This window comes from Sporofaciens sp. St.21A7, assembly GCF_059728535.1.
The window spans coordinates 1,037,101-1,091,690 of record NZ_BAAGFN010000001.1 but is presented as its reverse complement, the minus strand read 5'-3'; the positions used below and the strand labels follow the sequence as shown (position 1 = coordinate 1,091,690).

The 54,590-nt window shown below is 43.0% G+C and carries 68 protein-coding genes, 1 tRNA gene and 3 pseudogenes (2 of these 72 only partly in view); 20 read left to right on the top strand and 52 right to left on the bottom strand.

Going from position 1 to position 54,590, the window contains the following annotated elements; genetic code table 11:
• Positions 1-83, bottom strand: partial view of a hypothetical protein gene (locus AC6I3O_RS05440; RefSeq protein WP_004069576.1) — the 5' end (the start) only. The gene continues 94 nt to the left of window position 1, outside the view; only the first 83 of its 177 coding nucleotides appear in the window; it begins with the start codon at positions 81-83; its stop codon lies off the left edge, out of view.
• 91 nt (positions 84-174) lie between these two features.
• On the opposite strand from AC6I3O_RS05440, the gene AC6I3O_RS05435 reads away from it, so the two are divergent.
• Entirely contained in the window at positions 175-339 is a 165-nt protein-coding gene (locus AC6I3O_RS05435; RefSeq protein WP_497850023.1) for a hypothetical protein, read from the top strand.
• Between the two features lie 19 nt (positions 340-358).
• On the opposite strand, the gene AC6I3O_RS05430 is transcribed toward AC6I3O_RS05435, so the two are convergent.
• The 3 genes from AC6I3O_RS05430 to AC6I3O_RS05420 form a co-directional block, all read right to left on the bottom strand.
• The gene (locus AC6I3O_RS05430) at positions 359-559 is read right to left on the bottom strand and encodes a hypothetical protein (RefSeq protein WP_160227362.1); all 201 of its coding nucleotides are present in this window, start codon (positions 557-559) and stop codon (positions 359-361) included.
• Between the two features lie 154 nt (positions 560-713).
• A tRNA-OTHER gene (locus AC6I3O_RS05425) sits at positions 714-779 on the bottom strand.
• Position 780: 1 nt separating this feature from the next.
• A complete protein-coding gene (locus AC6I3O_RS05420; RefSeq protein WP_497850022.1) occupies positions 781-1,197 on the bottom strand; it encodes a hypothetical protein in 417 nt (138 codons plus the stop codon).
• A gap of 184 nt (positions 1,198-1,381) precedes the next feature.
• Here AC6I3O_RS05420 and AC6I3O_RS05415 point away from each other — a divergent pair, with 184 nt between their 5' ends.
• The 3 genes from AC6I3O_RS05415 to AC6I3O_RS05405 all read left to right on the top strand — a co-directional run bounded on the left by AC6I3O_RS05415 (position 1,382) and on the right by AC6I3O_RS05405 (position 4,174).
• Positions 1,382-1,909 (top strand): helix-turn-helix domain-containing protein, encoded by a 528-nt coding sequence (locus AC6I3O_RS05415; RefSeq protein WP_497850021.1) that lies wholly within the window; start codon positions 1,382-1,384, stop codon positions 1,907-1,909.
• Positions 1,910-1,982: 73 nt separating this feature from the next.
• The gene (locus AC6I3O_RS05410; protein ID WP_497850020.1) at positions 1,983-2,669 is read left to right on the top strand and encodes a hypothetical protein; all 687 of its coding nucleotides are present in this window, start codon (positions 1,983-1,985) and stop codon (positions 2,667-2,669) included.
• Between the two features lie 137 nt (positions 2,670-2,806).
• A complete protein-coding gene (locus AC6I3O_RS05405) occupies positions 2,807-4,174 on the top strand; it encodes a recombinase family protein (RefSeq protein WP_497850019.1) in 1,368 nt (455 codons plus the stop codon).
• Here the strand turns inward: AC6I3O_RS05405 and AC6I3O_RS05400 are convergent.
• Together AC6I3O_RS05400 and AC6I3O_RS05395 are read right to left on the bottom strand one after the other, a co-directional pair.
• Complete coding sequence (locus AC6I3O_RS05400) at positions 4,069-4,707, bottom strand: ABC transporter ATP-binding protein (RefSeq protein ID WP_497850018.1); 639 nt, start codon at positions 4,705-4,707, stop codon at positions 4,069-4,071. The two genes, AC6I3O_RS05405 and AC6I3O_RS05400, sit on opposite strands and share 106 nt — an antisense overlap.
• 29 nt (positions 4,708-4,736) lie before the next feature.
• On the bottom strand, positions 4,737-5,216 hold the full coding sequence (locus tag AC6I3O_RS05395; protein WP_497850017.1) for an FtsX-like permease family protein: 480 nt from the start codon (positions 5,214-5,216) through the stop codon (positions 4,737-4,739).
• Between the two features lie 257 nt (positions 5,217-5,473).
• On the opposite strand from AC6I3O_RS05395, the gene AC6I3O_RS05390 reads away from it, so the two are divergent.
• The 4 genes from AC6I3O_RS05390 to AC6I3O_RS05375 all read left to right on the top strand — a co-directional run bounded on the left by AC6I3O_RS05390 (position 5,474) and on the right by AC6I3O_RS05375 (position 8,568).
• Positions 5,474-6,067, top strand: a complete 594-nt coding sequence (locus AC6I3O_RS05390; protein WP_497850016.1) for a DUF6431 domain-containing protein — start codon at positions 5,474-5,476, stop codon at positions 6,065-6,067.
• 90 nt (positions 6,068-6,157) lie between these two features.
• A complete protein-coding gene (locus AC6I3O_RS05385; RefSeq protein ID WP_497850015.1) occupies positions 6,158-7,426 on the top strand; it encodes a DDE-type integrase/transposase/recombinase in 1,269 nt (422 codons plus the stop codon).
• Positions 7,426-8,232, top strand: a complete 807-nt coding sequence (locus tag AC6I3O_RS05380; RefSeq protein WP_016222687.1) for an ExeA family protein — start codon at positions 7,426-7,428, stop codon at positions 8,230-8,232. The genes AC6I3O_RS05385 and AC6I3O_RS05380 overlap by 1 nt, the downstream gene beginning before the upstream one ends.
• A 12-nt stretch (positions 8,233-8,244) precedes the next feature.
• Positions 8,245-8,568, top strand: a complete 324-nt coding sequence (locus AC6I3O_RS05375) for a DUF6618 family protein (protein WP_302134599.1) — start codon at positions 8,245-8,247, stop codon at positions 8,566-8,568.
• Between the two features lie 338 nt (positions 8,569-8,906).
• Here the strand turns inward: AC6I3O_RS05375 and AC6I3O_RS05370 are convergent, their stop codons facing one another.
• From AC6I3O_RS05370 to AC6I3O_RS05360, 3 genes are read right to left on the bottom strand one after another with little or no spacing between them, the layout of a single operon-like run.
• Positions 8,907-9,365, bottom strand: coding sequence for a DUF3879 family protein (locus AC6I3O_RS05370; protein WP_497850014.1), 459 nt, complete (start codon positions 9,363-9,365; stop codon positions 8,907-8,909).
• Between the two features lie 14 nt (positions 9,366-9,379).
• Positions 9,380-10,129 (bottom strand): DUF6033 family protein, encoded by a 750-nt coding sequence (locus AC6I3O_RS05365; protein ID WP_497850013.1) that lies wholly within the window; start codon positions 10,127-10,129, stop codon positions 9,380-9,382.
• A 55-nt stretch (positions 10,130-10,184) separates the two neighbouring features.
• Entirely contained in the window at positions 10,185-10,577 is a 393-nt protein-coding gene (locus AC6I3O_RS05360; protein ID WP_497850012.1) for a hypothetical protein, read from the bottom strand.
• An 89-nt stretch (positions 10,578-10,666) separates the two neighbouring features.
• Here AC6I3O_RS05360 and AC6I3O_RS05355 point away from each other — a divergent pair, with 89 nt between their 5' ends.
• Together AC6I3O_RS05355 and AC6I3O_RS05350 are read left to right on the top strand one after the other, a co-directional pair.
• A complete protein-coding gene (locus AC6I3O_RS05355) occupies positions 10,667-10,945 on the top strand; it encodes a transposase (RefSeq protein ID WP_304523298.1) in 279 nt (92 codons plus the stop codon).
• The gene (locus AC6I3O_RS05350) at positions 10,927-11,820 is read left to right on the top strand and encodes an IS3 family transposase (RefSeq protein WP_497853425.1); all 894 of its coding nucleotides are present in this window, start codon (positions 10,927-10,929) and stop codon (positions 11,818-11,820) included. Before AC6I3O_RS05355 ends, AC6I3O_RS05350 begins: the two co-directional genes overlap by 19 nt.
• On the opposite strand, the gene AC6I3O_RS05345 is transcribed toward AC6I3O_RS05350, so the two are convergent.
• The 6 genes from AC6I3O_RS05345 to AC6I3O_RS05320 all read right to left on the bottom strand — a co-directional run bounded on the left by AC6I3O_RS05345 (position 11,803) and on the right by AC6I3O_RS05320 (position 16,955).
• On the bottom strand, positions 11,803-12,705 hold the full coding sequence (locus tag AC6I3O_RS05345) for a M56 family metallopeptidase (RefSeq protein ID WP_497850011.1): 903 nt from the start codon (positions 12,703-12,705) through the stop codon (positions 11,803-11,805). The two genes, AC6I3O_RS05350 and AC6I3O_RS05345, sit on opposite strands and share 18 nt — an antisense overlap.
• On the bottom strand, positions 12,698-13,123 hold the full coding sequence (locus AC6I3O_RS05340; protein ID WP_300816292.1) for a BlaI/MecI/CopY family transcriptional regulator: 426 nt from the start codon (positions 13,121-13,123) through the stop codon (positions 12,698-12,700). Before AC6I3O_RS05340 ends, AC6I3O_RS05345 begins: the two co-directional genes overlap by 8 nt.
• A 228-nt stretch (positions 13,124-13,351) precedes the next feature.
• Positions 13,352-14,185: a radical SAM protein gene (locus AC6I3O_RS05335; RefSeq protein WP_497850010.1), complete on the bottom strand. Its 834-nt coding sequence runs from the start codon at positions 14,183-14,185 to the stop codon at positions 13,352-13,354.
• Positions 14,182-14,856, bottom strand: coding sequence for a DUF5680 domain-containing protein (locus AC6I3O_RS05330; protein ID WP_497850009.1), 675 nt, complete (start codon positions 14,854-14,856; stop codon positions 14,182-14,184). Before AC6I3O_RS05330 ends, AC6I3O_RS05335 begins: the two co-directional genes overlap by 4 nt.
• A 302-nt stretch (positions 14,857-15,158) precedes the next feature.
• Positions 15,159-16,040, bottom strand: a complete 882-nt coding sequence (locus AC6I3O_RS05325) for a radical SAM protein (protein ID WP_497850008.1) — start codon at positions 16,038-16,040, stop codon at positions 15,159-15,161.
• A 15-nt stretch (positions 16,041-16,055) separates the two neighbouring features.
• On the bottom strand, positions 16,056-16,955 hold the full coding sequence (locus AC6I3O_RS05320; RefSeq protein WP_497853424.1) for a radical SAM protein: 900 nt from the start codon (positions 16,953-16,955) through the stop codon (positions 16,056-16,058).
• 178 nt (positions 16,956-17,133) lie between these two features.
• On the opposite strand from AC6I3O_RS05320, the gene AC6I3O_RS05315 reads away from it, so the two are divergent.
• Both AC6I3O_RS05315 and AC6I3O_RS05310 read left to right on the top strand, forming a co-directional pair.
• Complete coding sequence (locus AC6I3O_RS05315; protein WP_497850007.1) at positions 17,134-17,499, top strand: winged helix-turn-helix transcriptional regulator; 366 nt, start codon at positions 17,134-17,136, stop codon at positions 17,497-17,499.
• Between the two features lie 89 nt (positions 17,500-17,588).
• Positions 17,589-18,212, top strand: a complete 624-nt coding sequence (locus AC6I3O_RS05310) for a hypothetical protein (protein WP_497850006.1) — start codon at positions 17,589-17,591, stop codon at positions 18,210-18,212.
• Positions 18,213-18,821: 609 nt separating this feature from the next.
• Here AC6I3O_RS05310 and AC6I3O_RS05305 read toward each other — a convergent pair.
• The 17 genes and pseudogenes from AC6I3O_RS05305 to AC6I3O_RS05225 form a co-directional block, all read right to left on the bottom strand.
• Positions 18,822-19,535 (bottom strand): hypothetical protein, encoded by a 714-nt coding sequence (locus AC6I3O_RS05305; protein ID WP_497850005.1) that lies wholly within the window; start codon positions 19,533-19,535, stop codon positions 18,822-18,824.
• Positions 19,536-19,727: 192 nt separating this feature from the next.
• Complete coding sequence (locus AC6I3O_RS05300; RefSeq protein WP_497850004.1) at positions 19,728-20,708, bottom strand: recombinase family protein; 981 nt, start codon at positions 20,706-20,708, stop codon at positions 19,728-19,730.
• A 66-nt stretch (positions 20,709-20,774) separates the two neighbouring features.
• Positions 20,775-21,632: an IS3 family transposase gene (locus AC6I3O_RS05295; protein WP_497853417.1), complete on the bottom strand. Its 858-nt coding sequence runs from the start codon at positions 21,630-21,632 to the stop codon at positions 20,775-20,777.
• A gap of 17 nt (positions 21,633-21,649) precedes the next feature.
• A complete protein-coding gene (locus tag AC6I3O_RS05290) occupies positions 21,650-21,928 on the bottom strand; it encodes a transposase (protein WP_304523298.1) in 279 nt (92 codons plus the stop codon).
• Positions 21,820-22,245 (bottom strand): recombinase family protein, encoded by a 426-nt coding sequence (locus AC6I3O_RS05285; RefSeq protein ID WP_497850003.1) that lies wholly within the window; start codon positions 22,243-22,245, stop codon positions 21,820-21,822. The genes AC6I3O_RS05290 and AC6I3O_RS05285 overlap by 109 nt, the downstream gene beginning before the upstream one ends.
• A 123-nt stretch (positions 22,246-22,368) precedes the next feature.
• Positions 22,369-22,803 carry an IS200/IS605 family transposase gene (gene tnpA / locus AC6I3O_RS05280; RefSeq protein WP_300512659.1) on the bottom strand — a complete coding sequence of 145 codons (435 nt, stop codon included), beginning with the start codon at positions 22,801-22,803 and terminating at the stop codon, positions 22,369-22,371.
• Between the two features lie 103 nt (positions 22,804-22,906).
• Complete coding sequence (locus AC6I3O_RS05275; RefSeq protein WP_497850002.1) at positions 22,907-23,314, bottom strand: recombinase family protein; 408 nt, start codon at positions 23,312-23,314, stop codon at positions 22,907-22,909.
• A 104-nt stretch (positions 23,315-23,418) separates the two neighbouring features.
• On the bottom strand, positions 23,419-23,682 hold the full coding sequence (locus AC6I3O_RS05270) for a transposon-encoded TnpW family protein (protein WP_497850001.1): 264 nt from the start codon (positions 23,680-23,682) through the stop codon (positions 23,419-23,421).
• Positions 23,679-25,043, bottom strand: a complete 1,365-nt coding sequence (locus tag AC6I3O_RS05265; RefSeq protein WP_497850000.1) for a relaxase/mobilization nuclease domain-containing protein — start codon at positions 25,041-25,043, stop codon at positions 23,679-23,681. Before AC6I3O_RS05265 ends, AC6I3O_RS05270 begins: the two co-directional genes overlap by 4 nt.
• Position 25,044: 1 nt before the next feature.
• Positions 25,045-25,401: a plasmid mobilization protein gene (locus AC6I3O_RS05260; RefSeq protein ID WP_497849999.1), complete on the bottom strand. Its 357-nt coding sequence runs from the start codon at positions 25,399-25,401 to the stop codon at positions 25,045-25,047.
• 451 nt (positions 25,402-25,852) lie between these two features.
• On the bottom strand, positions 25,853-26,302 hold the full coding sequence (locus AC6I3O_RS05255) for a DUF6194 family protein (RefSeq protein WP_497849998.1): 450 nt from the start codon (positions 26,300-26,302) through the stop codon (positions 25,853-25,855).
• Between the two features lie 203 nt (positions 26,303-26,505).
• The gene (locus AC6I3O_RS05250; protein ID WP_497849997.1) at positions 26,506-26,931 is read right to left on the bottom strand and encodes an RNA polymerase sigma factor; all 426 of its coding nucleotides are present in this window, start codon (positions 26,929-26,931) and stop codon (positions 26,506-26,508) included.
• Between the two features lie 602 nt (positions 26,932-27,533).
• A complete protein-coding gene (locus AC6I3O_RS05245; protein WP_497849996.1) occupies positions 27,534-28,016 on the bottom strand; it encodes a helix-turn-helix domain-containing protein in 483 nt (160 codons plus the stop codon).
• A gap of 237 nt (positions 28,017-28,253) precedes the next feature.
• Entirely contained in the window at positions 28,254-28,442 is a 189-nt protein-coding gene (locus AC6I3O_RS05240; protein WP_016216370.1) for a cysteine-rich KTR domain-containing protein, read from the bottom strand.
• Complete coding sequence (locus AC6I3O_RS05235) at positions 28,439-29,692, bottom strand: MFS transporter (protein ID WP_497849995.1); 1,254 nt, start codon at positions 29,690-29,692, stop codon at positions 28,439-28,441. The genes AC6I3O_RS05240 and AC6I3O_RS05235 overlap by 4 nt, the downstream gene beginning before the upstream one ends.
• Complete coding sequence (locus tag AC6I3O_RS05230; protein WP_172538870.1) at positions 29,689-30,399, bottom strand: TetR/AcrR family transcriptional regulator; 711 nt, start codon at positions 30,397-30,399, stop codon at positions 29,689-29,691. The genes AC6I3O_RS05235 and AC6I3O_RS05230 overlap by 4 nt, the downstream gene beginning before the upstream one ends.
• A 182-nt stretch (positions 30,400-30,581) precedes the next feature.
• Positions 30,582-30,803 (bottom strand): annotated as a pseudogene (locus AC6I3O_RS05225) (TnpV protein); the annotation flags it as partial.
• Positions 30,804-30,845: 42 nt separating this feature from the next.
• Here AC6I3O_RS05225 and AC6I3O_RS05220 point away from each other — a divergent pair.
• Positions 30,846-31,082, top strand: a pseudogene (locus AC6I3O_RS05220) (sigma factor-like helix-turn-helix DNA-binding protein); the annotation flags it as partial.
• 163 nt (positions 31,083-31,245) lie between these two features.
• Here AC6I3O_RS05220 and purF read toward each other — a convergent pair.
• The 13 genes from purF to AC6I3O_RS05155 form a co-directional block, all read right to left on the bottom strand.
• Entirely contained in the window at positions 31,246-32,658 is a 1,413-nt protein-coding gene (purF, locus tag AC6I3O_RS05215) for an amidophosphoribosyltransferase (RefSeq protein WP_497849994.1), read from the bottom strand.
• A gap of 61 nt (positions 32,659-32,719) precedes the next feature.
• Complete coding sequence (locus AC6I3O_RS05210; protein ID WP_497849993.1) at positions 32,720-34,477, bottom strand: ammonium transporter; 1,758 nt, start codon at positions 34,475-34,477, stop codon at positions 32,720-32,722.
• Positions 34,478-34,505: 28 nt separating this feature from the next.
• The gene (locus AC6I3O_RS05205; RefSeq protein ID WP_244324790.1) at positions 34,506-34,811 is read right to left on the bottom strand and encodes a hypothetical protein; all 306 of its coding nucleotides are present in this window, start codon (positions 34,809-34,811) and stop codon (positions 34,506-34,508) included.
• A gap of 373 nt (positions 34,812-35,184) precedes the next feature.
• Positions 35,185-35,673 (bottom strand): ABC transporter ATP-binding protein, encoded by a 489-nt coding sequence (locus tag AC6I3O_RS05200; protein ID WP_497849992.1) that lies wholly within the window; start codon positions 35,671-35,673, stop codon positions 35,185-35,187.
• A gap of 469 nt (positions 35,674-36,142) precedes the next feature.
• Complete coding sequence (locus AC6I3O_RS05195) at positions 36,143-36,913, bottom strand: SDR family NAD(P)-dependent oxidoreductase (protein ID WP_497849991.1); 771 nt, start codon at positions 36,911-36,913, stop codon at positions 36,143-36,145.
• 48 nt (positions 36,914-36,961) lie between these two features.
• On the bottom strand, positions 36,962-37,171 hold the full coding sequence (dmpI, locus tag AC6I3O_RS05190) for a 4-oxalocrotonate tautomerase DmpI (protein ID WP_497849990.1): 210 nt from the start codon (positions 37,169-37,171) through the stop codon (positions 36,962-36,964).
• Between the two features lie 27 nt (positions 37,172-37,198).
• Entirely contained in the window at positions 37,199-37,615 is a 417-nt protein-coding gene (locus tag AC6I3O_RS05185) for a MerR family transcriptional regulator (RefSeq protein ID WP_497849989.1), read from the bottom strand.
• A gap of 103 nt (positions 37,616-37,718) precedes the next feature.
• Positions 37,719-38,183 carry a YbhB/YbcL family Raf kinase inhibitor-like protein gene (locus AC6I3O_RS05180; protein WP_497849988.1) on the bottom strand — a complete coding sequence of 155 codons (465 nt, stop codon included), beginning with the start codon at positions 38,181-38,183 and terminating at the stop codon, positions 37,719-37,721.
• A gap of 18 nt (positions 38,184-38,201) precedes the next feature.
• The gene (locus AC6I3O_RS05175) at positions 38,202-38,771 is read right to left on the bottom strand and encodes a TetR/AcrR family transcriptional regulator (RefSeq protein WP_497849987.1); all 570 of its coding nucleotides are present in this window, start codon (positions 38,769-38,771) and stop codon (positions 38,202-38,204) included.
• Positions 38,772-38,848: 77 nt separating this feature from the next.
• Complete coding sequence (locus AC6I3O_RS05170; protein WP_497849986.1) at positions 38,849-39,007, bottom strand: hypothetical protein; 159 nt, start codon at positions 39,005-39,007, stop codon at positions 38,849-38,851.
• Between the two features lie 257 nt (positions 39,008-39,264).
• Complete coding sequence (locus AC6I3O_RS05165) at positions 39,265-40,959, bottom strand: ATP-binding protein (RefSeq protein ID WP_497849985.1); 1,695 nt, start codon at positions 40,957-40,959, stop codon at positions 39,265-39,267.
• Positions 40,960-41,562 (bottom strand): SIR2 family protein, encoded by a 603-nt coding sequence (locus AC6I3O_RS05160; protein WP_497853423.1) that lies wholly within the window; start codon positions 41,560-41,562, stop codon positions 40,960-40,962. It lies immediately after the preceding gene.
• Complete coding sequence (locus AC6I3O_RS05155; protein ID WP_497849984.1) at positions 41,520-41,792, bottom strand: hypothetical protein; 273 nt, start codon at positions 41,790-41,792, stop codon at positions 41,520-41,522. The genes AC6I3O_RS05160 and AC6I3O_RS05155 overlap by 43 nt, the downstream gene beginning before the upstream one ends.
• 466 nt (positions 41,793-42,258) lie before the next feature.
• On the opposite strand from AC6I3O_RS05155, the gene AC6I3O_RS05150 reads away from it, so the two are divergent.
• The 3 genes from AC6I3O_RS05150 to AC6I3O_RS05140 all read left to right on the top strand — a co-directional run bounded on the left by AC6I3O_RS05150 (position 42,259) and on the right by AC6I3O_RS05140 (position 44,254).
• Positions 42,259-43,251, top strand: coding sequence for a tyrosine-type recombinase/integrase (locus tag AC6I3O_RS05150; protein WP_497849983.1), 993 nt, complete (start codon positions 42,259-42,261; stop codon positions 43,249-43,251).
• Positions 43,208-43,441, top strand: coding sequence for a site-specific integrase (locus tag AC6I3O_RS05145; protein WP_497849982.1), 234 nt, complete (start codon positions 43,208-43,210; stop codon positions 43,439-43,441). The genes AC6I3O_RS05150 and AC6I3O_RS05145 overlap by 44 nt, the downstream gene beginning before the upstream one ends.
• A gap of 129 nt (positions 43,442-43,570) precedes the next feature.
• A complete protein-coding gene (locus AC6I3O_RS05140; protein ID WP_497849981.1) occupies positions 43,571-44,254 on the top strand; it encodes a tyrosine-type recombinase/integrase in 684 nt (227 codons plus the stop codon).
• A 268-nt stretch (positions 44,255-44,522) separates the two neighbouring features.
• Here the strand turns inward: AC6I3O_RS05140 and AC6I3O_RS05135 are convergent, their stop codons facing one another.
• Genes AC6I3O_RS05135 through AC6I3O_RS05125 form a run of 3 tightly spaced genes read right to left on the bottom strand, consistent with a single transcriptional unit; the run spans position 44,523 to position 47,753 of the window.
• Entirely contained in the window at positions 44,523-45,548 is a 1,026-nt protein-coding gene (locus AC6I3O_RS05135; RefSeq protein WP_172538080.1) for a tyrosine-type recombinase/integrase, read from the bottom strand.
• Positions 45,538-46,521 (bottom strand): tyrosine-type recombinase/integrase, encoded by a 984-nt coding sequence (locus tag AC6I3O_RS05130; protein WP_004074395.1) that lies wholly within the window; start codon positions 46,519-46,521, stop codon positions 45,538-45,540. Before AC6I3O_RS05130 ends, AC6I3O_RS05135 begins: the two co-directional genes overlap by 11 nt.
• Positions 46,518-47,753, bottom strand: a complete 1,236-nt coding sequence (locus tag AC6I3O_RS05125; RefSeq protein ID WP_290451271.1) for a site-specific integrase — start codon at positions 47,751-47,753, stop codon at positions 46,518-46,520. The genes AC6I3O_RS05130 and AC6I3O_RS05125 overlap by 4 nt, the downstream gene beginning before the upstream one ends.
• Before the next feature lie 479 nt (positions 47,754-48,232).
• Between AC6I3O_RS05125 and AC6I3O_RS05120 the strand changes: the two genes are divergently transcribed.
• Both AC6I3O_RS05120 and AC6I3O_RS05115 read left to right on the top strand, forming a co-directional pair.
• Complete coding sequence (locus tag AC6I3O_RS05120; protein ID WP_497849980.1) at positions 48,233-48,649, top strand: plasmid mobilization protein; 417 nt, start codon at positions 48,233-48,235, stop codon at positions 48,647-48,649.
• Positions 48,621-50,329, top strand: a pseudogene (locus tag AC6I3O_RS05115) (relaxase/mobilization nuclease domain-containing protein). Before AC6I3O_RS05120 ends, AC6I3O_RS05115 begins: the two are co-directional and overlap by 29 nt.
• A 62-nt stretch (positions 50,330-50,391) precedes the next feature.
• On the opposite strand, the gene AC6I3O_RS05110 reads toward AC6I3O_RS05115, so the two are convergent.
• The 3 genes from AC6I3O_RS05110 to AC6I3O_RS05100 all read right to left on the bottom strand — a co-directional run bounded on the left by AC6I3O_RS05110 (position 50,392) and on the right by AC6I3O_RS05100 (position 52,545).
• Positions 50,392-51,057: a hypothetical protein gene (locus tag AC6I3O_RS05110; RefSeq protein ID WP_497849979.1), complete on the bottom strand. Its 666-nt coding sequence runs from the start codon at positions 51,055-51,057 to the stop codon at positions 50,392-50,394.
• Positions 51,058-51,071: 14 nt separating this feature from the next.
• Positions 51,072-51,566, bottom strand: a complete 495-nt coding sequence (locus tag AC6I3O_RS05105; RefSeq protein WP_497849978.1) for a hypothetical protein — start codon at positions 51,564-51,566, stop codon at positions 51,072-51,074.
• Between the two features lie 91 nt (positions 51,567-51,657).
• A complete protein-coding gene (locus AC6I3O_RS05100) occupies positions 51,658-52,545 on the bottom strand; it encodes a hypothetical protein (RefSeq protein WP_497849977.1) in 888 nt (295 codons plus the stop codon).
• A gap of 196 nt (positions 52,546-52,741) precedes the next feature.
• Here AC6I3O_RS05100 and AC6I3O_RS05095 point away from each other — a divergent pair, with 196 nt between their 5' ends.
• Entirely contained in the window at positions 52,742-53,890 is a 1,149-nt protein-coding gene (locus AC6I3O_RS05095) for an IS91 family transposase (protein ID WP_497853422.1), read from the top strand.
• Between the two features lie 52 nt (positions 53,891-53,942).
• A complete protein-coding gene (locus AC6I3O_RS05090) occupies positions 53,943-54,119 on the top strand; it encodes a hypothetical protein (protein WP_168354808.1) in 177 nt (58 codons plus the stop codon).
• 265 nt (positions 54,120-54,384) lie between these two features.
• On the opposite strand, the gene AC6I3O_RS05085 is transcribed toward AC6I3O_RS05090, so the two are convergent.
• A protein-coding gene (locus tag AC6I3O_RS05085) for a hypothetical protein (protein ID WP_497849976.1) crosses the window boundary here: on the bottom strand, positions 54,385-54,590 show its 3' portion. Its footprint extends 4 nt past the window's final position; 206 of the gene's 210 nt are visible here — the last part of the coding sequence; its start codon lies off the right edge, out of view — the gene reads right to left on this strand; the stop codon is at positions 54,385-54,387.

Genomic DNA, 54,590 nt, shown 5'->3' with positions numbered 1-54,590 from the left:
ATTTCCATGAAGCCCATAACCTCCGCAGCTTCCTTGCCGTCTTCCTGTGCAATCATGGTTTCTGTTCTCTTTTCCTCTGCCATCTTTCTTCCTCCTTCCCTTTTCCTCTGTCCCCTGATACAATGGAAGTACCGCTGCCGGGCGGCAATTCCATTGAAAAAGGGGGTGTATGTCATGCCGCTTCAAAGGGGCTTTATTAAAAAAGCCGTGAACGACGCTGTTAAAAAGCACGGGTCTTCCGTTCCAGAAGAAGAAATTGAAAAAATTTTAGTGTCTGCAATTTATAACATTTTCAATTCCCGTGATTTTGAACAACTCATAAAAGAAATTGTGAAATGATTTCCTGCGCCAGCCTGTGCTACACATACAGGCTGGTATCTTCAAGCAACATTCCTTCTACCTCTGCGGCAAACTTATTGAATAAGTCCCGCAGCTCTGCAACCCTGCTTTCCTGCAATCCCTCAAATTTCAGATTGACTTCTGCGTATGCGTCCGGGTCGTCTGACACTATTCTTTTTTGAAATGTCACGCCGTTGGTTATCCGCACATCTCTTTCCATTTCTGCCCGTTCCTTTCCGCACCGCCGCTGCCGCTTTTCACCTTAAAAAACCGCCTGCCCGGAAAACTTGTTGTCCGACTATACACTTTTTAGCTGGTGTAACCGCTGCCCGTTTGACAGTGCTTTATTTTTAGGGGTCTGGCTTGCCCCCGATTGAACCGGGCGGGAATCGGACCCGCCCCGCAGGTCTTCACCTGCTGCCCCGTGCGGCTCCCGGTCCTTTATGCGATTTTGATTTTCTCTGTCGTGTGATATTTGCCGTCAAATACTTCAAGTTCTGCCGGATAACTACAGCCCCGGCACTCCCCTAAATGTTCCAGCGTGTACCGTGTATTCAGGAAGAAGCCGCCCTTGTAGGGTCCGAACCGCTCTTTGTATTCCTCTGCAAGCTCTTTCAGCTTTTCTTCCGCTTCATAGTCCGTGAAGTGTTCGCAGGTCTGCTTTAAGTGTTCCGCAATCCCCTTCATTTCCTGAATAAGCTCTTCCCGGCTTTTCAGTGCAAATCTTTCTTTGCAGATAACCTTCACAAACTCCGCTTTGTTTAAGTTTGTAGCCATGTACATAGGTTCAATGATATTGTCATAGTCTGATACGCTTACTTCATATCCTGCAAGTGCTTCAAATTCAATTTTCATCATAGGGCTTTACCTCCGATTTATTTATAATGCTTTTTGCTATTTTCTAGCGGTTCCCGCTGTCTATGTTGATATATTATAACAGTCCCCGCTATTTGTCAATAGTTTTTTTAATATTTCTATTGACTTTTTTAGCGGGTACTGCTATTCTTAATTTACACCGTTAGAAAGGGGGTGAAAAAATACCATGACAATCAATGGACGCTTACGGCATTTTCGTAAAGAAGTTTTGAAGATGAACCAGACGGACTTTGCCAGCGCAATCGGCATGAAACAAACCGGTCTAAGTTATATTGAGAAAGACGGCGCAACCATAAAAGAACAAGTTTTCAAATCTATCTGTATGGCGTTTAATCTCAATGAAGACTGGCTTCGGAACGGTACAGAACCCATGTACATACAAGCACCGACTTTCAGCCTTGACGACTTTGTACGGCAACGGGGCGGGACTGAATTAGAAGTTGACATTATGAAAGCGTACTTTGAACTTGAACCCGATATACGGGCAATGCTGGTTCAGCACTTCAAAGAACGCTTGACCGCTTCCCGTGCTGAATCTGCGGAACTTCCAGAAATGACCGTTGAAGAAGCGGAAGCGGCATATATAAAAAGTCGCTCCAAGATTGCACAAAAAGCGGGCAACTCTGCTTTGAGTACCACCGCAGACACGGAACCCGGAAGCGCAAACGGCAATAGCCTTGTTTCAAACCAATGAAAAGCCCGGTGGGGCTGCGTAAGCTCTACCGGGCTTTTTCTCAAAATTTATGATGATTATGGAGGTTTTTACAATGAAAAAAATATCTTTTGTTCTTTCGTTCCTTATATGCCTTTTGCTTTGTTCCTGCGGCTCTTCCACTCCTAAATCTGCGGAGCTTACTGAAAAATATGATTTTTATAAATCCAGTATTTCCGGCTTGAAAACTGCTACTGGCGTAACCGCAGAAGAAGCCGACGAACTTTTTATTGTTCTTGCTTCTGAATGTGGTGTTGACAGCTTTTTCACTGTCACCAAAAACACTTCGGGCGGCTTTTATAATGTCAATTACGGTCTGAATACTTTAGAAGTCTACCTTGACGAAAACACTATTTCAGAAGTCTATAACAAAAAAGATAAAATATATCCTGAAACTGTTCTTCACAATTTTTTAATGGATTCTGAACTTACTGTAAAAGACGTTATGAACGGTTCCGGCGATACTGTCATTGGTGAATATGCGTTCATTCGTATAACGAATGATAATCTTGAAAAAATTACCCCTGATATGCTGAAAGAATTTGCTGACAATGTAGTTGCCGATTCTGGTTATAATTGGGTTTCTATTATGGGTTATTCTGATACGGGTATCTGCTTTTCCGGCTCTGACATTTCATCTGCCTTTTATGGTGAACTCGACAAGGACGGCAGTATACTTGACGCATACGGTCTTTGGGTTCGTGACGATAACGGAAATTATAGCTACACTGAAACTGAATGAAGAAAGGGAAGCGGCGGCAATACTGGGAATATTGCCGCCGCAATGCAAAGTATATCATACCAGATACAACATACCGTCTGCAATTCTGATTATATCATCTGCGGGCGGGAAATTAAAGGAAATGCAGGTGATTTTCTATGAAAAATAAGGAATTGCCGCCGCTTGTCCGTGTCGCCCTTTATATCCGGGTATCAGGGGAAGAACAAAAAATAAAGGGACTGTCCCTTGAAGCCCAGCAAGAACGCCTTGAAGCATACGCACGGGAAAAAGGCTGGATTGTGACCGGGGTATATATCGACGCTGCGAAAACCGCAAGAAAGAATATGCACAAGCGGGCAGAATTTCAAAAAATGATAGAATCCGTGAAGCGTGATGAAGTTGACTTGCTTCTGTTCTGCCGCCTTGACCGCTGGTTTCGGTCCGTCGCTGATTATTACAAGGTCATGGAAATACTACAGGCGCACGGCTGCGACTGGAAGACAATAGATGAAGAATACGACACGACAAGCGCAAACGGGCGTTTATATATCAATGTCAAGCTGTCAATCGCCCAGAATGAAGCCGATATTTGCGGGGAAAGGATAGACGTTGTATTTGACAGCAAGATTGCCCACGGAACCGTCGTTTCCGGCTCCTGCCCGTTCGGGTACAGGGTCAATGAAGAAAAGCGGCTGGAAGTCGTGCCGGAAGAAGCCGGGATTGTGCAAGACGCTTTCAATCACTTTGAAAGCACCGTCAGCCAGCGGGGAACCGTGAAGCATATCCGGGAAACTTACGGCGTGAATTGGTGTGACGCAACTTTCCGGCGTATGCTGTCAGAACCGCTTTACACTGGAATCTATGACCGGGGCGGCAGGAAGAATGAAAACTTCTGCCCGGCAATCATCAGCCGGGAACAATTCGACAAGGTTCAATCCCTCCTGAAAAGAAATTCCCGTTCCGCTCCGTCCGGCAAGGTTTATATTTTTACTTCAATCGTGAAGTGCGCTGAATGTAGCCACAACCTTGTCGGCTATAAAACACGGGAATATTATTATTACAGGTGTAACCAGCACTTTCAGCGGGGCAGGTGTAGCCACAATAAATCCGTCCGGGAAGATATGATTGAAAAATGGCTTTTTGACAACATGGAATCCGAACTGCGCCGGGTCCGGCTGGAATGGGAAATAAAAGCGGCAGAAAAGAAAAAAGCTGCCCTGCGGACAGATAAAGCCGCCCTGAAAAGAAAGCTGACAAAACTAAAAGAATTATATGTGAATGAGCTGATTGACATTGAAGAATACAAAAAGGACTATGAAATATATACGGCGGCACTCCGGCAGCTCCCGGAACCCGCAGCAGAAGCCCCGCCCGACTTTGAAGCCGTGGAAAAGCTGCTGCAATCTGATTTTAAGAATATTTATGAATCGCTGACCCGTGAAGAAAAGCGTACACTGTGGCGGTCTGTTATCTCTGAAATACGCATTGACAGTGAAAATAATATCACGGGTATTTCTTTCGGGTAGTGTTGTACTAACTTGACACTACCCGTCGGTTCGTCCGCTAAAATAATGCTTGGTTTGGAAGCCAATGCACGTGCAATTGCTACCCGTTGCTGCTGCCCTCCGGAAAGATTTCCCGGCAGGCTATCCAGTTTGCTTTTTAACCCCAGTAAATTCACAACATGCATAATAAACTCCCTGTCGGTTTGTCGTCCATCCAGCGAAATTGGGAATACAATATTTTCCCATACTGTCAAAACAGGAATGAGATTGTAGTTCTGAAATATAAATCCGATCTGCTTCCGACGGAAAATCGTTGCTTGTTCCCCTTTTAATTCTGCCAGCTCCGTATTGCCGATTTTAATACTTCCCTCCGTAGGTGTATCTAATCCTCCCAGCATATTGAGCAGAGTGGATTTCCCACTTCCGGAAGTACCGATAATTGCAGTAAATGTTCCATGTTCAATTTCTAAATCAATTCCATCTAATGCTTTTACCATTGTGTCGCCTTTACCATAATATTTTTTCAGCCCCCTGGCCTTTAAAATGCTCTTCATAAAAATCTCCTCCTTCTCGTCCAACACTTTTACTCTGTTACCCGAAGTTTTTCTACAATACTGCCTTTATTAAACAAATATAATGCTATGGAAGGTATGACCGCCGATGCCACAAACAATATTCCACAGCTAACGAGCGCCGGAATCCATGTAAAATGGAAAGTAAAATACCAGATTCCACTCACCAATTCACGCACTACCGTGAATCCCAGCAATACCGATACCGTCAGGCCGAAAACACCTGCACCGGCTGCATAATAAATCCCTTCATAAGTTATCATGCGGACAAGCTGACGGTCTGTCATACCAATACTCTGCATCGTAGCAAACTCATGTCTTCGGGCGATAATCGTGGTAATGATTGTATTGATCAAATTGAGTATGCCAATGATTCCAAATATAACGCCTGTCAATCCTCCTACAAAGGAAATCATGGTACGATTCTCTTCCGCGCCTCTTCTTGCACTGTCATCCGACATATAATCAATGGAAGGGTTGTAGCCCAGCAAATTAAAGTTCCTATCTCCCGCACAAAAACGTCAAATTATAATCTCAGTTTTTAAACACTGTCTATAAAAGTGTGCTGCAGGAGGCGGCACGTTTTCCTCTTGACCATCCCATGTCATTCCGATATAGTTTTTATGGAACGAAAAAAAGAGAAAGAACAGCCCCTTCCGCAGTTCGTTCTTTCTCTCACATACCAGTGTGCCTGCCATATACGGGATCGTATCCCACTCGTGAGGCTCCGGCAACACCGACATATACTATGATAAGAGAAAACTCCCTGTTTTGCAAGCTGGTTCGTATAAAAAGTTCATCAAAGATCCTGTTCGATTCCTTTATGGCTGGATTCCGTTCGGAACTACAGACCTGTCCCTGCTGTGGGGTAAAGGGATCCTGCCGCATCCATGCCTACTATGACCGCTCCCTGGTGGACTTCATTGGCGGCACCCAGGTCCGCCACAGCCTCTGCATCATGCGCCTCATCTGTACCTGTGGCCATACCCATGCCATCCTCCCGGACTTCATCATTCCCTACTCCGGCTATGGCCTGTTCTTCCTTCTACGTGTCCTGGCGGAGTATTTCCTGCGCCTTTCCACTGTGGAAAGGCTATGCGAACGCTTCTGCATCACCCTTTCCCAGCTGCGCCGGTGGCTGCAGCTCTTTCGGGTGCAGAAGGAAGATTGGCTCGGCGTGCTTTCCTCCATGGAGGTTTCCGGCCTTTCCTTCCTGAAGTCCCTGCTCACGCAGCCGGCTTATTCGGATTTCGCCTCCGCCTTTGTCCGCCGTTTTACAAAGTCTTTCCTCCAGTCCCATAAAAACCCGGCACTTTACTGCCAGCAGGTGTTCGGCCCCTGACCCTTTTTCCGTCGGCCACACGCCACGGGTATGGCTTCCCTCCCTTCTCTCCTGCATAATGGTGGAAAACCACCTAAGGAGGACATTTTTATGGACAACAATCCCAAAAACCTTTCGGACGCAGCCGCCATGGCACAGTTCCGCCTCGCTCTCATAGCGCCGGTCATCCATGGCCTTTATCCGGATGCGTCCAGGAACGCTTACTACCAGCGTATCACCGAAAAACCGCTCACTCTGCCTGACGGCTCGGTATTCCAGTACAGCCCAAAGACCCTCAGCAAATGGGTGTCCCTCTACCAGAACGGCGGCATCGACGCCCTCTTGCCGCAGGAGCGTTCCGATAAGGGCTCCACCCGGGTTCTCCCAGACACGGCCATTGAGGAGATCTACCGCCTCAAGGAGGCCTTCCCACGGCTGAACTCTACACAGATCCACCGGCACCTCGTTGAAGAAGCCTTCATCCCTGCCACAGTCAGCGTCTGCGCCGTCCAGCGCTTCGTCAAGAAACATGACCTGAAATCGGCACGCAACCCCGGCATGCGGGACAGGAAGGCATTTGAAGAAGACGCCTTTGGGAAGATGTGGCAGGCCGATACCTGTTACCTGCCTTATATCACGGAGCACGGCCAGCGCAGGAGAGTCTACTGCATCATGATTATTGATGACCATTCCCGTTTTCTGGTGGGCGGCGGCCTCTTCTATAACGATAATGCCTATAACTTCCAGAAGGTGTTGAAGGACGCTGTGGCAGCCCATGGAATCCCGGCAAAGCTCTATGTCGATAATGGCTGCAGTTACTCGAATGAGCAGCTTTCCCTCATCTGCGGCTCCATCGGCACCGTACTTTTACACACAAAAATTCGTGATGGTGCTTCCAAAGCCAAAATAGAACGCCAGTTCAGAACGCTCAAGGAGACTTGGCTCTATACGCTGGATCTGGATTCCATCACCACGCTGGCACAGTTCAACAGGCTGCTTAAGGACTATATGCGCACCTACAATACATCTGTCCATTCCGGCATCGGCACAACGCCCATGGACCGCTACCAGCAGACACGCTCCTCCATCCGGAACCCTAAGTCCAGGGAGTGGCTGGAGGAATGTTTCCTGAACCGCATCACCAGGAAGGTGAACAAGGACTCTACCGTCTCCATCGACAAGGTGTCCTATGACGTTCCCATGCAGTTCATTTCTTCAAAAGTGGATATCCGCTTCCTGCCAGACGACATGTCCAGTGCCTTCATCCTTTATGAGGGGGAACATTATCCCATCCGGCCTACGGATAAAAACGAGAACTGCAGGACGAAACGCAATAACACGCCGTCCATCGATTATTCAAGGATCGGGGGTGAGAGCTGATGTTCCGTTCCTACTATGGGCTTTCCTTCAATCCCTTTGACAAACAGAACGCAAGAGAAAAGGACCGGTTCCTCTCAAAGGACATCTCGGAAATGACGTCCCGGCTGGACTACCTCAAGGACACAAGGGGAATCGGGCTGTTCACCGCACGCCCCGGCATGGGCAAGTCCTTCGCACTGCGCTGCTTCGCAAAGTGCCTCAACCCCAACCTCTACCATATGGAGTACATCTGCCTCTCCACGGTCAGCGTCATGGAGTTCTACCGCCAGCTCTGCTCTGTTCTGGGGCTAGAGCCAAGGGGCGGCAAGCCTGGGATGTTCCGCGCCGTACAGGAGCAGATACTCTACCTCTACAAGGACAAGAAGCAGCCCCTCCTCCTGGCAGTCGATGAGGCACAATACCTCTCCACCGGCATCCTGGAGGATATCAAGATGCTCATGAACTACGGGTATGACTCCCTGAACTGCTTCACGCTCATCCTCTGTGGGGAGCCCCACCTGAACAGCACCCTGAAAAAGCCCGTCCATGAGGCCCTGCGCCAGCGCATCACCGTACACTACAACTTTTCCGGTCTCTCAGACTCGGAAGTGGCGCAGTATATCCTCCACAAGATCGCCTGTGCCGGAGGCGCAGCCTCCATCATCGACCAGGCAGCGCTTTCTGCCGTCCACAGTCACTCCCAGGGGAGCCCCCGCCTGGTGGACAACCTGATGACCGACGCGCTGACTCTGGGGGCACAGATGGACAAGAAAGTGATCGATACGGATGTCATCCTGGCTTCTGTCAGCAGCCAGAATCTCGGATAGGAGGAATGGAACATGAATTATACCTGTATCCTGAAAAGCGGTTCCCGCAAGGAGACCTGGACGGGGCAGATCATCCTGCTGAGCACGGGGAACGGATGGTATGAAGCTGAGATCAATGGGCGGGGGACTTACTTCCACATCCTCGCCGGACGGCATAAATATGGGAACTACCTGTGCATCCCTAACCATGATGTAGGGTGCGAGCTCTCCGATTTCTCCGATATCTTTTGGAATGAAGAAAGGATCGGCTCCCTGATGCGGAAGGTGGATGCGGTGACTGTCGCCACCGGCCTGGTTCATCTTCCTGTTCTGGCCGACAGGCAGGGGAAAAACTAAATTTTTCATATGGGCCATGTGTCTCATGAGGGATCCATGGCCTTTTGCATTTCAGGCGCAAAACAATACCGACAACAACGTGCAGCATTTTTGACAGGATTGTGCATTTGCAGACAGCACTGCGCAGTCAATAGGATAAATGTCGGAAAAATAATTTGCTGTTTGCGTTTCCATCAATTTGCCGTCCGACAGAAGGGTCTTCAGTACCTATATATTTTTCAAGAAAACTTACCATATCCGCTTGTTTATCCTCTTTCACATTAAAAGAATATTTATATACGACAGGTTCGTCATAGAGCTTCGTGTAAATTTCATACGGAAAGAAAAGAGACACACTGTCACCACCTACTTCTATAGACCCTTCTTGTGGCATAATCCCCTGCCATACGCTGTAAAGTCCATGCAACAGAATTACGTTGTGTCGAGGGGATTGTGCTTAAATATTTATTGATTACATCGGGCTGTTTACTTCCATCTGGCTTGCCCCAACCGTTTGTAGTGATAAAATCCTGTTTCACCACCTCTGCCAGTTCTGCTTTTACTTCATCTGATACGGACACAATTTTTTTCCAGCTTCCATTTGTTCCTTTGATGCATCTGTCGGCTTCTTCTTTTGAATGCCACGGCACACCATTTTCGTCATAATATAAATTGCTGTGCTTATACTTCACCCCTCCACTGACATTCACACCCGCCTGCTTGGAAACGCCAGCGTTATTTCTATTCTTCTGTGAAAACAGCTTGTTCATCAGGGAATACCCCGAAAGCCATTTCATATTGTTACTATTGATATTCATATCCTCGCCTCCTCTTATATCTTCAAATCCAAATTTGCACCAACCTGCGGCTGATCTTTCACAGTAGTTTTGCCTGCATCCTCTTCCTGGGCAGCTTCGATAATCGTCCGGATATCTGTGTCATTCAGATAAATTGTCCCGTCTTTGGATTCAGACATTTTTTCATTTATGAGCTGCTCTGCTTTGTTATAGGCTGATCCATCCTCTGCCTTTTCTGCTTTCCTTTCTTCTAATGCTTCCTCTAATTTTTCCTTCTTTTCCGCTGCCTTTTCTTTTGCCCTTTCAAGCAGTTTCTCAGAATTTTTCTTCCGTTCTTCCCGGAGCTTGTCACTCATATTCAGCATAAAGTCATTTCTGTAATGTCCAACAGAATGGTATTTCCCATTTTCGTCTATGTAGCTATGCTTGTATACAACAGTCCAGCCGCTGGCTTTATTGATGCTGTCTATCAGATTCATTGCCGATTCAACGCCTCTGATCAGCTCCTTCGTTTCCTTTGCCTGCTCCGGATCATTCTGCATTTTTTCCAGAAGTTTAGGATTAATGGTCAGGGTTTTACCGCTTTTTGCTGATGAGCAGCCGTTTCCAACCATAAAATCTACGCTTGGGACAAGTTTGGCCAGTTCATCCGCATACTCTGCTGTACTTCTGGATTTACTGCCCTCTGCTGTCTCCTGTGTTTTCCCGGTTTCCTTCTTTTTCGTACTGCCTGCCATGCCCTGTGCCGCATAGCTGCTGTAATTGTTTGTAATCTCCATTGCCATAACTTTGTCCTCCTTGATAAAATTTATTGAAATCCGTTTCGTTTTCATGCTGTGCCTATAATAGTTTAAGCAGTTCCATATACCAGTTATCCATGATGCTTTCATAGGGTATCTGCACTACCCTGTCTCCTGAACCACTTTCATAAATACAGGATTCCGCTGCACCGGCCAAACCAGGCAGTTTATAAAACCCTCCAAAAACAATCCATATCTCCCCGTCTGCATTGTTTTCAATTAGAAACTTCTCAAAAGCCTCCCTTTCTACATAAACATACTTGTCATCATATGAAATCATCCTGCTTAACTCTTCGGTGTCGTATGAAACAACTGCATTTTCCCCATCATATTTACCGACCAGAATGTCCCTGCTTTCATTGCTCCGTGCGTAGGAATGTGTATGTACCGCCAGCATCAGTGCCGCAATCACCAGAACGGCTGCGGCTGCCATGCCCGCGCACTGGTGTTAGTATATAAGTGTGGACAGGAAAAGTTGAACAATCTATACTATCAAGTGAAAGAGCAAAGGAGATGTTCAACATGGCGAAGAACCAAAAATCTTACACTCCGGAATTTAAACAGCAGATTGTGGATCTGTATAATGCCGGAGGAACCTCGTATCCAAAACTGGAACGTGAATATGGCGTAAATCGGAGTACACTCAGCAACTGGGTAAAACAGCTTTCTCCTATCAATGTGTCCGAGGAGGAAACCGTTACCCTCAAAGAGTATAAGGCTCTCCAGAAAGAGATCCAGCGCCTTAGAATTGAAAATGAAATCTTAAAAAAAGCGACCGCCATATTCGCAAAAGAACAATAGCTGAGATTGTTTCTTTTATTCAGCAAAACTTAGCCCATTATACGGTATCCCAGCTTTGCAGCGCCTTGAAATTCCCAAGGAGTACCTATTACAAAGCTCTGGTTTGTGTACCCTCAAACCGGCAGAAGGAATATAAGGAATTCAGCCAGAAGGTAAAAGACGCTTATGAAGATTCAAAGCAGCGGTATGGGGCAGTTAAAATATGCCGTACGCTCAATGGCAGCGGGACTCCCTGCAGCATAAAACGGGTTCAGCGGCATATGGCAGAGCAAGGGCTTCGCTCTGTTGTAGTAAAGAAATACAACCATCATGCCAATCACGGAACCGTTCCCGATAATAAAGAGAATATTCTGAAGCGTGATTTCGAGACGGAAACCATCAACCAGAAATGGTGTACCGATATTACCTATATCCATGTACAAAAAGAAGGATGGACCTATCTGGCTTCAGTCATGGACTTGTGCAGTCGTAAGATTATCGGATATGCGTATGGAACATCCATGACAGCAGAACTGGCGATAGAAGCTGTTAAGAACGCCTGTCTGAATGTCAGGGAGACAAAGGGGATTATTCTCCACAGTGACTTAGGAAGCCAATATACGAGTCAATCGTTTGAGAGGATCCTGAAGAGCAGGGAGATACTGCATTCATTTAGCCGGAAGGGAAACCCTTATGATAATGCCTGTATCGAATCGTTCCATTCTGTACTGAAAAAAGAAGAAATCTACCTTCATAATTATCAGGATTCGAAAGAGGCCCGAAGGGCAATCTTTGAATACATAGAGGGCTGGTATAACCGTAAGCGGATACACAGTGCTATTGGTTATATGACACCTCAGCAAAAGGAGGATGAGGAATTAAAAAAAGCAGCATAAGCTTTCAACTTTTTTTGTCCAAAGTATTGACATAGGTCCACACATCCTTTTACGGTATGGACGGAAACCGGCAATCTCACCCATCCGTCTTTTCATGTCTGCAAATTCCTTTTCCCCCGCATAGGTGACGGCGGGCGGCGTACCCTCCGATTTTGAACTCAGCAGTTTCAGGGTTTTCAGCAGTACCATGCCATATTCATGCGCCGTCCTCCCGCTGCCCTGTATGCACACCCTGTCACAGATGTCCTCCATATCCGCCCGGAACTGTTTCTGGCAGACCGTCAGGAACGGGTTCACCCACAAAAGGCACCGCAGGACGTCCCATGCAAGCCCGAACCATAAATGCCCCAACCGGATATGCGTCCGCTCATGCTGAATGACAGACCTTAATTCCTCCCCGCTGTAGCTCTCCAGCATTACCTTTGGGATGACAATCTTCGGTGCAAACAGCCCCACGGTAAACGGCGTCACATTCATGTCCGTAACGCTGACTACGATATTATCCAAGGAAACCCTCTCCATCCCGGCAACCGACTTCCGGAAGCGCAGCCGCTTTCCGAATATACAGACAGCAGCTATAAGGATGCCCGCCATATAAATGCGGTCTGCCCACAGGCAGGTCATGGTTCCATGCGTTATCCGGCCTGTTATTACCACTACTGCCTTATTCTCATAAAACAGCTTCAGCTTTCCAAGGAACGGGATGAGCAGGAAGGATGACCATAACAGCCCCCTTATGAATGTCCGTCTTGAGAAAAGCATCTTTCGGAGCAGCATCACCAGTCCGAGCAGCAAAAAGGAAAAAGCCGCACACCGCACAAGCTGGGTAGTGTAATATGCCGCGCAGAAATCCAGCAGACTGCCAATCCGTGACCAGTCAGGCATGGGGTTCACCCTCTTTATCCGTGGATTCTGTACCCCGCTCCCTGCTTTTCTCCAAAATCTCCTCCAGCTCTTTGATCTGTTCATCCGTCAGGTCAAAACTCTGCAAAAGTGCCGCCATCGCATTTGTCCCGCTGCCGTAAAAATAGCTGTCCACAAACTTCCTGCTTTTCTCCTTCACGCATTCCTCTCTTGACCTCTGCACATAATAGTGGTAAACCCTCGAATCATGCTCATCCACCGTGTAGCCGAGGATGTCCTTCTGGTTCAGGCGGTTCATCAGCACCCGCACCATCCTCATCGACATATCCACATTTCCCTGCATCCTCTTGTAGACCTCGGAGGATGTCAAAGGCTCCCCGCACGCCCACAGGACTTCCATGATCTGCCATTCGCTCGGTGTAATCTCTTCCTTTGCCATACCGCTTCCTTCCTTTCGTTTTATTTCGTCACTTTATATATCGGTCAATTATCGTTAATTATTAAGAGACGTTGACGCTTTTCGCAATATGGGTATGGGCAGAGGATAGATTATGGGCAGCCACTTCCCCACTTTCCAAGTGATTTCCGTTATCAGGCCGCCCGGCCTGCCTACGGAAACGGCAGACCGCCGCATATAATGGTAAGCATATCGGCGATCACTACCTGGTTACTTTGTTCTCAATTTGGCTTCTACCAACTCCTTATGATAAAAATAATTGATATGTTTTATTGAATTTGTAGCACAATATCCTTCAATCTCAACAGCAAGATTATTCCAGAACCCCATGTTCCCTTTTACATATATTTCATCATATAATTCCACTAATTGTGGGCAGGCACTTTTTATGTAGCTAAGGATATCCTGTTTATAGCTCCCCCGAAGGTTCAGATTTTCAAACCAGTATTCATCCACATATCTTTGTGTCTTTACTATTATTTCCTTATAATCCGTTATGCCCGGAAAAATAGGAGACATAAACAAAACAGTGTATATGCCATTTTGATGCAATGTTTCCAGTGTTTCCAGCCGTTTCATGATGCTGCTGGCATGATCCATATCATTTTTAAACTGCTCATCCAATGTATTGACTGATACCGAGACTTTCAAATTATTACACTGCTTCAATAAATCAATATCCCTCAAAATCAGATGGGATTTTGTTGAAATATTCAGTTCGCAATTTATGGAAATTAGCTGCTCCAGTATCTTCCGTGTATTACGGTACTTTTCCTCAAATGGATTGTAGCAGTCCGTCACAGATGACAGGAAAACAGACTTCCCCTGCAGTTTCTTTTTGCTTATCGGCTTGTCGCACCGCTTAATGTCAATAAAACTCCCCCATGCCTCACTATGATTCGTAAACCGCTTCATAAAACAGGCATAACAGTACCTGCACCCATGAGGGCAGCCTACATAAGGGTTTATCACATAATCGCTTGCCGGAAGATTTGATTTTGTAACCAGATCTTTTACTACTACTTCTTTTTCTACCATGTTCATAAGATAGTCCCTCCGTGGAACATACAGGCATATACCTTTTTCTGCCTGCAATATATCCGTTCCTCTCCTGAAAAACATTCAAAATCACCCTGCACCTGGCACTGGTACATATAATCGCCTTTCTGATAGAATTCCGGCCCTCGGAACGGCATGGAAACCGACACATGGGAAAGCGCTTCTTTCAAAAATATAATATCAAAATTCTCATTCAGGCTCTCCCCGTAATAATTCATAGCCCACACTGCATGATTCCTTATCCAGACACGTTCCCCGCCTATGAATTTCTGCCCGCCAAGGTAAGTATCCATATACAGGTAATCACCATCTTCATAACGGAAATCGTGGGAACCAGGCTGTGACGGTATGATTTCATTTTCACCTGTGATATATGTGTTATTTTTTGCCCTGACCAAAAAAATCCTGATATCCTGCATAGGATATTTCTGTTTACAAAAAAGACTTATTGTACAGATATCATTTTCCTTCACAAGCCTGTCTATGGAGACTTTAAAAATCTCACTAAGCTGTATAAGGTTCTGAATATCCGGAAAAGACTGTCCATTCTCCCATTTTGTTATAGACTGTCTTGATATATCCAGCCTGTTAGCAAGTTCTTCCTGTGACAGTTTCATATTTGTTCTTAGTAATTGCAATTTTTCTTTAAATTCCATTCTGACATCCTCCAAGCATTCATTATACTTTAGCGTTTTTCCATAATCAATCCACCTATACGTTCCAATCCGGCAACTGTTGGTTGCTTTCCAAAAATCAATTGTTCACTCTCTCTAAATTGAAAGGGGCGGCTACCTCACAAGGCGGCACAAACGCAAACCGCCGTGTAAGCATATTACCTCTTATTTCCCCGCTTTCCAACTAATTTCCCTTATCAGGCCGCCCGGCCTGCCTTCTGAAAAGGCAGACCGCCGCATATGGCGGATGATGGCCATAATGCGGCGTTTTGTCTTTTGTAGTATTATCCTAAAGATTTCAGGCTTCTTCGGTATTCCGCCATTTCGTCCTCGCTTACCGTATCCATGATGTGCTGCAGCTCGCTGACCACAAAATCCCGCTCCTTCGGCAGATAGGCGGTGACCGGGTAAAAGTTTGAGTTGGAATTGGCGTACAGGTGCGTCCGTATCTGCAAATTTTTGATGAACACCTGCAGTTCCTCCAGGCGTTCCTTCTCCCCGGCAGGGGCAAACTGCCCCTCCTGCTCCATGCGGTACAGCTCCGTGTCCGGAAACAGCGTGAGCGAATCCACCGAGATAAAATAAGGGTTTAACTGGCTGAACAGCTTTGCGCTGTTCACCGCATTCCAATATCCCCTGCCCTTTCCCGCAAGCCCGGTCATGTAGACAAAATAATATTCAATCCCCGCCTCGTCCAGTTTCCAGCACTGCTCTAAGATATCAGCCGCCGTATATCCCTTCCCCGCCAGTTCAAGCGTTCTATCTTCCCCGCTCTCCGTTCCGATGCTCAATCCGTTTATCCCCATCGCCCGGAGCTTCTTAAGCTGCCACACTTCCTTGTTCCTGATATCCCTGATGCTTGCGAACATGGCCATCGTCTGGCATTTTATGAGGTAATCCCTTACCGTGAGCGCCCGCAGCTTCAAATTCTCATAGCTCATGGCGAAAGGGTTCGCCCCCGTCCAGAAGATGCGCCTTGCATAAGGCTGATAGCTTTTGATCTCCGCCAAATCTTCCTCGAATTCCTCCATCGGTGACATACGGAAACACTCGTCTTTATAAAGGCTGCAAAAACGGCATTTTTTATAAGTACATCCAGAGGTTGCCTGTATGATGATGGAATTCGCCTCATAGGGCGGCCTCCACGTCCTTCCCGTAAAATGCAATTCAGATCACCTCCCCTACAGATGATGGACGCTCTCACGGTATCGCCGCAGTTCGTCCTCGCCTACATTCATTATCACATCATCAAGGAGAGCCAGCAGTTTCTTCTTATCCCTTGGTAGCACCCCATGAAGCTGGAATGCGTTAGATGCGCCAAGCGCCGCAAATTCTGTGGGGATTTCCAGTCCCTCCACCAATGCCCGGACTTCCCTGTACTTTTCCGTCTCGCTTTCCTCTTTCCAGTTCTCTTTCCGGATTTCCCCATACAGTTTTGAATCCGGGTAGATGGTCAGCATATTGGCACCGACTAGGGCCGGATGGAGTTTGTTGCATACAGCAGCGGTGGCCTTTGCCCCATCCTCCCCTCGCCCTTCGCCGGATATGCCCGTCAGATAGAAAAAGCTGTAACGGATGCCCGCCTTATCCAGCCGCCCGCACTGCTCCAGTATGTCAGCCGCAAGGTATCCTTTATCCATGAACCGCAACGCCTCGTCATCCGCCGTCTCAATTCCGATTGTCAGCCCGTCATAGCCTGCCCCGCGCAGAGCCGCCAGTTCCTCATCCGTTTTCAGCGTGACATCCGTCACCCTGGCAAAGCTGCCGATGGTCTCCATCCTCGGAAAATATCTGTGTACCAGTCCCGCAATCTCCATCAGCCTGTCATATTTTAGTACGAACGGGTTCGCCCCTGTCAGGAAAGTCCGGGACACCTTTCTTCCCATAAATCGGCGGTACATCTTCTGTGCCTCTTTTAGGTCTGCCTCTATATCTTCCATCGGTGACATCCTGAACTGGAAGGGCAGGTCTGCGTAGAGCGTACAGAATTTGCATCTGTGGTGCGTACAGCCTACGGTAACTTCCAGGAGCAGGGAAGACGCCTCATAAGGCGGCCTCCATATGGTTCCTGTGTAGTGCATCATTTATTCCTCCTCGTGTCTTTCCTCTTTTGCACTAAATTACCTCTAAAACTCCATGAAATCAAGTACTGTCTTTTTTTGTCGGTAGTCCACTTTTTCGTACTATCTATCAAAAATAATCGTATCTTGATTTTTCCTCACTGCCGGAATATACTGGTGGGGAAAGAGGTGGAATGAAATGGCTGAGAATAAATTTAACAACGAGGAAACCATTGCCCGCTGCGTTCCTATGGGCAGGCTCCAGTCCGTGATCGGGGGCAAATGGAAGATACTGATCTTATGGTATGTGTCCTTTTACAAGATCCAGCGGTTTGGTGAACTGATGCGCCGCCTTGACGGGATTACGCAGTCCACGCTGACAAAGCAGCTCCGGGAATTGGAAAGCGACGGTTTTCTCCACCGGGAGATTTATAAAGAAATCCCGCCGAAAGTGGAATATTCGCTCACCGAGTTTGGGGAGAGCTTCATCCCTGTTTTGCAGACGATGATGGCATGGAGCGAGACATACCTCTGCCCTGATTGGCAGAACCCCTATGAGAAATGAACAAATATATAATATTGCCCCTAACCCCAATCACTTCATTAATCTTTAAAAATTTTATTTTACCCCTATATTTCAGAAAGGATTTATGTATGTTAAATTATAAAAAAACAACTACAATGGAATATCTTAATGAATATCCTGAAGCATTTAAATGGTTAGAATCAAAAACTAATGGTTTAAGAGCCAATGTCTCAAGATATTCACGATACATTGATTATGTAAAAGATGTATCATTGACGCCTAAAAATCCAAAAAAGATTATATATCCAGAAGATGTATTCCAAAAAGGAAATACTTCTCTTATCGAAATAATAAATTTAGTTAGAATTTATAGAGCTTTTAAAGATGAGAACAGTAACGGATTTATTAACAGATTGAAAGAAATGGTATCTGGCGCTGATTTCTATAATAATGTTTCAACAGATGACAAACCAAGAAACTTCCAATATGAACTCCTTGTTGCAGAAAAAATGAAAAGTCTCGGATATAGTATAAACTTTGATGAACTTACAGATGTTGTCGCAACGCGGGGGAATGATACTATTTACATAGAATGCAAAAGAATAAAATCTTCAAAAGGTTTAGAATCTAATTATCGCAAAGCCTGTAAACAAACAAACAAAAGAAAGAGATCTAAAAATCCATTTTGGGAACACTACTGGTTATCACGGTCTGACCTACTAAATCCAAAGAATAATTTATCGAACCGATAGGAGCAAGGTAGAAATATACCCTGTGCCTTTTGGTTTACCAGTGGAAATTCATGGAAAATGAATAAAAGGTCAGTTATACATACCAATACTCACCTCGGACGGAGACTTATCTTTTTACCGTTTTACTCATACACTATTTGGCGTAACCCCTATACTTTTCGGCAAAACCCTATACAATTTGGCGAAACTACCGACTTTTGCCAGATTTGTATGGGGGTTTTACCAAAAGGTATCACTTTTGCCAAATCGTATGAGGTTTTGCCAAAAGGTATCACTTAAGCCAAATCGTTTATACTTTTTGGCAAAATACCCCCCCCCCCCAGAACAGAAGTTCACCCACTCCCAAATGTATAAATGCCTTTTAAAACACAAAAAAATAATGTATCTTTCAGACCTATGTAGTGCCAAGAATGCCGTATTTACGGGCTTTGTGAGGTTTCCGCAACTTTATCCACCGGAAACTAACACACCTCTGGATGCCAAGGTTATCGCTCTCGGCCGCGACAGCATATATTCAAACTTACCAATAGGCGGTTTGCTGTGCCGAAAATTTCCAAAATGACCAAGGGCACTAATCTTTGTAATAAACTCAACCAAGCCCGAAAACTTTTATATTTCTTCAAACAAATCAAATTTACATTTAAATTGCATAAGATTTTTTTCAATTAGTAATCCCACATTTTTTCCATTTAAGTTCCAAAATATCGATCCTAATTGCACTAAAAAAAATTCTCTCTTTTCTTTTCCCCATTTATCCAATAGCTTTTTACTAAAAACTATGTTATCTGTTTGACAAGCTACCATATTATTCAACGTTCTTATCAATATTTTCTTATCATTTTTCAAATCGTCAAATTGTTTCCTAAAATTATCAAACTCTGTACATGAGTCTTCTTTCAACCAGCTAATCAATATGTGCGTTTTTCCATTTTCAGGAAATATGCTAACATAAATATTTTTCATACGCTCTGTCAACGACCAAACATTTGAAATTTGATTGCCTTTTAAGTCAAAAGATAATGGACTCATGTATGCTGTTGCAAAACCAACTTCATAGTTCAATGTTAGAGTTATAGTTTGTATTTCATCATATCTTTCATTGTTCAAAGCTGAATTAAATGCTGCTTTTATCATTTCGTTCTCTTCAACACTTTTCTCCAAGCCTTGTATTCTATCCACTAATCCTATAGACATCATCATATTAGGCGTTATTTTAAACATAGCTCTGGTATCTTCCAACCCTACTATTCTATCGTAATAGCATTTTGAAAATGCTCTATAAGCATAAAGAAAATTTTGTTTATCTTTATATTGATAATCCACCAATTCAATATCCTTAAATAACTCCACATTTCGCTATGACACATTTCATCTTCATGCATACAAAATGATTTTTTATTCCCTTGATTTACAACATACATATAAACTTCATTAGGATGGGTAAATTTCCGTAAGGATGTTATTGCATAGACTAAAATATAATGATGTGATTATGTAGACAGTGTAGCCCTGCGGCTACGCTGTTTTGCTGTTCTGGCTGGATTTCCTGTTTTGCATATGCTCTTGGAACAGTTCTTCCATTTCTTCTGGCGACGGCTCTCGGACAATGCCCACGCCATTATAATAAATTTCTAAACTCTGATGGCGTTTGCCGCCAATATATTCTGGATTGGACACGACAATCTTTTCTATAAATTCATGTACGGTTTCGGAGGTTAATTCTGTAAGCTGCGTGACGCATTTTACCCTGTCGATAAACCGCTGAAGGCTGTCGCTTTTGTTTGTTTCTGTTTCAAGGTACTGTTCCATGTCGGGGATAGATGTCTTTAACTGTTTCTGCTCGTCCTCAAACGCCATCGACATGGTGGCAAAGCGTTCATCAGAGATTTTCCCGCTTACATTGTCCTCATAAATCTTCTGGATAAGGCTGTCAATCTCTCTGACACGTTTCTTTGTCTTTTCAAGTTCCCTCCGCTTCATGGAAAGCTCTTTTTTCTTTTCCTCACCGAAAGCCGCCATCTGTTTCATGGCAAAATCCTTTTCAAAACTCTGCACATACCAGAATACCCTCTGCATGCTTTCCAATACAATCCCTGCCACGACTTCTTCACGGATATAGTGGGCAGAGCATACGTCAGAGTTTTTGCGGTAGCTGGAACAGAAAAAATAGGGATGCTGACGCTTGCTGTCCATTGCATTGTAATACAGTTTTTCCCCACAGTCAGCGCAGTAGAGCAGTCCCGAAAACATGCTAATAGTTCCGTGTCTGGTCGGTCTGCGGCGGTGTTCCCGAAGCTCCTGCACAAGCAGGAAAGTTTCTTCGTCAATAATGGCAGGGTGGGTGTCCTTAAATATCTGCCATTCCTCCTGCGGACGTTCCAGACGTTTCTTGTTCTTAAAAGATTTGCTTGTGGTGCGAAAATTAACAGTGTCCCCGATATATTCCTGCCGTGAGAGGATATTCCCCACGGTATCGGCTGACCAGCCGTATGGCACGGTGGACAGCCTGCGGTACGGTTTCCTGGACCTATGTCAATACTTTGGACAAAAAAAGTTGAAAGCTTATGCTGCTTTTTTTAATTCCTCATCCTCCTTTTGCTGAGGTGTCATATAACCAATAGCACTGTGTATCCGCTTACGGTTATACCAGCCCTCTATGTATTCAAAGATTGCCCTTCGGGCCTCTTTCGAATCCTGATAATTATGAAGGTAGATTTCTTCTTTTTTCAGTACAGAATGGAACGATTCGATACAGGCATTATCATAAGGGTTTCCCTTCCGGCTAAATGAATGCAGTATCTCCCTGCTCTTCAGGATCCTCTCAAACGATTGACTCGTATATTGGCTTCCTAAGTCACTGTGGAGAATAATCCCCTTTGTCTCCCTGACATTCAGACAGGCGTTCTTAACAGCTTCTATCGCCAGTTCTGCTGTCATGGATGTTCCATACGCATATCCGATAATCTTACGACTGCACAAGTCCATGACTGAAGCCAGATAGGTCCATCCTTCTTTTTGTACATGGATATAGGTAATATCGGTACACCATTTCTGGTTGATGGTTTCCGTCTCGAAATCACGCTTCAGAATATTCTCTTTATTATCGGGAACGGTTCCGTGATTGGCATGATGGTTGTATTTCTTTACTACAACAGAGCGAAGCCCTTGCTCTGCCATATGCCGCTGAACCCGTTTTATGCTGCAGGGAGTCCCGCTGCCATTGAGCGTACGGCATATTTTAACTGCCCCATACCGCTGCTTTGAATCTTCATAAGCGTCTTTTACCTTCTGGCTGAATTCCTTATATTCCTTCTGCCGGTTTGAGGGTACACAAACCAGAGCTTTGTAATAGGTACTCCTTGGGAATTTCAAGGCGCTGCAAAGCTGGGATACCGTATAATGGGCTAAGTTTTGCTGAATAAAAGAAACAATCTCAGCTATTGTTCTTTTGCGAATATGGCGGTCGCTTTTTTTAAGATTTCATTTTCAATTCTAAGGCGCTGGATCTCTTTCTGGAGAGCCTTATACTCTTTGAGGGTAACGGTTTCCTCCTCGGACACATTGATAGGAGAAAGCTGTTTTACCCAGTTGCTGAGTGTACTCCGATTTACGCCATATTCACGTTCCAGTTTTGGATACGAGGTTCCTCCGGCATTATACAGATCCACAATCTGCTGTTTAAATTCCGGAGTGTAAGATTTTTGGTTCTTCGCCATGTTGAACATCTCCTTTGCTCTTTCACTTGATAGTATAGATTGTTCAACTTTTCCTGTCCACACTTATATACTAACACCATCCCGATACTGCGCCAGTATTCCGTAGGCGTCATTACTTTGTCGACTTTCAGCTTTTTTGCTATCTGTGTCGGTCCGAATCCTGCCACGCACATATCAAAAATCCGTTTTACAACTTCAGCCGCAGGCTCGTCAACAAGCCATTCTTTTGGGTTGTCTGGATTCTTTTTGTATCCAAATGGCGGGATGGTTGTAAGTGGTGCGCCTGACAGTCCCTTATTGCGGAGGACATTCCGCACTTTCTGACTCGTGTTCTTGGCGTGCCATTCGTTGACTGAACCACTACCGGCTAAAGCCGGTAGGTTCGGTGTGCTGCTAAAGCAGCCTAAAGTTGTCTCTGCTCTTTGTTATTCCTTTTATCTTTAACTTATTTCAAAGTTGTCTGTTTTTAATTTCTCTTGTAAATCTTGATTTTTAATATACTCTTTGATAATTTCATCTGTTACATTTCCACTACTTGCCACAAAGTATCCTCTTGCCCACAAATGCCGTCCCCAGAATTGCTTGTTCAATTCTTTGTATTCCATCTGCAATTTTCGGGATGTTGTTCCCTTAATATATTGTACCAGCTTACTTGCTGATAGATGCGGCGGTGCTGATACCAGCATATGGATGTGATCACTTCCTACATGCCCTGCCAGGATTTCTACCTCGTTCTTTTCGCATATGATTCGGATTAATTCTCTTGTCCGTACCGCTATCTTTCCTGTTATCACCGGTTTTCTATATTTTGTTATCCAAACCAGATGGTACTTAATATCATACGTGCAATGTGACGATTTTCTATAATTCTCCATATTCTTCACCTCACGTTTAGTATTTCTATTTTTACTTTTTTCTAAACTTGAGGTTATGGGGTTGACCTAAAGGTTTCGCCTTAAGGCGAGGGTTTTAACCCCATTATACAGACAATAAGTCTTGCATGGGAACAAGGTCGCTGATGCCTTTTGCTGTGTCAATGTTGTCCATGACGGCAATATACCGCACGTCCAGACGTTCAAAATCTTCCTCTAGCAACTGCCCGACAACAAGGCGGTTGCGCCCAAGCCTTGAGTGGTCTTTGACAATAATTGTCCCGATTTTCCCCTGCTCGGCTAAATCCATCATCTCCATAAAAGAGGGTCTTGTAAATGTAACCCCCGAAAATCCGTCGTCTACAAAGAAGCGGGGATTGCGGAAACCGTTGTCTTTTGCATATTTATCCAGTATGGACTGCTGATTCTTGATGCTGCCCGAAAGCCCGTCCTGCTCATCATCACGGCTTAAACGGCAGTATAAAGCTGTTATTTTTTCTGGCTGATTGCTCATAGTTCTCCTTTCCACAGCCAGACATGATATGAATTGTAGGTGTCATTATCATACCATATCTGGCAGAACACTTCAACGCTTTAAAGCCTTAATTCAAATGCCGTTTATAGTTTTAGGAGAATGCGTTCGGTTTTTTCCTGAATGCTCTCAGCAGCGGCGGCGTTAAAATGGGCATTGACTGTATAAACCGTGCCGTCTATCTCTTTTTGGAAATTGATTGGATGGGGATATTGTGACCTGCGAAACCATTCTAACCGTTCTTCTTTTGTCATGGATGCAAGGCTGTCCGTAATCCCATCAATCATCTGACGGATGGCGGTTTCTTCCGAAAATTCTTCTTTTTCTGTGTCACTAAAAGATTCATTCATCGTAATGATTCCTCCCTCCCGCATTCTGTTTTTACTGGCTGTTTCTGCCGATTCGACCTCTGATTTTCAATCGTATCATGGATTTGGTCTAAGCAGTTGTCGATATGGGCGGAGCGTTTTTCAATCCCGTCTGCATATTTCAGCCGCTTTCTAAGTTCCGTTATCTGTTCTGTCACATTCTGTTTTTCGGCTCGGAGTGTTTCTTTTTCGGCTGGTGTGGCACGGCGTACCTTATTCCGCAAATGCTGGCGGTAGTCGATAAGTTTATTCATTTCGGTCTGGTTTTTCTCCCTGTCGGCGTGTAAATCGGAGAGGGTAGAAATATTATGCTTTGACATATACCGTACCTGTGCGGTAATCTCGTCCAGTTTCCGAAGCTCCTCTTTCATCAGCGGGCTTGTCGGCTTGTAGTCCGTGCCTTTGGGAAATATCCCCAACTGATAGCACCAGTGGTAATATAACGCTAAGATTCCCGTGGTTTTCTGATGCGGTTTCCATGTGTTTTTATACTGCTCTGGCATATGCGGGGAGTAGGAAATCCTTGCTTTGTAGTTCCCATATCGGGAAGTTCCGCCTAAACATGACCGTATGAAATCGGGTGTTAGCCGCTCGTCAAGCGTGTCTAACCTTGTGAAGTGCTTGTACTGTGGCAGCTTCATCTTCCAATGACCGCCCGAAAAATCAACCTCATATCCTTTATCGGTAAGGTATTTTATCATGTGCTGTAAAGCCCTGCTCCCGTTGATTGCCTCCCTTAAATCCTCCCGATAGACGTTGTACCGTGTCGGCTTTCCGCTTTTTTCGTCCAAATACAGCGGTCTTGACGGTGCTTTCTTCGGGTTTTCAATTACTGACAAACCGTACTCTCGGCATAAACGGTCGGACACTTCCCTTAACCGTATCTGCTCCGATTTTGAGTAATTGTATTTGCTCCCATCCAGATAAGAAACGGAGTTAAAGCAGAAATGGTTGTGGAGATGTCCTTTGTCAAGGTGGGTGGCAACGATTATCTGGTATTTATCACCCCACATTTCCCTTGCTAATTTCAATCCGATTTCGTGGCATTGTTCGGGCGTTACCTCGTCTGGCTTGAAGCTCTGGTAGCCGTGCCATGCGATATACCCGCCTGTCTTTTGGTACTGTTTCTTCGTCAAAATCATCTGCTGTAATGCGACTTCTTTCAGACAGTTGACTGCGGAAACATACTCGCCCTTATTTGTTTTTAACGGATTCTTCACATAGGAGAACACGTCAAAGAAGTCCTGCATTTCCCGATTCGGCACGGTCTTTTCTGGGTTTTCTATATAGTCAATCACGTCTTTTATGCTCCCTTTGACATGCCATAGGCTCGTTACTGCCATATCAAACCGCCCCCTGTTCTGTCAATTCTTCTATGATGAACCGCTGTGGGAGAGTGGATTTCTGTTGCAGTTCTAAGATAAAATCCTCAATCTCCTTACAGATTTCAGCGGCGGTCGAATAGTAAGGAACACACTTTTTGAAAGCGTCATGCACTTCATAGAGCTTGTTTAACAGTTCCCAAAACTCGGTTTTAGGTTGTGACTGAGGGGCGTTTCCCTTGCATAACTGGTGCATAAATTCTGCTGCGGACAGACCGCAAGCGGCGGCGCATTGCTTTAATTTTTCATATTCTTCCTCGTTCAATCGGACAGTAATCGGGACATTCCGCACATCCTTTTCTGATTTTTCTCTGCTCATTTTCCTCAATCCTCCAGTCTTATTTTTCTTTCTTCGGGGTAAACAGGGGCTGTCCCCTGAGAGAAGTCCACACGCCTTTAGGCTGTGGATTGGATTGTGGCTGACACAATCCGATGCTCGCTATCTCTGTGGACAACGCCGCAGAGCATTTTTCCTGTGCAGCGACATTCTTAATGCCTGTCTTACCCGCCGAAAAGAAAATCCTATGTCCTTGCACCTCCGTTCTGGATTTGATTTTTCTTGACTTTTGGATAAATGAAAAGCCGCTACACGACACCACGAATGACAGGAGAGATTTCTCCTGCTCGGATTCGCAATGCTATGTAACGGCTTTGGGATTCAAAACCATGCTGCCATACACCAGCCGAAAAGGGCAACATAAATTCGGCGGCGGTCAGCCTTGTCCGTTGGCTGACATTCCATTCTTCCATCTATGTGCTATTTAATTTTATTACTTCCTGCGTTTCTTAAATTTTTCCTTTGCATACTCATAGGATTCTTGGATATATGGTTTCAATTCCTCGAATGTCTTTTCAGAGGGGTTCAACGCACATATCCACGCCATCCATGCGTAGACGGGATGGGGAAGTATCTCATTCAATGCGGTAAAGTCGTAATCCATATCTACAACGCCGCCTGCTGGCGGACGTTTTGGGACTGCCCCAAACAATTCCACAAAAGTGTTTTTCCGTATTCCCAGATTCACACGGTAGACGTTCTCCCTGTTTAAACCAGAACCTTTGTCATTATCACCGTCTTTTTCCTTAACCGTCAATATATAAACGCCACGCTTCAGCACATGGTCTGGGTTATAGAAAATCCCTTTCTCGCCCCAACTCTCAACTAAGACTGTCCCCTCAAGATTTTGAAGGCAGTAATTCAATAGTTTATCTGGTGTCATTCTGACAGCTCCATTTCTGTCTTACTTCTAATTCTTCTATGAATATTTTAGAATATCATAGCGGCTATATCTGTGTCAAGATTTTGGGCAAATTTTTTAGTATTCCCTGTGGACAGGAATTTTATTCATCAATTTTAGTAATTAGGCGGGGGATTTTTATCCCCCACCCAATAGCCCGCCGAAAAACCGTCTATCTTAGATGATTATAAAATCTTCCGCAGCTTTTTCCGCAGATGGTCTAGCCTTGCATAGATAGCCCCTGTTGTCAATCCGATAAGCGGGGCAATCTCCTTTGTGGAATAGCCCTGCATTTTCAGCAGGATGATTTGCAGGGTACGCCTGTCCACCGTAAGCAATGCCCGATACAGAGTTTCGTCCTCAATCTCATCCAGTAAATCGGCAACCGACTTTACCTCGGTATCCCGCTCCCTGTCTGCCATCCCCTCAAGGTATTCGCCGAAGTCGCTTGTCCAATGGTAAAACCTCCTGTTGGAATTGAAGTCTGCCCTGTCGTCTGTACGGATTTGTTCAATGGTGGTTTCGTCAACTCCGTGTTCCCTCAATATTTTTTCCTCGGCTTCTTTCCAGATAAGCCATTTTCTGTTCTTCCGTCCGTTGTTGTATGCCATTCTTTTTTCCTCCAATCTGAAATTTTTGAAATGTAATAATCCAGATTGGAAAGGCGGCGAACGACAGCCAACAGCAGAAACAGCCTTGCGGCATATTCCGATAAAAAACGACAAAAGAAAAACCGCAAAGGCACTGTGACCTCTACGGTTATAGGAGATACATATTCTGTTAAACGGAGATTCTACTTCTGGTTTCATGGTGAGAAGCAGCGTTGCATGGGCAGGGATTTTTTTAACTGGCTTCCTGCCAATCCCCGATATGCTATGTATGGATAAACTCTGCGTTGCATGAGCAGATAGATTACTGCCCGAAAAAAGAACATAAAAAAAAACTCCAAACTCTAAAACAGGTCTGGAGAGTGTCTGTTAAGTTTTTGGGCATAGCAAAATCGCCCGCCACACGCCGTTTTTTTATTTGGTGGGCGGTTGCTTTAAAACCTTATAAAATGAAAGAGAACCGACAGACTATGATATTAACTCACATGTTTATCGGCTCTGCATCTATGTGTCTGGCTCTTTAATAACTGCTATTTCAAATTTCTTGCTTCTCAAGATTGCTCATTTACCTTTTGTCATATTACTTCATTTCTTGACTTATAATTTTATAAAAGTTCACTATCTAAAGCTCGTAAATTTATGACAGAGACTATTTCCTGTTGTATTCTTTCAACTTCATCAATTCTAACTCTGCCAATACGGTTTCTTTCCATTTTATAATCTACATCTGGAAATAATTTTTCCAGCAAATTATTTATTTCTGGAGATGCCCCCATTGAAGCTATCACAAGTGATGTCATATCATAGTGTTCCAGTATATCTCTTAATTCGTTTTCTGGAACTCTTGATAATTGTTCAAAATCAGTTATTTTTTTAGTCGGTATATTCGGCTCTAAAATATCATTTATTGTAATTCCGTAAAGCTTAGATATTTTTAACAGAACCTCTAAATCTGGAATAGCTGCTCCCGTTTCCCATTTTGAAACAGCTTGTCTGGATATATCCAACCTTTTTGCTAATTCGTCTTGTGTGAAGTTATGTTTTTTTCGCAGTAATTGCAAATATTTTGAAATGATGTTTGTATTCATAAAAATTTCCTCCTTTTTTCTATTATAAAATGACCTTATAGAAAAATAAAGAGTTTGAAAAGTGCCAAAAAGCAATTAGCAGTTGCTGCCATTTACCTTATTTCGATGGATGTCTTGTCTGTATTCAGCTTATCGTTGACTTTCTATGTATTGTAAGATAGAGCAGCAAAATGAAAAATCTTGACTGTCTGCATAAGCAAAAACAGAGCCAACAAACTGTGATTTTATTTCACAAGTTCATCGGCTCTGCGTCTGTGCGTCTGGCTCTCTGATAACAGATATATTCATTTGTCGGACATTTATAAGAGTTTCCTGTTTACATTTTGGGCAAAATAAAGGGAATTTCTCAAGTACCGTATCTTCACGCAATTTCAATCTCGTCTTGTTTCCGCATACAGGACACAATAGCCACTTTTCCTGCTTCATGCTGACACCTCCTGCTGTTCCCTTTCCATATTTTTAAAGAAACTCATTGCAGATAATCCTACAATGCAAACTATGATGCCAGTCGGGATTAAGACAAAATATACGGCACTGTAAAATCTGTCAAACAAAAAACCGTACACGATTTGTCCTATGGGCTGGACACACAAAGTAACCGTTGATGTATAAGCCATCACTTTTCCTATTAAATGATTTGGTGTCCTCTGCTGTATGAGGGAAACAGCGAAAATAGAAAATATACTAATAACAGCCTGCATACCGCAAAATGATACAACCGTAACTCCATACTTTATAATGGCATTCACTGGCAAAATGAAAACAATGCCGGCAGGGATAATGAAAATACCCATAGAAGCAAGCAGGACAGATAATTTATGTATTTTCAATTTCTCTGCCAAAACTCCTGCGGCAATGCTCCCTAAGATTGTAGCGACTGCCAACGCACTTTCCGCTGCCCCATAATATTTTGCATTCAATCCGAGGACAGTCCGCACAAGAAAGGGAAGCCCGACTATGGTAATGCCCATCACAAAAAACCTTGAAAATGCCGTTAAGAGCAGCATTTTTGATATACTGGTCTGTTCTTTTGAAATATACCGCATACTTGATAAAAAATCCTGCTTAACAATCCAAAGCATACTGCCTTGATTTTGAATACGCTGATAACTCAATTTAATAAAGCATTCAAACAGGGCAGTAATAAAAAAACAGACAACGCTCGCATACATTACGGGTTTCAGTCCAAACATGGCATACAATACACCGCCCAACATAGGGGCAATCAGATAGGATAAAGATGCCACTTGATTTACAACGGCATTTCCTTTCATAATATTGTCGCCTTGTAACATAGTGGGAATACACGCTTGAACAGTAGGCGTTTCAAACGCACCCAAAATAGAAAGTATAATAAGCAACGTACTGATTACGGCAATGGCATTGCTTTCCGACAAGAATAGCGCCGCACATAAAACGGATACGCCAGTCAATGCGTCTAACGCCACCATAATATTCCGTCTGTCTGCCCTGTCCGCCAGGATACCGCCAAGCGGTGACAAAAGAATGGTCGGGATTGTCGCAGCAGACAATATCCCTGCAAATATGGCTGCCGAACCAGTCGCTTCCAATACATACATGGACAATGCCAGTTTCAATATAAAATTTCCAAATAATGAGGTTAGCTGCCCCAAAATAAGGAGCGCAAAATTTTTCGAAAATAATTTTTCCGTCATGGCTGATTCCCTCCTTTTTCCTTGATTTTGCCTGCATTCTCTGGCATAGAGGTATGCCCGCAGGGTGTTTCTGTAATATCAGTGATAAATTTTTCTGTAAAGGCTGTCGTATCATCATCATAAAGCGGCAGTCCCATATAGGCTAACACTTCTTTCACAAAATGATATTTATGATACAGTTCTTCCTCTGTTGCAGGGAATACCGAGGGCATGAGCCAGAAGTTGATAAGCGGCAAAAGCTCGGAAAGCTCCTTTATGTATTCCGTCTTGATAGAACCGTCCTTTTTTCCCTTCTCCAGCAATTCCAGCCACAAGGGAGTTAATACACGCCTGTTTTCTGCAACTGCCGCCGCTAAAATGTGCGGGTCTTTCAAAATCGGGACTGCCTGCATATTTATCTGGTTTCGTTCAGCGTCCGACTGATTCAGTGTAAGCAACAACCTGATTTTTTGCAGACCGTTCAGGTCATCCCTCCCCTTGACTGTTTCAAATGGGTTGTCCTCAAAAAACATTTGATTGCCTAATGCGTACATTACTTCCTCTTTGCTTTGGAAACAACGGTAAAACATTCCTTTTGCCCCGCCCACCGTATCCATAATATCGGAAATTGAAGTTTCCTCATATCCTTTAGAAATAAATAAGTTTTGGGCAGCATTTAGGATTTCTTTTCTCCATTCCTCTGGTGTCTTTTTTACTGGTCTAGCCAAATGTGATTGCACCTCCTTTGTATTTAGTTATTGACTTGAAGTCAATAACTATTTTAGCACTATTCTTTAATTTATGCAATAGTCATAATTTGACATAGCGCAGAAATCACTTATTTGCAAAATCCATAAAATTCTTGACATTACAAAAGCGACAGAGATTTCTCCCTGCCGCTTTTGTCCACTTATGCAAAAATGATTTCCTTATTTACAATCTCCCTTGCACAAGCTCTTATGTTGCCTAACTGTCCTACCCATTCTAAGGCATTTTCAGATTTTAGCTGTTCCGTTATGCCCTGTGCTTGTTTCATGCCCTCTATGAGCCTTTCAAAGCGTTCCTGCGCCTGTCTGTCAATGCTGATAAGATAAGCATTCAGCTTGCCACTTGTAAGAAGATTGGTGTATGTAGCATGAAAAGGCTTTACGGTTATATCACTTCTGCATTGGAGATGGCAGACAGGGAGCGGAATACCGAGGTAAAGACCGTTGCTGATTTACTGGACGAGATTGAGGACGAAACTCTGTATCGGGCATTGCTTACGGTGGACAGGCGTACCCTGCAAATTATCCTACTGAAGATGCAGGGCTATTCCACGAAAGAAATTGCCCCGCTTGTGGGATTGACAACAGGGGCTATCTATGCAAGATTAGACCACTTACGGAAAAAACTGCGAAAGATTTTATAATTATCTAATATTTTCTGTTTTTTTATGGACTATTGGGTGAGGGATAAATTTCCCTTGCCCAATTTTCAAAATAGGTGAATAAAATTCCTGTCCACAGGGAATACGTAACAGTTCAGCCTTCTGGCTTCACTGTTACTCATATATGCACCTCTTTATCTCAAACCTATTCAGACAGTTTCCTCTCAAAACGGTCCTTACGCGGGTCTGCCGGAATTTTAGTCGGATATTCCCCCTGAAAGCAGGCAGCGCAATAATCCTCACTGTCTATCAGTTTATTCAGCTTTTCTACTGGTAAATATCCCAAAGAATCTACTCCAATGATCCTTGCAATCTCGCCCATACTATGATGGCATGCAATCAGTTTTTCCTCTGAATCAATATCCGTACCGTAATAACAGGGATATAAAAATGGAGGGGCAGAGATTCTCATATGGATCTCTTTCGCTCCGGCATCACGCAAAAGTTTTACAATACGTTTGCTGGTCGTCCCTCTGACAATGGAATCATCAATCAGTACAACTCTTTTTCCATCAATTACCTTCTTGACAGGACTCAGCTTAATCCTGACCTTATCCAGACGTTCATTTTGTCCCGGAGAGATGAATGTCCTTCCGATATACTTATTTTTGATCAGCCCGATCCCGTAGGGAATACCGGATTTTTTCGCATACCCCAATGCCGCGTCCAATCCGCTGTCTGGAACGCCAATCACGATATCCGCGCATTTTGGATAGCTCTCTGCCAGTAATTCTCCGGCTTTTATCCGGGATTCATGTACGGATATGCCGTCTATAACAGAATCTGGTCTTGCAAAATAGATGTATTCAAAAATGCAGATTCTCCGTCTCTGTTTTTCACAGTGTTCCCGCCTTGATTCCACACCGTTTTCCGTAAATACCAGAATCTCTCCCGGCAGCACATCACGGATAAACTCTGCTCCTACCGCTGACAGAGCACAGCTTTCAGATGCAGCCACATATGCCCCGTCCGCCGTCTTTCCATAGCAAAGCGGCCGGAACCCATATGGATCTCTTGCCGCAATCATCTTTGTAGAAGAAATCATCACCAGCGAATAAGCGCCTTCCAATAAATTCATGGTATTGCTGACTGCTTCCTCAATGCTTGGCGTCACAAGCCTTTCTCTCGTAATCACATAAGCGATGGTTTCTGTATCACTGGTTGTATGGAAAATGGCTCCCGTTAATTCCAGCTTATCGCGAAGCTCCAATGCATTGCTTAGATTCCCATTGTGCGCCAGCGCCATCTTTCCTTTCTGGTGATTGACTTCAACAGGCTGGCAGTTATTTCTTGTATTTCCTCCGGTTGTTCCATATCTTACATGTCCCACCGCCATATTTCCCATCGGAAAATGGGTGAATGTATCTTCAGAAAATACTTCACTGACAAGTCCCAGATCTTTATAAGAAGAAAATACGCCGTCATCATTCACAACAATCCCACAGCTCTCCTGTCCTCTGTGCTGCAGGGCATACAGCCCATAATAAACAATGCCTGCCACATTTCCTTTTTGGGTACCCATCACTCCGAATACACCGCATTCTTCATGAATAGCCATAACCTCATTCCCTCCTGCTATATAGAGTATTCTGCACAAAAGTCGCAAAATGTCCTGATTTTTATTCCACATCCTGAAGGGCGTCAAAACCTTCTTCACCGGTTCTCACTTTTACCACATTTTCCACATCATAAACAAAAATCTTTCCATCTCCAATGTGTCCTGTGTAAAGTACCTTCTTCGCTGTGTCAATCACCCTGCGGACCGGAACGGCGCTGACTACGATATCCACCTGTACTTTTGGAAACAGATTCGCTTCAACCTGTACACCACGGTAATATTCCGGTTTGCCTTTCTGAATCCCGCATCCTAAGACATGGGATACTGTCATACCAGTAATCCCAAGCTTCATGATCGCATTCTTTAATGCTTCAAATTTGGATTCCTTGCAGACAATCTCAATCTTTGTAAACTTTGGAGTTCCTTCTTCAAATGCAGGTACTTTCTTAACAGGGATTGCTTCCGCAACCGGAGTATCACCGGATACCACCACAGGATCATTTCCCTCTTCAATATACTCTGGAAGCATTGCAAAACCTGCATATGCAGAAGGGAGACCATGCTCTGCCGCATCAAGGCCAGCCATTTCTTCTTCTCTATCTACACGAAGACCCGCAATTGCTCTGATCACAAGAAATGTAATCGTTATAGTAACCGCCGTCCATGCTGCGACGCTGGCAAAACCGATAAACTGAAGTTTTAATAACTCAAAACCGCCGCCATAAAACAGACCAGTTAAAGTTTCTCCCGAAGCATTTGCAATACTGTATCCGGGTGCCGTATCTGTAGCAAATAATCCAACTGCCAGTGTCCCCCAGATCCCATTCATGCAATGCACTGCAACTGCTCCGACCGGATCGTCAATGCGAAGTACATGGTCAAGAAGCCAAACACCAAACACGACCAAAAAGCCTGCAACTACTCCAATCACAACCGCACCGAATGCATCCGTCACATCACACGGCGCTGTGATTGCCACAAGTCCTGCCAAAGATGCGTTCAGACACATGGAAACATCCGGCTTTCCATATTTTATCCATGTAAAGATCATACAGACAACAGTTGCAGCAGCCGGCGCGACTGTTGTTGTCAGGAAAATAGAACCAAGCTGCGCAATAGAAGTTGCAGCCGCACCATTAAATCCATACCAGCCGAGCCAAAGAATAAACACCCCAAGTGATCCAAGTGCAATGCTGTGTCCCGGAAATGCATTTACTTTCAAAACTTTTCCACTAGTATCCCTGGTAAATTTTCCGATACGGGGACCAAGAATTTTTGCACCGATCAATGCGGAAATACCACCTACCATATGAATCGCACAGGAGCCGGCAAAGTCGTGGAAGCCAATCTGCGAAAGCCATCCTCCTCCCCAGATCCAGTGTGCTTCGATCGGATAAATCAGCGCAGAAATCACACCGGAATAAATACAATAGGAAAGAAATTTTGTACGTTCTGCCATTGCACCGGAAACGATGGTTGCCGTTGTAGCACAGAATACAAGGTTAAATACAAAGCTTGAAAAATCAAACTCTGCATATGCCGTAAACAAATCAAATCCCGGCTTTCCGATAAATCCAAACAAGTCTTCTCCCATCAGCAAACCAAAGCCAATCAGTATAAATACTACGGTTCCAATACAAAAATCCATCAAGTTCTTCATAATGATATTTCCTGTATTTTTTGCCCTGGTAAAACCTGCCTCTACCATTGCAAAACCTGCCTGCATCCAGAACACCAATGCGGCGCCAATTAAAAACCAGACTCCAAACACTTCGCCGGATACTGCTTCCTGCACAAGTTCTTTCATAACTTCATCCATATTTCTTCCTCCAATCAGGTTAAATTTATCAACTTATTTTACGCCAAACAGTAAATTCTACGTCTTCCGCACCTGTAAGCCGCATCGCTGTTTCTTCCAATTCATCGGTCTTGACCGCAATCTGTTCTTCCAATCTTGCAAGTTTTTTTAGAAGTCCCTCCCATCTGGACTTAAGCTCCGGCATCCGTACATTCTTTTCATCCAGCAAATGCGGCATACAATCCGGTGTTGTACGGTAAAGCGGCTGGAATACTTTACATCCAAAAAATCTGATACATTCTTCATAATCCCACTCCTTCCAATTTGAAAATAAAAAGGCAAGGATGGCTTTCATGACGCTTTTCCCTGCGCCGCAAAAGACCCCCTTGCCTTTTATATCAAATCGTGTATTTTCATTTGTAAAGTAAAAAGCGTCTCTGAGAACTTCATCTCAAAGACGCCCTTGCCTTTACATGTTGGATGATACACCCTTTAAAATCATTTGTCAATCCTTTTTTAATTTTTCTATCGTTTTGTAAAGCCTATAATGTAATTAGAATTTAAATATTGATTCTACTACAGGGAAAAACGTACAAAAAAGTTCACACGTATGAACTTTAGAGAAAGGGGAAAGCCACATGGAAAATATGAAAGTTTACAAGGTGTATTTAGAAGACCCTACCACGGAGGACTGTTTTAAGACAATCATCCCGGCATTTTCGGAGGAATTAGCAATGGAATACGCGCATGGCAATGGTGAGGTCATAGCAATCAAAGAAACTACCGACTTCCCGATATCCGATTCCAAATTGACCGACGCATGGCTCGTCTGCCAATATCAGTTTTGGAGTTTTGATGATTGCCCGGCAAATCGCCGCCCTCTGCTGTTCACCTCCAGATGACTGCTCCGGATAGTTATTTTCACAATATCTGATATCTACGCACCGTAATGTATCCGTATACTTTCTTTGTATTTCTACTTCATTCAGTTTTTGTAAGGTTAAGGGCAAGATTATATTCTCTTTTAATGTCAGACCTTCCAACAGATTAAAGTCTTGAAATACATAACCGACTGTCATCTGACGATAGCGATCATAATCCTGCTGCTTATAGTCTGCCATATTAGTCCCATTAATGTAGACAGTACCGGAAGTAGGCTTTTCAATCCCTCCTAATATCTTTAACAGCGTACTCTTACCACTCCCTGATGAACCCATAATACAAAAGATTTTGCCTTGCGGAATATTAAGAGTAACATTGGATAAAGCGTTTTTTATTATTCCCTTTGATTGGTAAGACTTAGATAGACTTTTAACTACTATATCGTATTGCATATTTTTATTTCTCCATTTCATTTTTTTAATTTCAGTACAATGGCCTGATTCTGAACCATTCACTGAAATTCACGTTTTACAATACCAAAATATTCAGTTGCGTTCCATATAACCCTCTATACATCCGCGCAACCAGTAGTAGAAATCTAAAATCAATTCATAGAATTCCCCAAATTTCCACTTTCCAGCCTTACTTATCAAAATCTCCTTCCATTCAAAAAACAGTTCCTGCTCCTTAATCTGCCGGAATGCTCAATCAGTGAAAGACCTAATGCCACCTGCACCCTTTATCCTCTGTGCCTTGTTGGTGATATGCGTTACTGTATCATAGCAGAGCATCTTATTTTTTTTCTTAGGCATTCATCATATATAACGTCACTCTATTTGTAATACTAACAGGCAATATTTTTGAAAAAGCAACTAAAAGTTTGTTATACATTCCTGGAATAATAATTCTCTTGCCTTTCATCATTTTAGAATAAGCAACTTCTGCAACTCGTTCCGGCTTCATTACGGCCAATTTGAAAAGCAATGTATTATCTATATTAGCCTTTATAGCAAATTCCGTCTGAGTCGCTCCAGGACATAAAGTGCTGACTCTAATATCGGTTTTTCTATACTCTCCACATAAAGCATCTGAAAAAGACTTGATATATGCTTTTGTTGCAGAATAAACAGCATCCGTAGGAGACGGTATAAAAGACCCCGTTGAACCAACATTAAGGATTCTTCCATATCCATTCTCTTCCATGTTTATCAATATACGTTTAGAAAGTTCAGTAACAAAACGTATATGCAGATTTATCATTTCAAGTTCTTTTCTTAAATCTGTGTTCCTAAAATATCCACATTCATTAAAACCAGCATTATTAACAAGAATATGAATTTGGATTCGCCACTGCTTTATTTGTTCTATGATAAAATCAACAGCATCTTCTTTGGTCAGATCATAAAGAATATAATTTACTTTCACCTGATATTGGTTTTGCAAAAACGATTGCTGCTGTTCCAATTTTTTTCTATCTCTTGCAACAAGTATTATATTCATTTTCTCACTGGCAAATTTTTCAGCAAGTGCTTTTCCAATCCCGCTTGTCGTCCCTGTAATTAAAACATTTTTCATCCATATTCCTCATTTCCATACTTAATCTAAACTTATAGCGGTTTGAACTTAGTTATGTGACTGCATATACTCTGCTCTCACTTTATCAATTGTTTTGCCACCGATACCGAAATTTTTATCAGGCACTTCCTTTATAGTCGTCACAAAAAATTCTTGCGGTACTTCCATAATCTCAGAAGATACTTCCGTTAATCTCTTAATCAACTTTTCCTTTTGCTCATCTGATAAGGTACCACTTTCAATTGTAATGTAGGGCATTTTCTTTCTCCTTTGCAATTCTATTTTTTAATTTCCGTGCTTGAACATCTTCCATTCTTCCATATATGTTATTTCTTTATATGAGGGTTCTTTTATAAGTTCTCCGTAAAATATTAATTTCTTTTGCGTTAAAATAAGGGCATTTTGTAGATTTGTTATTTGATTTTCAATATCTTTTATATGGCCCTGTACCATATCATAACGCTGCTTAAGGGTTTTTCCTCCTTGTATTAGTAATTCCACATATTGCTTTATTGATCTGATGGGTATATTTGCCATACGCATACACTGTATCATTTTTATCCATTCAATATCTGTATCCGTATATTGTCTGTACTTTTGGTCTGTTCTGGTTATCTGTGGTATGAGTTTCTCTCTTTCGTAATATCTTAATGTTGCAGTGGAAAGACCTGTTATTTCTGCAGCCTCCTTTGCCGAATACATATCAATCACACCTATCTTCTCTATCAGCAAATTCTATTGAATATCAGTATTTCAATAAAGTATAAACTATGAAGCGCGCTTCATGTCAATAAAATTCGACCCATTACTCATATTTACCAATGATATTGCCCTGCTGAATCATATATTTCCCCGCTATTTTCATAAAACGGCTCTTTGTAGGAATGCCAGTTAAACCTATCTCTCTATCAAGAGCGTACATTGTAAAACGGTATAAATGCTGTTTGCCCCTGGGCGGTTTGGGGCCGGCATACCGATACAGTCCATAACCAATTCCTTGTCTGGCATTTCCCAGACTTGAAACAATTTTGCCACCCGGAATCGCTCCGTCTATCTTTTCTCTGGCTGGTATATTAAAGATAAGCCAATGTGTAAAATTCTTAAAGATCGGGTGCTTAATATCTTCAAGGATAATGGCCAGCGTCTTTGCACGTGGGGATAGATTTTTTATGATAAATTCAGGAGAACGATCCTGCCCCCGCCCTGTATTTTCTACCGGGAATGTTTCTCCATTTTTCATATTGCTACATTCAAAATTTAAAACATCCATATCTATTTCATACCTCCATCAAACAAACTGCTTATTTTCAAGTTGTCTGATAAAATCATCAACTATATCAGATAGACTTTTCTCTACTGAAAATCCATCATCAAAAAATCCTGCCGTCTCTAATGAAACAAATCCATGTAAAATGCTGTGGTAATATCGGGAATAATAAATTATTTTTGTTTTCTCTTTCGTATATTGAGATAATGTCTCAAATAAAATTGATTTCACTTCCCGCCCTGCCCCAACTAGATTTTCTAAATTGCTATGAGGAACTTTCAAAATAATACGATACATCTCAGGATTTTTTTTCGCATAGCTATAATACGAGAAAGCAATCGCCCGAAGTGCTTCTCCCTGCTTCTTTTGTGCTGCGGCATCCAACATCTCATCTCTTAATCGGCTTAATGCCAGATGACTAAGGGAGCTATATAACTCTTCAATTCCCTTAATATGCGTATACAGTGAAGCTGGTTTTATATTTAGCTTCGCTGCCAGTTTATGCAGCGTTAAATTTTCATACCCATATTCTTCTACTAATAATGCCGCTGTTTTAACCACTGCCTCTTTCGTAAGTCCTTGTCTTGGCATAGTTTTCTCCCTTCCTAACAATATTAGGAATATTGTATCCTAATATTGTTAGGAAGTCAATATAGAAAAACAACAGCTCAATTATTCCCTGACAGATACTGCCTGTTTCCTGTCTTGACATACAAATACAAATCCGCACCAACAACCTCCAACTTCCGTTTTCCAAGTGTAATACCCATGATAGCTGTTGTGTTGACTATGATATAAAGCGGAAGCTTCTCACTCTGTAAATCCATTTTCTGCATCCTCCTTTTCAATCACAACAGTAAAATACTATCGTACCAGCATAGTTATAGTAAACTCATTCATTGCTTACGCCCTTTTCCTTACATTTCGGAAATGAAAAATCCCGCCGCAAGCAACGGGGTATCTATCCTGACATCTTTTTTCAAAATGCCGCAAATAGCAGGAAATTAGACCTGTGATAGATTAAAACTAAAAAAGGACCGCTTAAAACAGTCCCTTTCTTTCATTTTGAAATTCATTTCCAAAATTATCCTTTAAATTTAGGTGTCGCTGAATCTGGTTTTTTAATTGGCGCTGTCATTTTCAACAACAACGGCATAGGGAAATCTACTCCTGTTAATATAGCTTCACCTTCTCCTAAAACAGGTAAATAAGCCAATGTACTACTATTGGCTGTCGCACAAGATTGTTTTATCGCCTCTTTATCATTATAATTTATTAATCTGTGTACTAAAAATGTTCCCATTTGACTTAATGTACCTACCGGAATATCTCTCGGCATCTGTGTCGCAATACATAAAAATAGTCCATATTTGCGACATTCTTTGGCAATCTGATCAAATGCATTTAACGAATACGCTGTAAAATTATCATCGGTCACTCTTTTATTTAAAAATTGATGTGCTTCATCCAAAAAGAATATTGTTGGATTCTCTTTAAAAACCCTTTCTCTTGCCATCTTTAGCAGATACTTTGCCAATGCATTGGCAATTATCTCTCGAATACTAAAATCGTATCCTACTTTTTCAAAACCAATTCTCAATAACGTTTCACTATTATCAGAAATCAAAAATCCCATAAGAGTTTCTGCCAAATCTTCTTTCCCGCTATTACTTCCTATCCCAAGAATATTTTTGTAATTTATATCATTGACAAAAGCATTTGTTCTTGTAACTAACGAAATACAATTTGCTGAGTCCTGATCTGATCTTCCTCCCCAAAAATTGGAGTTAGACTTTCGATAATCCATATCATAAATACACTCTAATTGAATTTGTCTTGCCAAATACCTTATATCAAAATCTAATTCATCAACATCAATTTTTTCATAATTCTTTCGCTGAAACTGTATAAATCCTTCTTTACTTAGATTTTCTTTCTTAAAGACATTCTTTTCCTGGTTGTTTTGATAATACTCGTCCAATCCTCCACTATCTCTAGCTATTTTAAGTGTTTTAAGCGTTTTCACAGCTTCTAATAACTTGGGTGCCTGTGCCCTCTCAGAAGGTTTTAGAAGCAAAAACAAATCCGAAACCGTCAATCTTTTATAATTAAAAAAGGAATTCTCTGCAAGTATACAATGTTTCCCATTAAGGTTTGCATACTCCCCTGTAGGATCAACAAGAATGCATTTTGTATTATTATTTCTCGCTTCCTCCATTAATTTGGATAATGACCAACTCTTTCCCCCACCTGTTGTCCCAACCACAGCACAGTGTCTTCCAAAAAATGATTGTTGAGAAACCGTCACTTCTGTCTGCTCATCCGAATTTAAATATCCTATATGCATCAAAACTTCACTATTTTCTTTTTGTCCAAACCCTTGTACGTATTTTTGCACAAATTTTCTTGTACAGACAAAAACTTTTGCCCCTATAGTTGGATAAACATTCGCCCCTTTTGTTACTTTTCCCATCTCAAATAAATCAAAGGATAACAGAATTTCTGCTTTAGCTGTTGGATGAAATTCCTGATTCTTAAACGCCGTTTCTGACAACGAGAGACGTTCTTTCTCTGGAACTTCTATTTCCTGCAATTGTCCAACAAATCCATAGTTTTCTCCTTCAATTGATATGTATGTTCCTACTAATCCTCCATTAAATTCCTCTCCAGAAAAAATGAATTTACTCAAGAGAGTGGATGAGGGAAAATGTATTTTTACATATTGAGGAGTAACCTGTGATACATAACCAATAAAATAATGATAATCAAATGGCTGCATTTATTCTTCTCCCATCTCTTCTTGACTATATGCATATGAATACGGATAATTTAAAGCAAATTCTTGAAAATCACTTCTAAGCAACATAATATTAGCAGATTGTTTTGTCCTATTAATAATTTCTTTAAAGTTTTCAATAAACGGATCAACAATCATTAATTGCAAACTATGATTTAATTCCAATGCTTCAAATATCATGGAATTGATATGTTTATCTCCGAAACTATATCCAATTATTATCAATAGGGCATTGTCTGTTCGTAACTCTGTTTGAAACCTTGACATCATTTCAAAAAATGGTTGTTCATAAGAACTTTCATACTTTATACTGCTCGGGAAAATCATAACCGGATTCTCATTATTAATAAAATCACATTTTTGAATTTGTCTTGCTCCCTCATCCTTTTCCCAATCTAATGATCCATGTAATTTATATAAATGAAATACCTTGCTTGCATAGTTTTCTTGTGCTGTTATTCTGCTATTTTTTCGGATTACAATGTCATAATCATAATTATTTCCATTAAATATTCTTGGAAAAGTAAAAGAAAATCCATCAATCATAGTAAATCCACATTCATTTGCCGCTTGCTCAAACAGCATATCATAATTGGTAGTAAACAAGTTTTTCCTATCCCATAGGATGAGCCAGCACCAGTAAGTACGATTGTATTTTCAAAATACTTTGATAAGAATCCTCGATAAATTTCAATCTTTTTATTTTCTACAGCATTTTCTATAATACCTTCGTATTCTATCTCTTTCTCGTTATGACGTATCTTATCATTTTCTATATACAGATTATTTCTCTGACTTATAATATAGTATTTCATGACATTCTCCAATCTACTATCAGATTAATAACACATTTAATCATTTTTCCAAATCAAGTTTTCTTCTAAATATACAATCATTGGTAGTATACCACATAATACACCTATTTTCAGCACCTTTCCTACTATTTTCAGCATAACATGTAACAGTTCAGCCCAGGACTTTACACTTGTTGCAAAGTTCGTAAGAACACATAGCAGTTGGAATAGAATCCAGCCTCTTTGCCGTAAGGCAAACTTCAATAGGCCGGATTCCGTAACAGTGAGACCGAAGGCTGAACTGTTACCATAACATATCTATTATTTATCCAATCAACAAATTTTTAAACTTTCCTTATAGATGATTTCCTTTTCTCACAGAGTTATACCGAAAAGTATCTTATCCCGATATTTGAAAAATCCCTTTAATATATAAGCCGAGTAGAAACAAAATTCGGGATAATATTTTCCTATATAAGTGGAGAGGATGCGCAGAAAATTCTTGAGGGCGATGCATCCATATCTGCCCTTCAACAAAACAGTGGCATTAACGCATCTCTGGTCAGGTTACCAGAAAAAAGCCGGTATCGAACGCTATGCCCATGACGGGAAAGGATTCCATGCACTGAGGCGTACACTTGGGAAGGAGCTTACCCTTGCAGAAGTTCCTGTTACAACAACTGCACAGATCCTTGGACATCGGAGTATGGATTCTTCAAAACAGTATATTTCCTTAGACAGCTATCATTTGAAAGAATGTGCCCGTTATTTTGGGAATGCCAAGCCAAAAGAAACCTATATTTTTTCAGATAGCGAATTATCTTCCTTGTTTTCTGCGATTGATACATTGGCGGAAGACAAGAAGATTCCGTATACCCGGCAGATGCTTCTTGTGTTGTTCCGCCTAATCTACACCTGTGGGCTGCGTCCGCAGGAGGGAAGGGAATTGAAAAGAAGGAATATTAATTTTCAAACAGGTGAAATCCTCATTACCAATACAAAGAAGAAGAAAGAGAGATTTGTCGTCATGTCTGATGATATGCTTATGCTCTGCAGACGTTATGATAAGATGCGTCAGTTTTTCTATGAAGATAATCCGTATTTCTTCCCTGGATCTTCCGAGGGGCCTCTGGATGGCCAATGGTTAAACCGCCAGTTCCAGAAATGCTGGCAGACTGTAAATCCAGGCGTTCCCAAAGAGCAGCTTCCATCCGTAAGGGTTTACAGCCTCCGTCATCAGTTTGCTACTGCCAATGTAAACCGCTGGCTGGACGAACAGAAAGATCTGGATGCCATGCTTCCGCGCTTAAGAGCCTATATGGGCCATTATACTTTGAAGGAGACTGCTTACTATGTACATCTCCTCCCTGAAAACTTATCTAAAAACAGGGGATTGACTGGGAAGCCTTTTCCGAGATCATTCCGGAGGTGGAACCATGGCAAGAATGAATGGAAATCTGTTATACACACTGATTCATGACTTTCTGACAGACTATCTGCCGCAGAAGCGGAACTGCAGCCTTCATACAGTCAAAGCATACCGTACAGCATTAAACCAGCTGCTTGATTTCGCAAAAGATCAAAAACAGATCCGGTTGATAGATATCACATTTGACACACTAGATGGCGAAATGATTGCGGAGTATCTTGATTTTTTAGAAAATACCTAGAAATGCAGCATAAAAACACGAAACCATAAATTAAACTGCCTACGGTCTTTTTACAGCTATGCGGTAATGAGGGACACTTCCCTTGTAGTTTATCAGGCGGATTTATTTTCAATCCCTTTTAAAAAAGGTGTGAAAGTAGAAACGGTTGACTATCTGAGCGAGAATGCTGTTAAAGTTCTTCTGGAGCAACCGGATGTAAAAAGAAGAAAAGGTGTACGTGACCAGTTCCTTATGCTTTTAATGTATGATACAGCTGCCCGGATTCAGGAGGTCATAGATCTGAGGATTTGCGATATCCGTCTCGGAAACGCTCCACAGGTAAAGCTGCATGGAAAAGGAGATAAATACCGTTCCCTTCCACTTATGAAAAAAACAGTATTGCATTACCACAACTATATGCAGGCATTTCATCCAGGTGAGGCCGAACGATCTCCAAAAGCATTATTTTATACGATACGCAAAAGCATATATAGTCCAATATCTGATGATACGATCAGGGCATTTATGAATGGATATGCAAAAAAGGCACATATGATATGCCCGGAAGTTCCAGAAAAAATCCACCCGCATATTTGGAGGCATAGCCGTGCAATGCATCTGTATCAGCATGGGATGGATCTGACAACACTTTCTCAATGGCTTGGGCATGTAAATCTTTCCACAACCTTAATTTACGCACATGCTGACACAGAGATGAAGCGTAAAGCCATGGAAGAGGCAACGGGTGATTATTTTCCAAGAGTTTCTGCAGAAAAATCCCCGTATGATGTCAATGATGATGCTGTATTGAAACGTCTGTATGGATTGAAATAAAAAAATCTTATCCCGAATTTTTGAGAAGAGCACTGGCAACGGGTTGGAAAATCTTATCCCGAATTTTTATATGAGAAAGCCCAATTTATAAGGCTTTATTAAAGAATTCGGGATAAGATACTTTTCGGTATAACTCTAATTATCCCGAATTCGGGATAATTAGAGCATTATCCGAGAAGTTTCATTATCAAAGAAACATCGTAAGAAGTGCAGTTTATAGGCGGTTTTCAAAAAACTTCTCGGATAATATATGTATGTTCATACAGTACTAATTCAAGAAATCAGGCATAATATTTTCATTATCAGACTTTTGGGTGACAACATTCTGTTTCGGGAACCACTTTTCATTCCATTCTTTGATATGCTTGTTCACCGTTCCTTGTGAAAGCTCCGCATATCGTTGAGTAGTTGCAACCGACGTATGCCCCAGAAAATTCTTTATTGCGATGATTGGAATGCCAGCTTCTAGCATGTGGGTAGCGGTAGTATGCCTCATAGTATGCGGCGAATAATGCGCTTCAAGGAACATGTCCGGATTCTGCTGTTTTGCTGCCTGGACGTATTTTTTGAAAATCCCTTCAATGCAGGAAATTGTCATTTGCTCATGAGTTTGACTTGAGAAAACATGGCTGTTAGGCCTGTTTTCAATTTTCCGGTATGACAAATACTGGCAAAGTATCTCTCCACATTGCTTTGCTATTATAATTCGCCGGGATTTATTCCCTTTTCCGATGAGGGTAATCCGAACCTGATCTTTCTGTTTCTGCATGTCACGAACCCTTAAATCGCAGATCTCCTGTGCCCTGGCACCACTGGCATACATGAAGTTTAGGAGGACTTTGTCCCGTCTGCCAGTATATTTCCTTTCGTCTGGAATCTGTAGCAGGACAGTGACTTCATTTAAGGAAAATACCGTGCGTGGGCCTGATTTTTGCTTTTTTACTGGTATCTTCTTTAAATTATGCATGAATACGGACGCAGCCTCAAGATCCTGGTTTTGTGCATACGCCGCAAATGATGATAAAGCCGCCAGCCGTTGATTGCGGGTGGAAGCTGTGCATCCCCTTTCTTCTTCCAGCCAGATAAGGAAACTGTTGACCGTATTGTAATCCAAAAGTTTAAAAGTAACTTTGTCTGCTGGAATCCCACGCTTGACAAACATGTATTCCAACAGCAGACGGAATGCATATTTATAAGAATGGATTGTATTGTCAGACAGTCCGGCTGAATAGGGCATATAAATATCAAAAAAGCTCTGTAATATTTCCATGAATGTTTCTGTTTTATTCCTCATACGACACCTCCGAAAAAACATCCCCGGCATAAGACTCAAACAGGTCGTTGTATTCAGGGAACATATCGCTGCTGAATTTCAGATATTTTTCTGTGCCGTTCATGTCGTCATGCCCCAGATATAAGGACAGGTATGGCACAGAATCGTCCGTAAGCCGGCCGTTGCGCTCTGCCTGCGCAAACGACCTGATGGCAAACAGATGGCGGAAACAATGAAGGCACTGTCCACGGGTATGCGGCACAGGCTCTATATAAATGTCAGTTTCTTTCAGGATTGCCTTGAACCGGCGCATAGCAGTGTTTTCTGACATATGTTTTTCCGGGACACGGCCTGGAAACAGAAAGTTTTCAGGACTGCCTGACAGGTCTATTGAGAGACAGTATTTTTTCAACATATCTGTTAATTCCCCGCCTATGGGAACAATCCGCTGCTTCTTGTTTTTTGCATTGCGGATCAAAATAGCATCATTTTCAAAATGGATGTCTTTTATGCGGATTGTCAGCGCTTCATTTACCCGGAGGCCACAGCAATACAGGAGCCTGAGAAGCATGGGGATTTCAAGCTGTATATGGGGGATGCTGTTTTTTGTCATCTGGATTGAATCAGCAGCCCGGAAAATCTTATCCAGTTCATCATCTGAGAAAATATATGGCATATATGTATCACGCAGTTTCGGACAGTCTGGCAAAAATACCGAAAATCCAACATGGCGCAAATATTCAAGGAACTTCCTTAAGTTACTGACTTTTCCAACGACTGTGCTTCTGGCATAAGCCGGGTGCAGCAACTGCATCCATCCGTAAACATCTTTACTGGAGATTTCTTTGTTGCAAATGCCATTTGCAGCGAGATAGTCATCAAAAGAATGCAGTGTAACGCAATCACATTTGTATGTACCATGGGATACGGTATGTTCCCTAAGCGCAAGGTAATCATTTATTTCCTGATTGAAAGCACTCTTGAATTTCATCATTCAACACACCTCCTTCCCATAAGGAATTCGAGGAAAAACCCCGATGCCTCTGGTGGGGAAAGCGTATAAGGGCGCAGCTGTTCTAAGTCAAGACGGGCATAGCATTTAGTGGAGTTCAAATCTGAATGCCCGAGGGTCTTGCGGACTGCTTCATAGGGAATGCCCTCATTTACCATGGAACTGGCAAGAGAGGCACGTAAAGAATGTGCGCCATGTTTACGGCCTCCGATATCAATGTCTGTTCTCTCTAATGCCTTTGCAATCCGTTTCCCTATCGCTTTGGCTGAAATATGCCGGTATGGTGCGCGCGGCGTAAGGAATATATAGGGGCTGTCGGAAATGGGGCGTTCCTCACTGGCATATGCAGCAATCGCCTCCCTGATTTCAGGAAGCAGTGGAAGTTCCAGTCCCGTACCTGTTTTTTGTTGGATAATACAGATAAGGTTTGCGTCATAATCAATCGAATCAAAAGTGAGCGTTGCAATATCGCCACTGCGGAGACCCAGACGGGAGGCAAGCAACACGATTGCATAGTCCCGTCTGCCAAGAGGATTTCCTGAAAGGACGGCTTCTTCTATTTTTGACAGTTCGTCTTCAGAATAGACAGAAGGAACTGGCTGTGGAATCCTGTAGCCAGGTACTATGTAAGAGAAATCTTTATCCGTATGTCCATGCTCAAAAAGGAATCTTAAAAAAGTCTTTATCCTCGGAATGTAACAGCCGCTTCCCATAGCAAGTATTGCTGTTCCAACCACTTTTGAATTGATCTGGCCTGCTTCTGTACATCCATTGCAGGAAAGATGATAAAGAAAACGCCTGTTCTGCTGGATGTTTATTCTGGCAGTAATCTCCTTTAATCCTCTGACCATACAGTCAGCATGGTAATAATCCAAAAGGATCTTTAAACCATCAGGAAGAACGTAATTTTCTTCCGGCATAAGGCAGATGGGGAGTTTTTCTCCCCTTAAAATAGCATTCAGGCGTTGGGTGAATAGAGCAGCATTATTTTTTGTTTCTGATGACACATCGTGCGTTTTGCAAAACTCAACAAAAGCCCTACCGGTATCTTCGGTATAGAAGTCAGATTTGTTTTCCCTTAAAAATCCCCTCATCTCATCTGAAATCCGGCGATTCCTTGCTAATACAGCTACACAGTATCCCTGCCCTTCCAAAAGCTGCATTAAGGATTGGATTACCTGCTCAAACGGCACACTGTTATTTTGGCACATCATTGTTGTCCTCCTTATACATTCAGCATTATTTTTACGCTGTATCTACAGTATAAGGTTTAAGTAATTATCTGAGAAGTTTTTTGAAAACCGCCTATAAACTGCACTTCTTACGATGTTTCTTTGATAATGAAACTTCTCGGATAATGCTTTTTATGTCAGAACTGAAATAAAGGGCAAGATTCGCCTGAGTAACTCAAAACCCACTTCGTGGATTTTGCTTACCCGGCAAACTTGATGGTGATTCCGCTCCCCATGCCCTCGGTTGTTGCATATTTTTCAAATATGCAGATTGGCTCCTATTAAAAATAGTCGCAGCGTGATAGTTCCTATCACGGAAAAATCCAAAAATTTTTATAAATCCCCTCTTTTCCTTTCCCATTCCATTTCCACAATCGGCTTATATTATAGGAACCCCTTTGGATTCCTACATTCAGGAAGATCAAAGTACGAATATATTTTTAACAGGAAGGAAGGACGAAATGGCAAGACCAAAGAAAGACAGGGAACTGCAGCACAAACACCAGATTATGCTCCGTCTCACAGATACGGAATATGAAATCGTGTCTGAAAGCGCAAAAACCGCACACCTCCCACTGGCAGAGTATGCCCGGAAACAGATTATGCAGCAGAAGGTAACGGCAAAATATGAGATCGTGGCAGACCTGCCGGAGCTGAAAAAATTGATTGCGGAGTTTGGGAAGATCGGCAGCAACTTAAACCAGATTGCAAGGCATAGGGGCAGCGGCGGCATCCATTCCCAAAGAATGCTTAAAGCAATCGGCCAAAGCGTAGCCAGAATCTACGAAATGAAGTATGAAGTGTTAAAGATGGCCGGGGATTTCCAGGCGGTTTCCGGAGGACGTTCTCATGGCAATCCTGAAACACATAGCGAGTAAAAATGCCAACTATGCAGAGATACAGCGTTATCTCATGTTTGAACATGATGAAGATACCAACAAGCCGATACTCAATGAAAACGGAAAATTGATTCCTCGCAAAGGATATATCATGGACGGTATAAACTGCGACCCATTCACCTTCGATATGGAGTGCAGGGAACTGAACGCCCTGTACCGTAAAAATGAATCTTATGATGAAATCAAATCCCATCATTACATTATCAGCTTCGACCCGAAGGACACAGATGAAAATGGACTGACCGGGGAACGGGCGCAGAAACTTGGGATGGAGTATGCCAGGAAAAATTTCTCCGGCCACCAGACCCTGGTCTGCACACACATGGACGGGCATAATAAAAGCGGCAACATCCATGTGCATATTGTCATTAACAGCCTGCGGAAATACGATGTGGAACGCCAGGGCTTCATGGAGCGGGTCTCCGCTTCCGCTCCGGTCGGCGCTAAGCGAACGTCCACTGGACGTTCAGCGCCCTGCGATTCCCGTGCCGGATATAAGCACCATCTATCGAAAGATTACCTGATCCATCTAAAGCAGTCCCTTATGGATCTGTGCCATCGGGAACATCTGCATCAGGCAGACCTTCTTGCGCCTGCGGCAAAGAAAGTTACAGACCGTGAATATCATGCGGGACGGAGGGGGCAAAAGAAACTGGACGAACGCAACCGGCAGATTCTGGCGGACGGCCTTCCCATTCGCAGAACGGCATTCCAGACACAGAAGGATTTCTTACGCTCCGCAATCGAAGCCAGCGCCGTCAGTTCCTGCAGCCGGGAAGAATTTCAAAAATTACTCCTGGAGAAATACAACGTCACGCTCAAAGTCAGCCGTGGAAGGTTCAGCTACCTCCACCGGAACGAGGAAAATATATTACCGGCAGGATGCTTGGCACTCATTATGAAGAAGATTATCTCCTGGAGCTGTTCGGGGAAAATTCAAAAAGTAAAGAATACAGAAAAGAAACCATTGCTGGTGAAACCTTTAATGCAGAATCGGAACAGCCTGCAGACCAGCCATCCGATCCATTACAGGAAGCTCCTGTATCAATCCTGTTTATCAAGTCAGACCTGCGGCTTGTAACCAACCTGCAGGATTGTGTGAAAGCACAGCAAAATGCCGCTTATGCCACCAATAAAGTAAAACTTTCCAATCTAAAGGAAATGGCTAAGACCGTTGCTTATATACAAGAACGTGGATATGATACAAGAGATTCCCTGGAAGATTCATTTTCAGAGGTTAAGAACCTTGCTTCCAGTTCCAGAAAGGTTTTAAAAGATACGGAAGATAAGCTCCGGATATTAAATGAGCAGATCCATTATACCGGCCAGTACCTTGCCAATAAATCCGTCTACCGGCAGTTTTGCAGAGCAAAACACAAGGGACAGTTCCGGGAAGAACACCCTGCCGAGATTGCGCTTTACGAATCAGCCCGGAAATTCCTGCAAGGGCAGTCAGCAGACGGCAGGCTTCCATCCATCAAACTGCTGAAAGCGGAAAAAGAACAGCTATTGCATAAGAAAAAGGAAGCGCAGAAAACCTACCATTATTACCGGGATTATCAGAAAGAATTAAATACGGTCTGCTCCAATGTCGATAAAATTTTAGGGCAGGCCCGCACCAGACAGCCGGAGAAGCAGAAAGGCGCAGATATTTCCTGATTCTTCCGTCGAAAAACATCCGCAGGATTCTGATTATGGTTCTGCCCAAATTCCTGCGGATGTCATTCATTCCATTCTGATGGCTGCACCTGAAAATTCTGCCAAGCGTCAACTGAGGGTATTACAGAGCCAATGCTTTCGCTTTTCTCACGCATCACCTGGTACATTTCTTCCCGTTTTTTCTCTGCATACTTCCGTATTTCCCTCTGCGCCGTCCCAGTCGGCTCAAAGGAAAAATAGAACGGCTTTTCCCATCCCTCCCGGAACGGGTATGGGAAAATATAAATTTTTCTCAATCCCGTCGTATCTAAAAACAACTGGAAAATCTCATAAGGCAGGATTTCCCCGCATACCAGAACAGCTCCTGCATCTTCATAAGAAACCTGTTCCCGGTACACTGGCGAACCCAGGAATGCGAGCTGTTTTAGAGCGTTCATCCGTATCGCTTCTATCTGGGTACGCTGCCCCACACGCCATCTTGTCTGCGGTGCAAGCTCCCCGTAAATCCGGGCAGCTTCTTCGTCCTCCTGGATATCGTTGTCATAGTCATAACTGTAATTTTCCACTTTAATCTGGCCATATGCCACAAGGCTTGCAAAAAGCGCAAGGGAATCCAGGTCAGTATATACAGACAGATGCCCCCTGCCCTGATAGGAACATAAGATATCCTCTAAAGCATCCATGATCTTTTTCATGGTTTCATATTTTTTATCCGGTTCTTTTTCCATTCCTTCTCCCTCTTTTATGTTTTGCTGCTGCCAGAAATTTTTGTCTCCGGCATATCCGGCGTCTTATCCGTCATTTCATTCTGCGCTTTCGCTGCCGCCTTCCCCAGCTTCTCTTTCTTTAGCTGTTCTGCCCTCCCTAAATCTACATAATGCGTCGCATATGCTTTTTCAATCTCCGGGTTTCCGCTCTTACTGAAACGGAGGGGGATTACTGACTTATGCCCTTGCTTTTTCTTTACGCCCCAGCGTTTGTAATAACAGAATGACGGTTTTAAGTTTGTTTTCTTCGCATAGGAGCGGATCTGCTTCATAACAAATGAGAGTTTCTTCAAATTACAGGTACAGACGGCTTCCAGATACTGTACTTTCCCGAATCTCCAGTCCTCATATTTCTGCCGGGGCAGCACCCCTATGTCAACCAGTACGTCTGCCGGGGCGGCATAGCCCCGATGCCGGCACTGATGGTAAACAGCAGAATGTACTTTCCCTATCAGTTCTGATTCTTTCACTTTGCCCTCCATGTAAATACCCCCGGCTGTATTCATTCACAACCGGGGATTCTATTATCTTTCCTCTATGGTATCTGCATAATGGCAACTATTATATCGTTTGAAGCAGTCCTTTTTCAATTTCCCGGACATCTTCCACAGAAAGATCCGTAAAATACCCGGCGATTTCCTCTGCTGACATTTTTCCAGTCTTTAACATATTTTCTACTGCATCCCTTACTGCCTCACGTCTTTCACTGGCAACATAATTACGCATAATCCTCTCTTCATCAAACAAAGTCATCATGATAGACACAACCTCCTTTTCCCTGCTCGCCAGAAATTCACGGAGCAGATTCCTGTCTTTGCAGATGCGGATGGTTTCCGTGACAGCCTCCCGGCTTCTCCCATACCGCTTTACCTGTTCGTTATATACCTTTGTAAAAGCAACATACTGGCTGATGATGTCATTTCCTTTACCGTCATAGATTACTTTTACCTTTACTTCAATGGAACATTCTTTTCCCTTGAAAAATTCTTTGGAAAATGAAATCGTTTCCGGCCTGCTGACACGCTCCCCTGTATAGATCATATATATCTCCGGCTCCGGCACATGGACTTTCTTGCTTCCATATAAATCTGCGTCCTGCTCTTCAAAATAATCATGGTAAACCTGCGCCAAATACATCAGCGCACGTATAATGATATTCATCGTCCAGCTCGACTGCTGCTCGACCAGGAATAAAATTTTGTCCCCAACCCGGAAACCCAGGTCATTATAGATTCCGTTGGTAAGCACGTTCCTTATCGTTATATCCGTAAGCGCATCTTCCGTAGTCTCCGTATCCTCCGGATGGAGCGCACGGTATAGCTGTATCAGGTATTTTTTATCCCGAAAGATCGTCGTGAATACGCTGTCTTTCACCGTATATTTGGCAAAGGAATCCTTTTTTTCCACTGCTTTCTCTTTTGGCTCTTCCTGTATTATTCCACCCTGCATAATATCACCCCGGTTCCGGCTTGCGCCTGGCAGTCTGACAGGGAGGTTTCGCCCTGTCTGTTATGGCTTTATTATACAGAGAAACTCCATAATGTTCAAGACATAAAAAAGTGTCTTCGACACTTCAACCCCCTAGCCCCCATTCATGGGGGAATTAGGGGTTTCTTTTTCTTTTGTTTTCCTGCATAATAGTCTTATGAGCATACTACAAGAAATTTTTAAAGATCATTATGAAGAAATGGTTTATATCCTACATCCCCGTGACTCTGTCATCGAAAATGTTGAAAAAATGATCAACTGCGGCGATCCCTCCTTTGGTGGCGCCATGTATGGCTGTCCACACTGCGGAAAGCTTAAGTTTGTCCCTTTCCGCTGTAAAAGCCGTTTCTGCCCCACCTGTGGCAATAAATATGCCATGGAACGCACTACCAGTATGTCCTTTAAACTGGTAAATGTCCGTCATCGCCACTGTGTTTTTACAATTGATGAGCAGCTCCGGGATTTTTTCCTCAATGACCGTTCCCTCCTCGACTGCCTTTTTCATGCCGTAAACAATGTTGTTTCACGCATGTTTTTTAAACAGAATAAGTCCATGAACTTTACTCCCGGTTTTATCATGGTCCTCCACACTTTTGGCAGGGACTTAAAATGGAACCCCCATATACACTGCCTTATTTCTGAGGGTGGTTACAGCGATAATGGTTTCTGGCGCAATACCAGACACTTCAACTATACCTATCTCCTCAATGCTTTCCGCACTGCCCTGCTCAATGAAATGGACTCCAAAATCGGCCCTTCTTTCAAAAGGGTTAAGTCACGCTGTTACCGGGATCACAAAGACGGTTTCTATGTCTATGCTAAGCCTAATAAATGTGACCCAAAAACTGCCATAAAATACATTGGACGCTATCTGGGGCGGCCTGTTATCGCCACATCCCGGATTGACAGCTATGATGGTGACTTTGTCACCTTTCACTACAACCGCCACGAAGATGACGCCTATGTGGAAGAGACCCTTCCTGTTATGGAGTTCATAGAGCGCCTGATCCGCCATATCCCGGAAAAGCATTTCAAAATGATCCGCTATGGCGGCATTTATGCACGCCACCGGGAGATTGATAAAAAACTTTATAGAATCATTTCCCGTGAAAAACACCGCATTTTCAGAAGCTTTAACCAGTGGCGCACGGCCATTCTCTCTGCTTTTGGCCATGACCCGCTGAAATGTGAATGTGGCACAACTATGCTGTTTTTAGAACTCTATTTCAACCACAAGCGCGTTTCTCTGGAAGAATTGTACGAGAAAGTCATGTCCCGTTCTCGTGGAAAAAGGTCTTCTGCATGACTTTCTTAATTCCCATTTCTGTAGTATACTCCTTTCAAAGGAGGCTGTACTTATGAACCCAAACACAGAGAAACTACGCAAAAAATATATAGATAATCCACCCGAAGGCATGACATCCGGGGACATTCGCCGCATGAGCGAGGATGACCTTCTTGATATGGATTATTTCTTAAATGAAGATGACCCATTTGACGACGATTTTGGAGAGGAAGGTTTTTATATTTTCTAAATCCTTGACCGTCTGTTTTGAATACCTGAAACACATATCTATCTAACATATGTTCGGTAAACATATGTTTTTCTTTGTGTGTCAATAGGTCGGAATTTCCTATAAAGCGAAAAAAAGCTGCCCGACTGGACAGCTTACATAAATCTCTTTTCTCGGATAGTCTTGGCAGTATCAAGGGGGAGAGGTGTGGAGAGGGGGAAGCGGAAATGTGGCTATCCACCCATGCCGCAAAAGGGCAGACTTCGCCCTCGGTGTGCGGATTATCCTACCTTTCCCTGTCTTTGCTCCGCTGCAAGTGGCGGTTGTAGAACTCCAACGCCTTGACAACGAAGTCCGTTTCCTGCCCTCTGGGGATGGACTTGGGGATGAGCTTGGTTATCCTCTCGTCCTTGAAAGCGGGCTTTTCTTTCTGGTTGGGCTTTTCCTCCTGCATGATGCTCTGGATGACCTCATTGGTGAGCTTGCCCTCCT

Coding starts and splice junctions, on each gene's coding strand:
- AC6I3O_RS05165 (WP_497849985.1), bottom strand. CDS start 40,959: ATGCAGCCATTTGATTATCATTATTTTATTGGTTATGTATCACAGGTT.
- AC6I3O_RS05430 (WP_160227362.1), bottom strand. CDS start 559: ATGGAAAGAGATGTGCGGATAACCAACGGCGTGACATTTCAAAAAAGA.
- AC6I3O_RS05090 (WP_168354808.1), top strand. CDS start 53,943: ATGAACCCAAACACAGAGAAACTACGCAAAAAATATATAGATAATCCA.
- AC6I3O_RS05390 (WP_497850016.1), top strand. CDS start 5,474: ATGATAAGAGAAAACTCCCTGTTTTGCAAGCTGGTTCGTATAAAAAGT.
- AC6I3O_RS05170 (WP_497849986.1), bottom strand. CDS start 39,007: ATGGATTTACAGAGTGAGAAGCTTCCGCTTTATATCATAGTCAACACA.
- AC6I3O_RS05335 (WP_497850010.1), bottom strand. CDS start 14,185: ATGAACATGGTAGAAAAAGAAGTAGTAGTAAAAGATCTGGTTACAAAA.
- AC6I3O_RS05235 (WP_497849995.1), bottom strand. CDS start 29,692: ATGACGGAAAAATTATTTTCGAAAAATTTTGCGCTCCTTATTTTGGGG.
- AC6I3O_RS05125 (WP_290451271.1), bottom strand. CDS start 47,753: ATGATGTGCCAAAATAACAGTGTGCCGTTTGAGCAGGTAATCCAATCC.
- AC6I3O_RS05330 (WP_497850009.1), bottom strand. CDS start 14,856: ATGGAATTTAAAGAAAAATTGCAATTACTAAGAACAAATATGAAACTG.
- AC6I3O_RS05205 (WP_244324790.1), bottom strand. CDS start 34,811: ATGAAAGCCATCCTTGCCTTTTTATTTTCAAATTGGAAGGAGTGGGAT.
- AC6I3O_RS05135 (WP_172538080.1), bottom strand. CDS start 45,548: ATGAGGAATAAAACAGAAACATTCATGGAAATATTACAGAGCTTTTTT.
- AC6I3O_RS05400 (WP_497850018.1), bottom strand. CDS start 4,707: ATGAAGAGCATTTTAAAGGCCAGGGGGCTGAAAAAATATTATGGTAAA.
- AC6I3O_RS05200 (WP_497849992.1), bottom strand. CDS start 35,673: ATGGGTTCATCAGGGAGTGGTAAGAGTACGCTGTTAAAGATATTAGGA.
- AC6I3O_RS05175 (WP_497849987.1), bottom strand. CDS start 38,771: ATGCCAAGACAAGGACTTACGAAAGAGGCAGTGGTTAAAACAGCGGCA.
- AC6I3O_RS05145 (WP_497849982.1), top strand. CDS start 43,208: ATGGCAAGAATGAATGGAAATCTGTTATACACACTGATTCATGACTTT.
- AC6I3O_RS05095 (WP_497853422.1), top strand. CDS start 52,742: ATGAGCATACTACAAGAAATTTTTAAAGATCATTATGAAGAAATGGTT.
- AC6I3O_RS05340 (WP_300816292.1), bottom strand. CDS start 13,123: ATGGCAAAGGAAGAGATTACACCGAGCGAATGGCAGATCATGGAAGTC.
- AC6I3O_RS05265 (WP_497850000.1), bottom strand. CDS start 25,043: ATGGCAGTAACGAGCCTATGGCATGTCAAAGGGAGCATAAAAGACGTG.
- AC6I3O_RS05180 (WP_497849988.1), bottom strand. CDS start 38,183: ATGGATGTTTTAAATTTTGAATGTAGCAATATGAAAAATGGAGAAACA.
- purF (WP_497849994.1), bottom strand. CDS start 32,658: ATGGCTATTCATGAAGAATGCGGTGTATTCGGAGTGATGGGTACCCAA.
- AC6I3O_RS05260 (WP_497849999.1), bottom strand. CDS start 25,401: ATGAGCAGAGAAAAATCAGAAAAGGATGTGCGGAATGTCCCGATTACT.
- AC6I3O_RS05315 (WP_497850007.1), top strand. CDS start 17,134: ATGGCTGAGAATAAATTTAACAACGAGGAAACCATTGCCCGCTGCGTT.
- AC6I3O_RS05195 (WP_497849991.1), bottom strand. CDS start 36,913: ATGAAAAATGTTTTAATTACAGGGACGACAAGCGGGATTGGAAAAGCA.
- AC6I3O_RS05270 (WP_497850001.1), bottom strand. CDS start 23,682: ATGAATGAATCTTTTAGTGACACAGAAAAAGAAGAATTTTCGGAAGAA.
- AC6I3O_RS05365 (WP_497850013.1), bottom strand. CDS start 10,129: ATGGCAATGGAGATTACAAACAATTACAGCAGCTATGCGGCACAGGGC.
- AC6I3O_RS05100 (WP_497849977.1), bottom strand. CDS start 52,545: ATGCAGGGTGGAATAATACAGGAAGAGCCAAAAGAGAAAGCAGTGGAA.
- AC6I3O_RS05375 (WP_302134599.1), top strand. CDS start 8,245: ATGAATTATACCTGTATCCTGAAAAGCGGTTCCCGCAAGGAGACCTGG.
- AC6I3O_RS05120 (WP_497849980.1), top strand. CDS start 48,233: ATGGCAAGACCAAAGAAAGACAGGGAACTGCAGCACAAACACCAGATT.
- AC6I3O_RS05355 (WP_304523298.1), top strand. CDS start 10,667: ATGGCGAAGAACCAAAAATCTTACACTCCGGAATTTAAACAGCAGATT.
- AC6I3O_RS05110 (WP_497849979.1), bottom strand. CDS start 51,057: ATGGAAAAAGAACCGGATAAAAAATATGAAACCATGAAAAAGATCATG.
- AC6I3O_RS05380 (WP_016222687.1), top strand. CDS start 7,426: ATGTTCCGTTCCTACTATGGGCTTTCCTTCAATCCCTTTGACAAACAG.
- AC6I3O_RS05185 (WP_497849989.1), bottom strand. CDS start 37,615: ATGTATTCGGCAAAGGAGGCTGCAGAAATAACAGGTCTTTCCACTGCA.
- dmpI (WP_497849990.1), bottom strand. CDS start 37,171: ATGCCCTACATTACAATTGAAAGTGGTACCTTATCAGATGAGCAAAAG.
- AC6I3O_RS05370 (WP_497850014.1), bottom strand. CDS start 9,365: ATGAATATCAATAGTAACAATATGAAATGGCTTTCGGGGTATTCCCTG.
- tnpA (WP_300512659.1), bottom strand. CDS start 22,803: ATGGAGAATTATAGAAAATCGTCACATTGCACGTATGATATTAAGTAC.
- AC6I3O_RS05310 (WP_497850006.1), top strand. CDS start 17,589: ATGTTAAATTATAAAAAAACAACTACAATGGAATATCTTAATGAATAT.
- AC6I3O_RS05245 (WP_497849996.1), bottom strand. CDS start 28,016: ATGAATACAAACATCATTTCAAAATATTTGCAATTACTGCGAAAAAAA.
- AC6I3O_RS05290 (WP_304523298.1), bottom strand. CDS start 21,928: ATGGCGAAGAACCAAAAATCTTACACTCCGGAATTTAAACAGCAGATT.
- AC6I3O_RS05385 (WP_497850015.1), top strand. CDS start 6,158: ATGGACAACAATCCCAAAAACCTTTCGGACGCAGCCGCCATGGCACAG.
- AC6I3O_RS05435 (WP_497850023.1), top strand. CDS start 175: ATGCCGCTTCAAAGGGGCTTTATTAAAAAAGCCGTGAACGACGCTGTT.
- AC6I3O_RS05415 (WP_497850021.1), top strand. CDS start 1,382: ATGACAATCAATGGACGCTTACGGCATTTTCGTAAAGAAGTTTTGAAG.
- AC6I3O_RS05150 (WP_497849983.1), top strand. CDS start 42,259: ATGCGCAGAAAATTCTTGAGGGCGATGCATCCATATCTGCCCTTCAAC.
- AC6I3O_RS05360 (WP_497850012.1), bottom strand. CDS start 10,577: ATGGCAGCCGCAGCCGTTCTGGTGATTGCGGCACTGATGCTGGCGGTA.
- AC6I3O_RS05275 (WP_497850002.1), bottom strand. CDS start 23,314: ATGAGCAATCAGCCAGAAAAAATAACAGCTTTATACTGCCGTTTAAGC.
- AC6I3O_RS05155 (WP_497849984.1), bottom strand. CDS start 41,792: ATGAAATACTATATTATAAGTCAGAGAAATAATCTGTATATAGAAAAT.
- AC6I3O_RS05250 (WP_497849997.1), bottom strand. CDS start 26,931: ATGGCATACAACAACGGACGGAAGAACAGAAAATGGCTTATCTGGAAA.
- AC6I3O_RS05410 (WP_497850020.1), top strand. CDS start 1,983: ATGAAAAAAATATCTTTTGTTCTTTCGTTCCTTATATGCCTTTTGCTT.
- AC6I3O_RS05405 (WP_497850019.1), top strand. CDS start 2,807: ATGAAAAATAAGGAATTGCCGCCGCTTGTCCGTGTCGCCCTTTATATC.
- AC6I3O_RS05345 (WP_497850011.1), bottom strand. CDS start 12,705: ATGCCTGACTGGTCACGGATTGGCAGTCTGCTGGATTTCTGCGCGGCA.
- AC6I3O_RS05255 (WP_497849998.1), bottom strand. CDS start 26,302: ATGACACCAGATAAACTATTGAATTACTGCCTTCAAAATCTTGAGGGG.
- AC6I3O_RS05130 (WP_004074395.1), bottom strand. CDS start 46,521: ATGATGAAATTCAAGAGTGCTTTCAATCAGGAAATAAATGATTACCTT.
- AC6I3O_RS05160 (WP_497853423.1), bottom strand. CDS start 41,562: ATGCTGTTTGAGCAAGCGGCAAATGAATGTGGATTTACTATGATTGAT.
- AC6I3O_RS05210 (WP_497849993.1), bottom strand. CDS start 34,477: ATGGATGAAGTTATGAAAGAACTTGTGCAGGAAGCAGTATCCGGCGAA.
- AC6I3O_RS05240 (WP_016216370.1), bottom strand. CDS start 28,442: ATGAAGCAGGAAAAGTGGCTATTGTGTCCTGTATGCGGAAACAAGACG.
- AC6I3O_RS05420 (WP_497850022.1), bottom strand. CDS start 1,197: ATGATGAAAATTGAATTTGAAGCACTTGCAGGATATGAAGTAAGCGTA.
- AC6I3O_RS05320 (WP_497853424.1), bottom strand. CDS start 16,955: ATGCACTACACAGGAACCATATGGAGGCCGCCTTATGAGGCGTCTTCC.